We start from the raw sequence: 57,671 nt of genomic DNA on the forward strand, positions 1-57,671 counted from the left end.
GAGCAACAGAGCAGGCACCAGCAGCAGTATGACCAGCGCCGTCAGCAGCAAGTTTTGCCACAGTAGTTGTTGGCGGTAACGAGGAGACAAGGTGAGCAAGGGCTGGCTGTCAAAGCCCAACCACTGCTGTTGAGGCAGGGGCGAGTGCGGCGAGCGGGTATCCATCTGCTTTGAATCCTTGTGGTCTGACTGCGACAAGAGAGAGTCTATACCATTCGCTATCAAAGTTTTAGCTCACAATCAGCCCTATAGCTCTCAGGCGTTTTACCTCCACCTGTTTGCGCATGGCGCGTGGATGACAAAGATTTGATGCAGTTCCGGATCCGTAGCGATTGCGCTTGTGTTAACAACTGGATATCAAGTAATTTGGAAGCAAGACTTTGTTGCCCGTGCGGCGCATCTTTTCCAAACGCGCCAATACTGGCTGTAAACCATCAGGATGATGAGTATGTTTCAAGCCGATAAGGTATCTAAACAACAAACCGCCTTTCTGCGTAAACTCTATCTGGCCCACCTGATAGACGATAACCAACATAATTTGTTGTCCTTACAGAAGGAAACCGGCATGCCGCGCCGCACCTTGCAGGATGCCATTGCCGCCTTCGGTGATATAGGTATTCAAGTGGACTTTATTCAGGATGGGCGCCGGAATAACTCAGGACACTATCATATTCGTACCTGGGGGCCGATTAACAGCGCTTGGGTCGGCACTCATCTGGAGCAGATCCGCGCCTTGCTGTTCCCCGAGGCCTGAGTTTTTATGGTGGGAGGGGCTGTGAGGTTCTCTTCTATTCCGGCCACTTTAAGTGGTCATTGTTTTGGGGCTCATCCTCTGTGAGGACTTGGCGCCGCTCGCAATTTTGTGCCCCGAATGTCGCTTATTCTCGCTAGATAAAATCAGATAAAAGCAAAACTCAGCCAGCTCAGGCCAAGCAAAACCCAAGGTAACCACAACAAACATTTGGTTAGGGCATTGCTGGACGGTTTTTCCTGTGTCTCAGCGTCGTCATCTGCACAGTGTTGAAGCCGAGTTTTCTGCCGCAGCTCTTGCTTGCGAGCCTTGTCCCTCTCTCTGGCCTTAATCTTCTGCTGCTTCTTGTATTCGGCAATGCCTTTCTCTATGCCTTGGGCGATCAGTTTAGTTTGCTCTTTGGTCTGGCCCGCCTTTTGAGTGGCTTTGGCTATACGCATGGCTTCGGATTGGGTCTCGGTAGAAATAGGTTGCTTTTTGCTCATGGTGACTTGGGCTGTTGACTGACGACGAGATTATACCCGCCCGCCGAGAGATGACCACAACCGTGCCTGTGACTTGGCCCATATTGTTGGGGGAGGCGTCGGTATCTTGCCGCGGTCGACATCCAACAAGCTTGGGGCGTGCGCTGTTGGTTCATCTGGGCGCGGGAAACCTTCCCTTTGCTGGACTCACCGGCGCTTTGGCGCCACAATCCTGATTAACAGTCATTGTCTGGATTTTCGCTTGTCTGCTCCTCAAATCGCTTCGGCTCGGATCCTGCCCTGGATCCTGAGCTTTCTTAAGCCTTATCGTTTGCGGGTCGCCCTGGCGCTGCTGTTTCTGCTGCTGGGGTCACTGGCCTGGCTGGCCCTGGGACAAGGGGTTCGCTTGATAGTGGATGAGGGCTTTATGGCCGACAACTCGGGCCGCCTCAACGAAATTGTGTTGTTTATTCTGGGGATCACCCTGGTCAGTGCCGTGGCCGTGTTCTGCCGCTTTTATCTGATGACCTGGCTCGGTGAGAAAGTCAGCAACGATATTCGCCGCTTGGTGTATCACAGGTTACTGGAACAAAGCCCGGTGTTTTTCGCCCGCTTGCGCACCGGGGAGATCATCTCCCGCTTTACCGCCGACAGTACTCTGTTGCAGACAGTTATCGGTTCTAGCCTGTCGATGGCACTGAGATCTTCAGTGACCACTATAGGTGGCTTGGTGATGATGGCTTTTACCAGCATCAAGCTCACGGCCTTGGTGCTGCTGGCCGTGCCGCTGGTGTTGGTGCCTGTGGGCTTACTCGGGCGGCGGGTACGCAAGCTTGCGCGCACCAGTCAGGACAGTGTCGCCGATCTCGGCGCCTATGTGGATGAAACCTTGCATGAGATCCACACGGTACAATCCTATGGTCACGAGGCTCACGATCGCGATAATTTTGACGGCTACTTGGCGGCGGTGATGCGCGCAGCCAGTGGCCGCATCCGCTATCGCTCGGCGCTGATCTCCTCTGTCATGTTGCTGACTATCGGCGCCATAGTGGCTGTGACCTGGGTGGGGGCCAGAGACGTAATGGCCGGAGTGGTCAGCGCCGGTGAGCTGTCGGCATTCATGTTTTACGCCATGATGGTGGCCGGCGCCGTGGCCACCATAAGCGAAGTGATAGGGGATATTCAGCGGGCTGCCGGTGCCAGCGAACGCTTGATGGAGCTGGCCGAGTCCAAGGCAAATATTGCCGAGCCGGCCAAGCCGCTGGCGCTGCCCTGTCCGCTCAAGGGAGAACTCAAGATAGAGCAGCTGAGTTTTGCCTATGATGAGGGCGCAGCTGTGCTTGAGGATCTTAATATCCATATTCAACCCGGTGAACGGGTGGCTCTGGTTGGGCCCAGCGGCGCCGGCAAGAGTACGTTGTTTCAGCTGCTGCAGCGTTTCTATCAGCCGAGTTGCGGCCGCATTCTGCTCGATGGTGTCGATATCGCTTCTGTATCATTGGCGAGCCTGAGGGCACAGTTTGCCCTGGTGCCCCAGGAGTCGGTGATCTTCGCCACCAGTGTGCTGGAAAATGTGCGTTATGGCCGCCCGGAGGCCAGCCTGGAAGAGGTGGTTGCCGCCTGCAAGGGCGCCAGAGCTCATGAATTTATCAGTGAGTTTGCCCAGGGGTATGATACCTATTTGGGTGAGCGTGGCGTGCGCCTTTCCGGTGGTCAAAAGCAGCGAATTGCCATTGCCCGCGCCATCTTGGCCCGCAGGCCTATACTGCTGCTCGATGAAGCCACCAGTGCCCTGGATGCGGTCAGTGAAGTCAAGGTCAAGCAGGCTTTGGATGAGTTGATGGCGGGACGAACCACGCTCATCATAGCTCACAGGTTGGCGACAGTGCTCAATGCTGACCGTATTCTGGTGCTGGAGCGGGGGCGATTATTGGCCAGTGGCAGCCACAGCGAGTTGATGCAAACCAGCCCGCTGTACCGTGAGTTTGCCAGTCTGCAGTTGCTCGCGCCCGATAGTCTGGCCGGGAGCTCACACGAGCCCGGGCAGGCATCATCGCTGGCTTGATCTCAGCGCTTCTGTTTTAAATAAATAATCAGTCCAGTCACCGCCAGTAATAATAAGGCGATCGCCGCCAGATCCATCAGATAACTGCCGGCAGCGCCGAAGATTCGGCCGCTGTGCAGATCCTGAAGAACCCTGTGCCAGGACAGGCGACTGGCGCGAATATCTCCGAGCAACTGCTGCGTTTGTATCTTTGCCCCTTCGAGTGGTTTTATCCAGGGGAGGGCCACCAGGCTGGTGGCCGCTTGCCAATCCAACAGTTCGCTGTCGCTGCGATATTGGCCCCGGGGTGTTTTCAGCCAGACACTGCCGGGCTCGACCGCCATGGCGTTTATCTGCGGCGGCAAACCTGTCAGCTCGGTTTGGGTTTCCAGCACAGCAAGATCCTGGCTCAAAATCGTTAAACTGTTTCGGGTCAGCAGCAGCCACTTGTCTTCAAAGGGAGCTATGGCCAGTATCTCATCGGTTTGCTCGGCTAGCGGCGTGCCGGCTATCCAGGCCTGTCCCTGACTGCTGCCCGCCAGCGGCTGGGCTTGCCAGACTTTGACATCTTCCGGGGCGCCAATGCCGTAATAGTCTTGCAGCCATTGCCAGTGCACGCCTTGGGATAGGTTCAGCTCACGGCTGTGATTCAAAGCCAGGCCGGTCAGAGTCAGCAGCAACACAAGCACACTGCTGATGATGCCAATACGTCTGTGCCAGGGGCGCAGGGTGCGCAGGAGACGGACTCGAAAGTCCGGATGTTTACGTGTCATCTGGGCTCGCTGTTTTGTTGCAGGCTGTGTTGTTGCAGACCGTGTTGCAGGCTGAGTTGCTGGTCAAGATAGAGGGCGATGCGGGCCAGTTTGGTTAGGGCCCTGACGGAAAGTGTCGCTCCGGTAATGCCATCTATATGTTTGTCCAGCTGTTTATCTTTTGTGAGTGTTGCCGATTTAAATTGATCGGTAAAGAAGTCGTGCCTGACCTCATCACCGCGGCTCTCGCGGTAGATAAGCACCTTGGTGCGATAAATCTGTCCATGGCGCACCTGAATGCCAACCGTGATTGGCGCTTCTTTGCCTATCTCCTCGAGGATCCAGACAGTGTCGTCTCCCTGCTGCCAATAGCGGGTACGCAGCGGCCGAAAATCGTGGGCCAGTATCTCTTCTATGATCTGGCGTTGCTCGGCGCTGAACCAAAAGACTTTGGCTTTCGCTTGACCTTTACCTTGGGAGCCCAAGGCCTGGGTGACAAAGTCTGCCGGGCTTTGGTAAACGCTTTGCGCCGCTTGGGTTTGAGCGAACGGCAGCAAAAACAGTGAGAGTAGTGCAATAAGAGTCTTCATAAATGCCTCAACGAGGGTGCCCCAGAGGGCACCTAAAGATCATCAGAACTGATAACCTACGCCCAGATTGAACCCATCTGAGTCTGACTTACCGCCACGTTTTTCGTAGTCGGCCTTGAACACCACATTCTCGTGCAACCAGTAGTTGATACCCACATTGGTTTGAGTTTCTTTGGTGTCTTGATTGTCACCGGCATTGTTGTCCCATTCGTTGTAGCGGGCGAAGATGCCGAACTGCTCGTTAAAGCGGTAGGACGGCTCTATATACCAGCCATTTTGCTTGTCGCGACCCAGGGCTTCTGCTTCAAATCCATCTATGTCCCACTCGGCATAGAGGGCTCTGATGCTGAAGTTTTCTATGTGGTAGATGGCGTGCGCCGACCACATCAGAGCCGAGGCGGTGTCTACACTGGCTTCGCCTTGAGTCAGATCCGATTGGTACTGAACCGTGGCGGCCAGCTCCAGACCGGGAACGGCTGTGTATTTCACCCGGCCGGTATAGGCCAGATCGTCAGCCTTGGCCTCGGAAACCTTTTGGCGACCGCTTCTTGGCTTATAGGCATTTTTACCTGTGGTAGGGACATTCAGGCCCGAGGTCACGGCCGCATCGAAGGCCAGTCCGGGAGCCGCCTGGATATTCATTGCCAGACCCGCTTCCCACCAGGTAGCCGGGAGTATGTCTTTCTCAACCGGGTTGCGCTCGACACCATAAAATGCCGGTGGCTCGTGGGTTTCATTGATGATGCCAACCGGCATCAGGAACAGACCCGCCTTGGCAGTCAGTGCTTGGTTGAAGTCGTGCTCTATGTAGGCCTGCTCCAGCTCGACTTCGCCATTTTGACCATCGCCTGAGATGGAGTGCTCCACTTCCAGCTCGGAGAAGAAACGGGTGTTTTCGGTAAACTCATGGCCGAAGAAGAGCACGAAACGGTGGAAGTCGAACTCTTTCTTATCCTCGCCCAGCTTGTTGTCTATGTTGTTGTAGTGCAGCTCGCCATAGCCGCCAATAGTGGTGGCGGTTTTTTGCGGGGTGGCATCTACCACCTCGGCGGTCTGTTCAACCCGCTCAGCAGTTTGCTCGACCCGCTCGGCAGTTTGTTGCTGACGCTTTTCGGTTTCTGCCAGACGGCGCTCCAGATCCTTGAGGACCTTTTGCTGCTGTTCGATGATTTTGCGTAGCTCCTGAGTCTCGTCCGAGGCGAATGCCTGCGGGCCGCACAGGGCTGTCAGTAGCGCACTGGCAATGAGAGTTTTCTTGATCATCTTGGTTCCCGTTGTGATGTTACTGTTGTTGAAATCGAGCGAATTCTAGCAATTGATTTAATAAATGCAAACGATTTGCATTTATTGTTGTGATCAAAGTTAACAAATGTCAGCGTCTGTAAACCGAGTTGTTATTGTTGAGGTTTTGCCTGAAAAACTGGCTTTACAAAGTAAGCTTTTGATCTTTTGAGCAAAGTAGTAAGGCTGTATTTGAGTTATCCAGCAGAGCTTGGAACCATTTTCGGATAAAGTCGCTGAAGTGCGATTGCTTGATTTTTAAACATTTAACCTTGGCTGGAAGTCAAGGCCAACAGATCGGGTGAGTTATTTGTCAAAAGGCGGTTAAACTGATAAACCTTTTTATTCCGGTTAGCCTTGGCTTTGTGAGTGTTCGAATAAGATGTTTCTAGTTGATTATTTTAAAAGAGAAAATAACCAAATAACCATAGGCCGCAAGCAGGCCAGTGATTTTGCCAAGGGAGTCGCAGGGGATTTCAATCCTATCCATGATGAGGATGCCAAGCGTTTTTGCGTTCCAGGCGATCTTCTGTTTGCCCTGGTGTTGAACGATTATGGCCTTAGCCGCCGGATGCTGTTCAAGTTTGAAGGCATGGTCGGTGACGGCGTATGTCTGCATTTTCCTGGTGACCAGGGGGCCGAGCTGGCGATAGAAGATGAGCGCGGCAAACGCTACCTGAATGTCCATCGCGAAGGTGAAACGCGCCACTGCGAGCGGCAACTGGAGTCATTTGTCCGCAGTTATGTGGCTTTTTCCGGTCTCAACTTTACCCATGTTTTGGTGCCTTTGATGCGCGAGCATCAGGTCACCATTAATCCGGCGCGGCCCTTGGTTATCTATGAAAGCATGGGGTTTGAGCTGGACACCCTGGAGTTTGAGCAGGTTAAACTGGAGCTGATTAACAGCAATCTCAAAGTCGATGGCAAACGCGGCGATGTGACGCTGGATTTCGCGCTTATCAGTGATGATAAACAGGTAGGAACCGGACGTAAGACCTTGGTACTCAGTGGCTTACGTCCTTTCGACGAGGCGGCAGTGGAGGCCATGGTCAGTGAGTATCAGGCGCGCCGCGATGGCAGCTGGAATGGCGGCGGCTCGCAGACAAACGCTTGAATTCAAACTGCGTTGGCTTCTGAGTCCTGTGCCAGCTCACTTTCGACTCGATTACGCCCAAGCTGCTTAGCCTGATACAGGAGTTTATCCGCAGTATCAGTCAGTTGACTGAAGCTTTGGCAACCGTCGGCGTCCAAAGCCACTCCCTGGCTAACGGTGAGTCTCAGTGGCTCGCCATTTTCCAGGGTGAATATGTGCTCGGCCACGCTTTGCCTAAGGGTTTCGGCAACAGACACAGCGTCATTCAAGCCGGTATTGGGCAGCAATAACATAAACTCTTCACCGCCAACCCGAGCCAGCAGATCATCCTTCCGCAGCAAGGCTTTCATCACCTTGGCCAGTTCGATCAGCACTCGGTCGCCGTTATTGTGGCCATGAGTGTCATTGACCTTTTTGAAGCTATCTATGTCGAGCGTGATTAACGCCAGCGGGCCATGTCTGCGCTGGACTTTGGCAGGCAGCAACAGTGTTTTTAGCCGAACAAGCAGCGTGCGCCATTTGGACAGGGATTCTAGGCCTTTATCCTCTGAAGCTTGATGGTACAGCAACCAACCGGCCAGATAGCGGCGGTTATAGAGGCCGGTGAGGCTGTCGGTCTTGGCCAGCAGTCCCCACTTCAAGCGTGAGCGATTGAGCCAGAGAATGATGATAGTGGCCAGTAACAGCAGCAACAGGATGATGCTGCTGATGATATTGAGTTGATTCAGGGTAGTACGGTTGGTTTCCAGCTCCAGTTTTTGCAGTACGTTGTTCCAGTTGAGATCCTGGTTTTCAAATTCGAGACGTTCTAAGTTAAACAGTAACTGCTGGCGATCCAGATTACTGACCAACTCCTTGGAGCTGTATACGGCGAAGCGTTGCTGGTACTGCTCCAGCACCTCGTAGGCACGCTTGAAATTACCCAATCCGGCAAAGCCTTCGGCGCTGACCTTTAACAATTCTATCTGGGAGCGTAACAAGATTTGCTCCTTGGTCAAGCCGATAAGCAGAGGGTCGACATAGACGGCCATCTCGGCATACTGATGCTTGTTGAGTAACTCTTGGGCCTTGAGCAGTTGAAAGCGGCTGGTATAGAGGGTTGAAGTCTCGCGATATTGCAACTTGTCGGCCAGTTGCAGGTGCTTTGCCATGGACGACACATCCCCGGAATCCCGGTACTTTAGCGCCAGTTCTACATTGATGCGAAAGCGATACAGGCCGTAACCCAACACTCTGGCCAGCTCCAGCGCAGCTTGGTATTTGTCGATGGCGGCTTCTGCCTGGCCCTGACGTTCAGCCAGCTGCGCCAATTCCAATTGCACCAGCATCTGGTTGTAGGACATCCTTCTGTCCTTGAAAAAATTAAACGCCTTCTTGAGTAGTTTTTCTGAGCGCTCAAAGCCGTTGAGGCGCACCAGAAGTTGGCCCATGCCAAAGGAGATCCGTTCAAGCAACTCCTTGTCCTGGCTCTGATCGGCAGCGTCCAATGACAGCATCAGGCTGGCGTAGGATGCATCCAGCTTGCCCTGTTGTTCAAGCGCCTTGCTTTTCAGCAGCAGGGCTTCGGCCTGCAACGCCTTGTCGGCCGAATTTTGCTGACTATCTATTACTTTTTGCAACTCGCTGATGGCCTGTGTGACCTTGCCGGTTTGCAACATCACCTGTACCAGTCTCAGCTCCAGCTGGCTATGTTCGCTGGTTCCCGGAACCGCCAGTTTCAGGCCCTCTTTGGCGGCTTGCTCGGCGGCGGGTATCTCATGCAGCAGCAGAGATACTGTCGCCTTGGTCAGGTAAAAACGGGTCAACAGAGGCTTGGGCAGGTCTTTGAGTTGTCCGCCTTCCATCTCATGCAGTTGAGCCTGCGCCCTTTGTGGCAAGGAATAGAGCTGGCTTTCAGCCCCCTTAAGCAGGCGGGAGAATTGCTCTGCATTGGCCGCCGATAGGCTCGGGCTGGCCAGTATAATCATTATTGCTATCCATGGCAGGCAGAAGCGTTTCTTCATACTCTTGGTGCTCTTTGAATCGAAAATGTCTGATACAAGTGATATTGGGGAGGGATTATCGCGTTGGCGGCTTGGGTTTGTCTAATTATTCACGGACGACTACTTAAGTTTGGGAATTGTCTGATAGAGCCGCTGCGCCCGCAGGAGCGAGGTGATCAACAAGTGAGGGGAAAGGTTGGTTGCAGTAAAACAGCGCCGATAGCAGCAGATTTTGCTTGGCTATCGGCGCTTGTGGATCAGTTTTCTACTAGCGTTTGATAGGAGCCGTCGTTGGCTGGGCAGTTTTCAGTTTGCTGCTCCAGACGGCTTATTTTGACTTCGGCTATCTGGTGCTGATTCATCGCCGTCACCTCAAAGCGCCAAGGCATCAGAGTCAGTACGCTACCTGCTTCCGGGATTCGGCCAAAGCGCGCCAGCAACATGCCCGCCAGGGTGACGTACTCGTGATTATGGCTCTCGAGTTCATCGCAGCCCAGTAGCTTCTCCAACTGATGCAGGTTAATGCTGCCGCGAGCGCGCCAACCATCACCATCGATACGGATCTCTTCGGCCTCATCTTCCTGGGGCAGCTCGCCGACTATGGCTTCGAGAATGTCGTGGCCGCTGACCAGTCCCAATAGCGCTCCGAATTCATCGGTGACCAGTGCCATGTCGGCCTTGGCGCGTTTCAGCTCTTCCAACAAACGGAACACGCTGATGCTTTTCGGCACTATCACCGGCTTGTGGCCGGGGCGCAGACTCTGCAGCGGCCGTTGTTGTTCTATGGCGGCCAGCAACTCCTTGGCACTGACCAGTGCCACGACCTTGTCTATGTCGCCGTCACACAGGGGGTACTGGCTGAAACTGTCGCTAAGCAGTTGCTGTTTTATCTGCTCGGAGCTGTGGCTGAGGTTAACCCAGCTTATTTCGGCCCGCGGTGTCATAATGCTCTTGATGCTGCGCTCGGCCAGAGTCAGCACCTCGCCGACCATGTTGCGTTCATCTTCACCAAAGCACTTACTTAGGGCGCGCTCGTCTTCGGGCAACTCTTCATCTTCTTCAATTTCTTCAAACTGCTTCTTGCCGCCCATCAACTTAAAGATGGCGTTGGCCGTCCTGTCCCTCAAGGGTTTGCGGGCCTCTCGTTGTTCGAACCTGCGTTGCCCCAACTGGTTGAAGAACTCGATCATGATGGAGAAACCTATGGCGGCATACAGATAGCCTTTGGGAATATGGAAACCAAAGCCTTCGGCCACCAGGCTGAAACCTATCATCAGCAGGAAGCTGAGACAGAGCACCACCACGGTTGGGTGGGCGTTGACAAAGCGAGTCAGCGGTTTGGAAGCCAGCAACATCACGGTCATGGCCACCACTACGGCTGTCATCATCACCCAGAGTTCATCCACCATGCCGACCGCAGTGATGATGGAGTCGATGGAGAATACCGCATCCAGCACCAATATTTGGGTCACAACTATGCCAAAGCCGGCATAGGCGACTTTCTGGCCAATTTCCGGCTCTTTGGACTCCAGCCTTTCATGCAGTTCGCTGGTGGCCTTGAACAGCAGGAACAGACCACCGGATATCAGGATCAGATCCCGTCCGGAAAAACTGAAATTGGCAAGGCTGAACAGAGGTTGGTTGAGGGTGACCAGCCAGGACACCACGGCCAACAGGCCAAGGCGCATCAACAGGGCCAGCGACAGGCCTATGACCCGGGCTTTGTCTCTTTGATGTTGAGGGAGTTTTTTAACCAGAATGGCAATAAATACCAGGTTGTCTATGCCGAGAACTATCTCGAGGATGATAAGGGTAAAGAGTCCGATCCATATGTGTGGGTCGAGCAAAAGTTCCATAGTGGTGAACCAAGGGCTCAAATTGGGTTTAACTTGAGCCTATTGCAGCATAACTTGGGTGGAATGCTGAATTAATTTTGGTTAATCATTTTTGAGCACAACAGAAGGTGAGTGCAACATTATGTCTACACCATTCGGGGCGTTGAGCTGTGTTTGGTTTTTTGAAACGCAAGATTTCTTAAAATTATTAAAACTATCAATTTGTTACATTTATTTTTGGTTGAATGAACGTCAGTGCTGGCTATTCCAAATGCCTATTGGGGCTTAGTTACTTGACTGGGCCATTCATGGCTATCTATCAGCTGGATAACCCTAAAGCCTATCATCGGAGAGAATCAATGGACTGGATACAGAGAGGTGTAGCGGCATTTTTGTCCCTTGCTGGGGGCGCCGCCACTGTGGCGTGATTCAGCCGCGGCTTTTTCCCTCAAGCACTTTGAAGCGCACTAAAAATCAGGCATAGTGCGCTCTGGTCATTTGCGCGAGACTCAAGGATGACTGTGAGAACTTTTCTTTCTCGATTAGGATGTTGTAGCCAATGAGTTTGTCTGTTTATCAGTTGAAATCCCGCTTTCAGGGCCTACTGAGGCCACTGGTTGCCCGCCTGTATCGGCGCGGCGTCAGCGCCAATCAAGTCACGTTGTTGGCGGCGCTGGGTTCTATACTGCTGGGAACCCTGTTGCTTATCTGGCCTCATCCTTGGCTCTTTGCCCTCATCCCGATTTGGATGCTGAAAAGAATGGCACTCAATGCCATAGATGGCATGTTGGCCCGCGAGTTTGGGCAGCAATCCCGTCTCGGCGCCTATCTTAATGAGCTCGCCGATATTGTTTCGGATGCGATACTCTATCTGCCTTTTGCCTTGCTAGGTGGTGTGGAACCTGCACTGGTGATCGCCTTGACCTTACTGGCCATAGCCAGTGAATATGCCGGGGTGCTAGGCCTGATGGTGGGAGCCGAGCGCCGCTATGATGGCCCCATGGGCAAGAGCGATCGCGCGTTTGTCTTCGGTATTCTGGGGCTGGCCGTCGCCTTGGGTTGGTTGACGCCATTCTGGCTCAATTTGATCCTGTCATTGGTGCTCCTGTTACTCTGCCTGACCATATTCAACCGGGTAAAATCCGGTTTGAAGCAGGGCGAGAGCGCAAGTTAAGTTGGTTATCAAAGGAATGAAATATATGGATAATGCCGCAAGGGTACCCGAGGAACACTTTTTTACTACCCATGATGGATTCCAGCTGTTTTATCGTTTCTGGCCGGCGCAGGAAACCAATGAACAAGAGGATCCCGGGGCCGTGTTGCTGTTTCACCGTGGCCATGAACACGGTGGCCGAATGGCGCACCTGGTGGATGAACTGGCGCTGCCTGAGCAGGCTTTTTTCGCCTGGGACGCCCGTGGTCATGGGCAATCACCGGGCGCCAGAGGCGACAGTCCCTCCTTCGGTACCAGTGTCCGCGACATTCAGACCTTTGTGGAACACATAGAGCGCAAACATGGATTCAGCCAAGAGCAGCTGTGTGTGGTGGCCCAAAGTGTCGGCGCCGTGCTGGCCAGCACCTGGGTGCATGACTATGCGCCTGCTATTCGTGCGCTGGTGCTGGCGTCGCCGGCCTTCAGCGTCAAACTCTATGTGCCTTTTGCTATCCCTGGGCTCAAGCTGCTGAGGAGCCTCAAGGGCAACTTTTTCGTCAACAGCTATGTTAAGGCCAAGCTGTTGACCCATGACCCCGCCAGACAATACAGCTTTGAGACAGACCCACTGATCGCCAGGCCGATCTCGGTCAATGTGTTGTTGGGACTCTATGATGCCGCCGAAAGGGTGGTAGCCAATGCCCAGGCGATTACTGTACCGACTCAGGTACTGATCTCGGGTGCCGACTATGTGGTTCGGCGCAAGCCGCAGCAGCAGTTTTTTGAGCGCTTGGGTTCCCAGCGTAAAGAATTGCACCTGCTGCCCGGTTTTTACCATGACACCCTGGGAGAGCTGGACCGGGCCGACCCGATAGCCAGGATCAGACGCTTCCTGCGGGCCAATATCGCCTCGCCGCAGGCGGCTGTGAATTTGTTGCAGCAAGATAAATTCGGCCCGAGCTGCGCCGAGAGTGAATCGCTCGCCGCCCCTCTGCCCGAGGCTTCCTGGCAGGCCAAGTACTGGCAAGCCACCCGCGCAGTGATGAAGCTGGGGGAGAAATACTCAGAGGGCATCGCCTTGGGGTTCGAGCGCGGCTTCGATTCGGGCAGTACCCTGGACTATGTCTATCGCAACACACCCTCCGGCAAGGGGGAGTTTGGCCGCTTTGTCGACAAACAATATCTCAATGCCATTGGCTGGCGCGGCATACGCCAGCGTAAACGCCATATCGAAGAGCTGCTGGCGCAGGCGCTGTCGACGCTGAGAAAGGAAGAAAAGCCGCTGCATTTGATGGATGTGGCCGCCGGACATGGCCGCTATCTGCTGGAGAGCCTGGCGAACAGCGATATCAAGCCCGATTCTGTGCTGCTGCGTGATTACAGTGATATCAATATCCGCGACGGCCGCGCCCTCATCGATGAGCTTGGTCTCGGTGACATAGTGCGTTTTGAAAAGGGCGATGCCTTCGACTTTGATTCGCTGGCGGCGGTCGAGCCCAAGCCAACCCTGGCGGTAGTCTCGGGCCTTTACGAGCTGTTTGGTGACAATGAGATGGTGTCCCGCTCCCTGGCGGGTATTGCCGCGGCGCTGGCGCCCGGAGGCCTGCTTATCTACACGGGCCAGCCCTGGCATCCGCAGCTGGAATTCATCGGCCGGGCCCTGACCAGCCACAGAGACGGTCAGCCTTGGGTGATGCGTCGCCGCAGTCAGCAGGAGATGGATCAACTGACCAAAGCCAACGGTTTTCACAAGTTGACTCAAAGAGTGGATGAGTGGGGCATATTTACCGTGTCCATGGCGCGTAAGGCCGACTGATGCCTGAGTTGCCCGCCCGTCGACGCGAGGTCGGCACCATTCGCCGGGGCCTGCTTTGGCTGGCGTTGTTGGCACCGTTTTTCTTTGCCAGCTATGGTTTTGCCAATTGGTATGCCTCGCAGCAAAGTGAGGTTCCCAGTCTGGTGTTTTCCTGGGAGCGCGCCATTCCGCTTTGGCCCTGGACCATAGTGCCTTACTGGTCGATAGATCTTCTCTACGGCCTGGCGTTTCTGCTCCCCCTCAGCCGCAAGGGGATAGACAGACTGGGGCTCAGGCTGCTGAGCGTACAGCTTCTGTGTATCGGCTGTTTTCTCATCTGGCCACTTAAATTCAGTTTTGAGCGCCCGCCGCTCGATGGCGTTTTTGGTGGTTTGTTCGATCTCCTGATGGGGTTTGATAAGCCTTTCAATCAGGCGCCCTCTTTGCACATCGCCCTCTTGGTGGTGCTCTGGAGTGAATACAGTCAGCGGGCCAAGGGCGCCTGGCGTTATCTGCTCCATGGCTGGTTTGCCTTGATTGGCCTGTCGGTGCTGACGACCTGGCAACATCATTTTATCGACCTGCCCACAGGGCTGGCGGCCGGTCTGTTCTGCCTCTGGCTGTGGCCACGAAATTCGTTCAGCCGCTTGAGTTTGACGAGGGAACCTTGCAGGCTCAAACTGGCAGCGGCTTATGGCGTGGGCGCCGTCTTGCTGCTGCTCGCGGCCTTGCTCTGGCCCATGAGTCTCTTTGGCATGCTGCTGTTTTGGCTGGCCTTGGCGTTGGCCATGGTGGCGCTCAATTATCTCCTGTTTGCCGCCGCGGGTTTTCAAAAGAGTGGGCTGGGCCATCCCAGCTTCGCCAGTCGCTGGCTGTTGTTACCTTATCGTTTGTTTGCCTGGCTCAATATCCGTTTCTGGACCGGTGGCCAGGTGGCGGCGCAAGAGGTGCTGTCCGGGGTTTGGCTCGGGCGCATGCCTACCATGAGTGAAGCGCAGCAATATGATGCCATATTGGATCTCTGCGCCGAGTTGCCTTTCCCCTATTCGGGCAAGGCCTTGCTGACACCCGCTCGGGGGATGACCGAAGGCAAGCTCAAATGGTATCAGCCCATGCCCATGCTGGATTTATGCTTGCCGGATGAACAGGACTGCCTGGAAGCGGTCAGGCGGCTCGAGTGTTTGCGCACCTCAGGTACTCTACTTGTATGTTGCGCCTTGGGTTATGGCCGTAGCGCCTTGGTATTGGCAGCCTGGTTGCTGCTGAGCGGTCGGGCCGGCAGTGCCCAGGATGCCGCAAAGATGATTGCCGCAGTCAGACCCAAGGTGGTTTTCAAGCCAGAGACTCTGGCTTACCTGGAGCGGCTCAAGTCCGGTTTTTGCCCGCCAGAGGTGCAACATGCCTGAGTCGCAGCAGCGGGATCTGGCAAAATTGGTGGCCACTTTATTGGGCAATGCCGCGCCGCTGCGCTGGTTCAGTGCGGTTTTGATGTTGGCACCTTTGCTGCTTCTCTGGGGCGGCAAGCTTCAGGGATGGCCGGAACTGCTCAGCGCCCTGTTGATGGTGCTTTTCGGACTGGCCGGACAGTATTTTGGCCTCAGAGTAGCGCTGGATGCCAAGCTGTTTGCCGCCCTGGCAGGGGAGCATTCCTGCGAACGTCTGGATCACAGCATGCAGCAGCTCGGCTGGCTTAAAGAAGAGCAGGCCGGTCGCAGCATGCTGCTGCGCGCCCAAGGGGCGCAGGCGCTGCTAAAGCGCCTGTTCCTTTGCTTTGCCGGGCAGGCCGCCGCGTTGGTGTTGTTACTCGTCTGGCGCTTTTTCCTGTAAGAGGAGTTTACCCTTATCTATGGATACCCTAATCGGCTGGCTCGCGGGATTGACCGCCTTTGGGATCACCTCGGCGGCCAGGTTGGTCACCGGTGCCCGCGCCCTGTGGCTTGGCTGCCGCGCCAATCACAATCAGCGGCTCTACTTTGCCAATCACAGCAGTCACGGTGACTTTGTGTTGCTGTGGGCATCACTGCCTGCCTTGCTGAGACGCAAGACACGTCCGGTTGCCGGCGCCGAGTATTGGCAGAAGACGGCGCTGAGGCGCTTTATTATTCAGCGGGTATTCAATGCCGTGCTTATTCCAAGAGAGAGCCATGGTGAGGGCAATCCCTTGGCGCCGGCGGAAAAGGCGCTGGCTGAGGGCGACTCGCTGATCTTCTTCCCGGAGGGGACCCGTAATCTGAGCGAGGCGCCATTGTTGCCGTTCAAGAGTGGAATCTATCATCTGGCACACTCGCGCCCGGATCTGGAGCTGATCCCCGTGTGGATTGCCAACCTCAATCGCGCCATGCCCAAGGGGCGTTATCTGCCGTTGCCGCTGCTCTGCACTTTGAGTTTCGGCACGCCTATCAAGCTGCAGCCGCAGGAAACCAAGGTGGCCTTTCTCGAGCGTTTGCGTTTGGCACTATTGGCGATGTCACGGGAGGAAGTATGAACCAGACACTGTGGTTGTTTGCCGGTATCGGCCTACTGCTGGTGGTAGCGACCCTGATAGGTCGTTTGCTGGCCTGGCGTAAGGGCAACAACGCCGTTATTGCCAATCTCAATGCCAGAATCGATGCCTGGTGGATGATGGTGTTGGCCATAGGCATAGCTTTCCTGTTCGGACTCTATGGGGTGATATTGCTGTTTGCCCTGGTATCTTTCTATGCGCTCAGGGAGTTTTTAACCCTGACACCGACCCGGGCCAGCGATTATCCAGCCCTGGTCGCCGCCTTCTATTTTGCCTTGCCGGTGCAGTATCTGCTGATCGCCATCCATTGGTACGGCATGTTCAGTATCTTTATTCCCGTTTATCTGTTCCTGCTGATGCCGATTCTGGCAGCACTTGGCGGCGATACTACACGTTACCTTGAGCGTACCGCCAAAGTGCAGTGGGGGCTGATGATAGCCGTCTATTGTGTCTCGTCAGTGCCGGCGCTGATGACCTTGAAGATAGAGGGCTATGAAGGGCGTAACTTGCTGCTGATCGCCTGGCTCATTCTGGTAGTGCAACTCTCCGATGTGTTGCAATATTGCTGTGGCAAGCTGTTTGGCAAACGCAAGGTGGCACCCAAGCTGTCGCCCTCCAAGACCCTGGAAGGCTTGGTCGGTGGGGTATTGCTGGCGACGCTGGTGGGTACCTCGCTGTTCTGGATCACCCCATTTACCCCCTGGCAGGCGGCAATCATAGCTTTACTGGTGAACCTGCTCGGCTTTGCCGGAGGACTGGTGATGTCGGCCATCAAGCGTGACCGCGGCGTCAAGGATTGGGGCCATATGATAGAGGGCCACGGCGGCATGCTGGATCGCATGGATTCTGTCTGTTTTGCTGCGCCGGTTTTCTTCCATGTGGTGCGCTATTGGTGGGTGTGACCTTTCTATAAAGTCGAAGACTCATAGCGGATAAATGCGCTTTTTGTTGTTATTTGTCGGCAGTAAGCTGGGGCTATTCCAAAGTGAAGGAGCCCAATGATGAAAATATTGCAAATACTGCCGGCGCAACCCACCTCTGACGGCGATGGGGTCAATATCAGCCGGGTCGCCGATTTTCAGGCTCTGGCGCTGGATCCCTATCTGATGCTGGATGAGATCCGCTCCGACGATGAACGCGATTATCTCGGCGGTTTTCCGCCGCATCCCCACCGCGGTATGGAAACTTTTACCTATATCCGCAAGGGCGGTTTTGAGCACAGGGATCAACTGGGCAATGTCCGCGCCATCCGCGAAGGCAAGGTGCAGTGGATGAGTACCGGCCGTGGTGTGGTCCACTCCGAAATGCCGCTGGCCGATGCCAAAGAGGGGCTGCATGGCTTTCAGATCTGGCTCAATATGCCGGCCAAGGACAAGATGCGGCCGCCCAGGTATCAGGACAGCGCTGCCGATGAACACCAACAGCTTGAAACTGACGGCGCCAGCCTGAGACTGCTGGCCGGTGATTGGCGTTTCGCCGGTACTGAAGCCAGTGCTCCCTTGACCGGGTTGGCCGGCGATGCGGCGATTGCCGATTTGACGCTGGCGCCTGATGCCCAAGCCGAGTTGGATCTCAGTCATCTGGGGCGACTGGCGCTCTATCTGCACAGTGGTGTATTGCAACTGCCGGATGGCAAACAACTGGCCGCCGGTAATATGTTGCAGCTCGATAGTCGTTATCCTCTCGAGCTGCAAGCCGGTTTCAAGGGCGCTGGCCTGCTCATTCTGGCCGGTAACCCCATTGGTGAGGCCGTGGTGCAGATGGGGCCTTTTGTGATGAATACCCAGGCGGAGATCCTGCAGGCCATTCGCGACTACCAAAACGGTGATTTCGGTGAGATCCCATCCGGTTCCGTTTAACTGACATAGGCAACAGACGGCTGCTTTGCTGTGGCCGCCTCTTGCCTTTTATTCGCCTAAGCAGCACATCAGTACTGATACAAATGTAAATTTTTAAGATTTTTTCGTTAAAAAGTCATTTGGGATGTGATGCGGTTAACCTGTGATAGGTTTTGTCCAAGCCCACCTTTGATTGATTTTAAAGGTTAGCCTGAGCCTGATTGTTTGCCCCCCTCTTAAAAAGTTACCAAAAGTTAAACTTGTGGTGCTTTTTACAAAACATCCTTATTACCTTGGCTGAATTTTGGCTATCTTGTCGGGAAATATTTTGCCTGTAACAATTATGAGAATCATTCTCATTGGTCAGGTTTTATATGCAATACCCAGCACCTTCTGCCGTGGCTTTGGCTGTGGCTGCCGTACTCTTTTGCGCCGCATCCGGCGCCGAAACGCTAAATAAGCAAGCGCCCTCTTCGGATGAGTCGCCGGAGACCCGCGCGGTTGTGACAGTCAAAGACAGAGCCGATAACGGTTTGGATGGCAAAAGCACTCTGGATGAGCAGATGATCCGCCGTACCCCTTCGGCTGATGGCAACTTGAGCGACTTGGTCAAATCCAACCCTGCGGTGCGCCTGGAGGGGCTGGATGAAGGGTTTAGTGGCGGTGAAATCAAACCGTCGAAGATCTCCATCTATGGCGCCGAGTCTGAACAGACAGCGTTTCTTATTGATGGCATCAATATCAACAACGATCTGGATCCTAGCTCAGGCCTGTTTGACGGCAGTGTCGGGGTCTTGCCGGGGATGAGCTCAGAGCAGGCCTATTTTTTCGATGCCGCCATGCTGGCCGGGATCACCGTTTATGACAACAATGTGCCAGCCAGCCTGGGGGGCTTTACCGGCGGGGCCGTAGTGGCAGATACCTTAAGCTACAACGGCGTCAACGGCGGCCAGCTGCGTTACCGTACCAGCCGCAGCAGTTGGACCAGCCAGAAGGTCGATCCCAACATCAACGAGTTTTTGCAGCAGGCCAGGCCCGACGGCGGTAAGGCCATCTATCAGCCCGATTTTGTTAAACACAGCTATTCGGGGCAGTGGCAGCAGGGGATTAACGACGAACTGGGCATGGTGCTGGCCTTTGGTCAACGCCGCTCCAGCATTCGCCAGAGCCGGATCATGGATGCAGAAGGCACGGTTGATTCTCAGGATCAGAGTCGTAGATCGGACAACCTGTTGTTGAATCTGGCCTGGACGCCGGATCCCTTGACCCGAATCGACTGGGACTGGCGTTATTCGGCCTACCGTGAAGGCCTGTTTATGGGCGAGAACATAGACAATGATTTTGAAGACAGCCACTCGGCACTGGGGGCGACCCTGAGTCTGGAGCGGGAGTTCAGCCTGGGAAGTTTGTCCCTCAAGGCGGCCTACGACAGCTTTGAGGATGAGCGTCACTCCCAGAGTGATACTGTGCTGGTGATCAGTGATGCCGATACCGGGCTGGATTACCAGAAGGGGGGCTATGGCGACAGTCGTCTCAAGCAGCGAAATCTGCAACTGCTGGCCGATGTCAGCTTCAAACGCTTCTATTGGGGCGATGTCAGTCACAGCCTGGAAACCGGCTTGAGTTTCCAGCAGACCGACTATGATTTTTACCGCCCAAGGGAAGTCAATCAGGAGATCCGCTTGATAATGTCGGGCATGGAGATGCCGCTCGATGAACAAACCGTATTGGCCGGCAGCATAGACACCCGCCACCGCAACTCGGCGGCTTATCTGCAGGACACCATTAAATTTGGTTCCTGGCAATTTCGCCCCGGGTTGAGGCTTGAGCATGATGACTACCTGGATAATCTCAACCTGGCGCCGCGGCTGGCACTCAACTGGGATGTCGTCGAGGGCACCCGGGTGGATATCGGGCTTAACCGTTACTATGGCCGCTCTTTCGCTTCGATGAAGCTGGCGGATGAAATACTTAAACTCAGCCAGGATCACACCCGCAGATACGAGAGCATCAAGGATCTGAAAACCCCCTTCTCCGATGAGTTGACTCTGGCGCTGCACCAGAATCTGGGCAATTTAAGCCTGAGCGGTCGCTATACCCTGAGGGACTATCGCGATCGCCTGGTGACCCATAGAAGCCAGGTTGGCAGCGTCAAGGTGGACGACTATCGCAATGGCGAAGACTACAAGGTTCATGTCTATACCCTGCAACTGAATAACATAGCGCCGCTGACCTTAGGTGCCAGTCAATGGGAGTGGTCGCTGGCGGCCGATTGGCTGGAGACAGATCGCAACGATCTTGATAAGGCGATGAACCCGGATGAGGCGGTGATGCTCGATGGCGCCGTGATGAGCCGTCGCCAGATGGAGCAGGAGGTCAACTCATCCGAGGAAGAGTGGATGGTGCGTCTTGGGTTGGATATGGAGTTACCGGCCTGGAATATCACCTGGGGCAACAAGCTTTACGTCAAGGCGCCGGTACGGGGATATGAGTCGGTGAACAGCCAGGCGGCGCTGGAGATGTACCGCAGCTATGACTTCGGCAGTCACACCCAGTGGGATAGTCGTATTCGCTGGGAGCCGCAGGCGCTGGGTGGAGAGGTCTATCTGCAGCTGGATATCAACAATGTGCTTAATCAGGTGCGCCAGTATAGCCTCAAGGCCAACCAGAACGGCGAATACGGCCTCTATACCCCAGGGCGTCAGTTCTGGCTGGAAGTGGGTTATCGCTTCTAAACCCTGAATGGTAGTGATGGGCAGCTTCACCGGAAGCTGCTTTTTTGTTGAGTTCTGGAAATCCTGAGATGATTGTTAAAACACGATTCGGCCGCCTGATGATGGCGGCGATGGCCTGCCTGCTGGCGGCCTGTCAAACCAGCGAGATGCTGCCTCTGAACAGCGATCCTGACTTGGTTCAGGGGCGGTTGGACAATGGCTTTCGCTATTATCTGGCCCCCAACGATGCCCCGGCCAAACGCGTGTATCTGCGTTTGGTGGTCAACGCCGGTTCCATGCATGAAGATGACGACCAAAGGGGCGTGGCCCATATGGTCGAGCATATGGCCTTTAACGGCAGTAAGCACTTTAAGGGCAACAGCGTCATCAACGCGCTGGAGGATGCCGGGCTGAAGTTTGGCATAGATGTCAATGCCTTCACCGACTTTGAAAATACCGTCTATCTGCTCAATCTGCCGGATAACCGGCCGCAGACTCTGGAGCTGGCGCTTAGAATTATTGCCGACTGGGCGGCAGAGGTGAGCATTGCCCGCGATGATCTCGATGCCGAGCGTGGCATAGTGCTGGAGGAGTGGCGGGCAAGGCTTGGGCCTATGCTGCGTTTGGGGGACAAAAAGTCTGCCATCGAAATGGCCGGTTCCCGTTATGCAACGCGCGATCCCATAGGCGATCCCGAAACCATACGCCAGGTATCCGGCAAGCGGGTGGCCGACTTTTATCGCCGCTGGTATCGGCCGGATAATATGGCGCTGGTGGCGAGCGGTGATATAGATGTCGCCAAATTCCAGGCCATGGTCGAGCAATATCTGGGAGCTATGCCTGCGGCGACGACACCACTGGAAACCGTGGACTTTGGCATACCGCTGCAAGACGGTCTGAGGGCCGCCAAGGTGCATGAAGTCGGCGCCGAAGAGCCAGCGCTGGAACTGAGCTTTTTCTCGCCGCTTGAGGCGGATTATTCGCGGGCCGGTTATCGCCGCGAGCTGGCCGAGCAGATAGCCGGGCGTATGCTGAATCTGCGTCTGCAACAATGGGAGAAGCAACATCAAGACTGGCTGCTGTCGGGCGCTTTCTTCTCCTCGGCCATCGGCCGCGAGACCAGGCAGAGCATTTTCACCTTGCAGCTCAAGAAGGGGGAGTACCATAGCGCGGCTAGTGCACTGTTTGATCTTCTGGCCACCCTCAAGCAGCATGGTTTCAGCGATAAGGCGGTGGCCTCCCAGCTGAAACGCCAACTGAAATTGGAACAGCGCCGCGCCGATAAGGCGGTTTACAGCATAGATATTGCCGGCGACCTGGTCACTACCGCTGCCAATCTCGACCCCTGGCTGAGCTATAAAGACAGAGCCAGGCTCAACCTGGAGCTGATTGGCTCGCTGACGACCGAGGATATCAATCAGGCGCTGGCGCGTTTAACGGCGCCAAGTTCCCGCTTATTGCTGCAGACTCTTGGGGCGGGGGAGATGTCGGCACTGACGAGTGCTGAAGCCAATGCATTGTGGCTGCAGAGCATGAGCAGGCAGCACAGCGACTTTGACGCCGGGCAACAGACCACTGAGATGCCCGAGTTCAAGGCCGAGGTCGGCAGCAGTCGCTTTATCGGTGAAGCCGCCGATGGACGCCTGAAGGAGTATCGACTCAGCAACGGGTTGCGTCTGGTATTCAGCCAATCTGATCTCAATTCGGGTGAAGTGCACTTCAAGGCCTTGACTGTCGGGGGGATGGGCAGCCTGGCGCCTTCGGAGGCGCAAAAGCTGCGTCTGGCGGTGAACCTAGCGGATGAGTTCGGTGCCGGCGAGGTGCCGCAGCAGGCGATCGACCACTATGACAGCGACTATCCTCTGGTGCTTTCCAGTTTGCTGGACGGTCAGACGCAAGGCTTTTCCGGCTGGGCCCACAGGGATGATCTGGCGGCGTTGTTGCAGCTGTTTCGCTTCAAGTTGCAGCAGGTACAGTTTGCATCGAATGCCTTGAAGCTCTGGCGCGAAGAGTATCAGGCGACCCGGGCACAATATGCCAATGATCCAGGGGAACAGTTTGCCCGCACCATAGATGCCAAGCGCTATCCCGGAGTGCCGACGGTTTACAACCCGGATCCCGAGTTGCTGACGACCCTGACCGAGGATGAGCTGCTGGCCGATTATCGCCGTCACATGCTGGGTAATACCGACTTTATTCTGTTCTTTGTCGGCGATATCGACGAGGCACGCCTCATTCACTTAGCCGAGCAGTATCTGGCGGGGATTGAGGTAAAAAGGGAGGCGCGCAAGCAATACCAAATTCGGCCGGCGACCCCAAAGGAGCGTCTGCAGATGCCTGTCTCCAGTGAGCCCAGAGCCGAAACAGAGGTCTATCTGACCTCCTATCCGCAGCCTTGGTCAGCAAAGCAAGCCTATCAGTTGTCGCTCATGGGGGAGCTTATTCAGGAGCAGCTCAGGCTTAAACTCAGAGAGGAGGCCAGCGGCGTTTATGGGGTAACCGCTTGGTTCTGGCAGGAGCCGGGGGAAGACTTCGGCTCGGGCCGTATCAGCTTCAGCAGCGATCCGGAGCGGGTCGATGAATTGATCCAACAACTGCATCTGGTGCTCCAGCGGATGGCTGATGAGGGCGTATCGCCCCATTCGCTGGAAAATAAGCGCCGTCAACGTCAGGACAGGCTGCAGCGGGAGCTTAAATCCAATCTCGGTTGGCTGGAGGCGGTCAGCCAAAGCTATATGACAGTGGGCGGGCCGCAGCAGATAGGGCAAAACATTCGCTTCAATGAGGAGGTCACAGCCGCTGAGTTGAATAGCCTGCTTAAGCAGTTTATCCGGCAAAGCCGGGTCTTTGAGGCTGTGATGCTGCCAGCAAGTCAGTAAAAAACAAAGCGCCACAAAAGTGGCGCTTTGTTTAGAGAGTCTGGGCCGCCGCAAACGCTTAACCCTTTGGCGCTTGTCAGCTCTGCAATATCTTGAGTGGCAGTCCCAGCATGTCATCTCCGCTACCCGCCAGATGCCAGATAACCGCCACCAGGGCGGCCACGGTTAACAGATACCAGATAAGGGAAAACACTTGCCCATACCTGTCCAGCGGCAACAGATGGCTATGATGACGCTGTTTCCACTCAAATAGAATCTCGGCGCTGCCTATCAGCAACAGGAACCCCAGCAGCGCCAGCCCCAGACTGTAGCTAATAAATACTCCGATAGCGGCACCGACAATACAGGCGATAAGGCCGATGGCGCTGTTCATTGAAAAGCTGATGCTCTTGAGAATATGTCCGCCGTCCAGCGGCAGAATTGGCAACAGGTTGAACAGATTGAGTAAGGCGTTGAAGGCCGCCAGACCGGCAAAGAAGGGATTGCCAGTGATCCAGTAGGCCACGAGTGCCACCAGCGACATCAACAGGCCAAAGGTTGGCCCCATGATGGAGATCACCACATCTTGCCAGCGGGTGTTGATCTTCTCATCGGACAAGGCCAGGCCGCCCATAAAGGGAATGAGGTAGATACCCTTGGTTTTCATACCAAAATACTTCATCGCCCGGATATGGCCATACTCGTGAAACACCAGACAGGCAATAAGGGCCAATGCAAACTGCAGTGAAAACAGCCAGGAATAAGCGGCAATACTGGCCCCGGCCAGTACGACTTTGATTACCTTGGCACTCTTGAGCAGCTTAAAGCCCAGAGACACCAGCCCCACCAGACTCAGTTTCTGTTGTTTCACCGGCGCTATGTCTGGTGTTTGCCGCTCAATATCTTTGCTATCGCGCCTGCCTTCAATCGTGACTTGCTCATCGATGAGCAAACGATAGCTCAGCTCAAAGGGTTGCCAGTTGAGCTGGGTTTGTAAGCAGACCTTGATGCTGCTGCCATCGGTGCGACTAAGGCTGAACTCATGACAGCCGGTGCCTTGGTCATTGGCGCTGGCAGCTTGTTGTGAGACCAATTGGTTATCCCAAAAGAGTTGCTGCCAACCGGCCATGGAACCTTCCAGCCTCAGAGGCTTACCTAAGCAATCTATTTTCAGAAGTTGCAAATCTATGACTCCGATGAGAGAAAACGCGCCGATTATACCCGTGGGCGCTGAGCTTTGTCAGAGATTGTCGAGATAACGCACCATCTCCAACCCTTGGGGAAAAGTGATAAAGGCCAGTTTGGCGACGCAACAACTGCCGAGCGCGGCGGCGTGCTTTTGCAGTAACAGTTTGAGATCTTTAAGTTCGAGTCGAGACTGGCTCGGGCCTATTTGTGGTAAGGCGGCCAGTATAGGTTCGTCACAGCAAATGGCCGGGAGTATGGGATAACATAAGCCGCCGGAATCTATCAGTTGATCGCCCTGGCAACTCAGATGTTGATTCAGGCAGATGTATTCCAACCAGTCGCTTTCATTTTCGAGATACAGAAGTTCGTCTGCATCTGCCGGTTTAAGAATGACGGGCCAGGTGGGCTGTGTCATAGGGGCTCCATGGATAAACAGTTCCCCACACCATAACACAATGGTTTGGTGTTGCTATTGCCTATTCTGCACCAAGCAGATGCCCGCATTTACGGACTTAGTGTTAGCCGCGATTGCTGTAGTCGAAATGGATTTCTCCGTTGTGGTTTTCAACCACACAGGGACCGTGTTCCCTCTGGGTGCGTTGCTGCGCCGGGCCTATGTGAATTTCCACATTGGAGTAAATATGCTTCAGAGCTTCGATAAAGTAGTGGCGGTAGTAACCTTCGGTTTCCGCCTTCAGCAGTTCGAGTTCGGTTTCTTCACGCCGTCGTTCATCATCGACTCGATGCTTCTCTTCCAGCATCATTTTAACCTGCTCAACCATGGTCGGATCTGCCTGCCATTCGCTCTTGGGTGGCAGTTTTCTCAGCCTGGCTTCCATATCCAAACCGGCCACGACCAAAACCCGAACGCTCTCTTCGAGTTCTTTGAGGTTTTGGCGGTACTCCCCCAAACGCATGGCGCAGAAGAGATCTGTTTTAGTATCGGCGGTGGCTCCTATGGCGACGGCCTTGATACCTTTTTCTGCCTTGGCAATGCCGCCCACCAGATCTCCGCGGCGGCCGTTGGCATCGCTGACAATTAATTTGCTGTCGGTGCGGCTGTGACTGTGCAGTAGTTGCTTGGTCACCAGGATATCGCCCTGGCACTGGAGGTCCGAATATTGTACAAACTGGGCCGAGATCTGGCCCTTGGCTCTGATCTGCGTCGACAGTTCAGTGGCACGGATCTGTCGGCCTATGATGCCTTTGCTGACCGTAATGTCCCCTTCGGCTATCAGGGATGCCGAGTCGACAAAGCCCATGACTGTGATATCGCCGCTGCTTTTGACCTGCATCCCATCATGGACATCACCGCTGATCAGGATACTGCCCTTGAAGTCGACATTGCCGTAGCCCACGTCCACATCTTTTATCTGCAGCACATCATCTACCTGCATGCCATTGCGGATTTCCACCGGCTGACCGGCCACAGTGGCAATAAGCTTATTGCTGTCTTTGCTGCTGAACTCTGTGCCCTTGCCAGCTACCATCTCCAGATCTTTCCCCGGCTTGGCTGGCAATACTTCACCGAAGACATTGTATCCCGGTGTTCCTTGAGTTGCGGGGATCCTCTCCATTAAGAGATCGCCAGCATTAACCATGATGACGGCGCCTAGATTGCGCATGTCCACTGTGCCATCCTCACGCTCTTGCGGATGCAACAGGCGTTCACGGGCCAGTGGCACTTTGCGGTCCAATTTGGCATGGTTGCCATTCACTGCCGCCTTGCCGCAGGCAATGATGCATTCGAAGGTTTCACCGGGTTTGCTCTGCTTCAGGCGCTTGAGCATGGTCTCTATTTTGATTTTCGATAGCCCCATGCAGATCTTCTCTTCTTTCAGGCAGCGAAGAATGTCCGGTAGGGTGATCTCCTTGCCGCCCCAGGCTGCAGTGAGGCTCATACTGGCCTGCATCTTATCTTTACTGGGCTTGAGTGAGATCTGGCCGTCGCGGCGCTCGGCTATCTGAAAGAACTGCTCGAATTGGCCATCCTCTTCGGCGTAGAGCTTATTGATCTCTTTGACGGCTTTGGCGATTTGACTGTCCAGAGGACAGAGATTGGCGAAGTCAGGGAGGGCCAGCAGGTGACGAATGGCGTCTTCCGTCACGGGACCATGATTTTTGGGAATGAGCTTTAGCTCAGCAAATTGTTTGTTACTGCTGAGTTCAACGAGATCTGGCGCCAGCATATTAGAGTATCCAGGTTAGTTATACCCTTCCTTTTGAACGTTTGAGCAAATCTGCCATTCGAGTACGAACCTGTTTGTTGTGTCACAACAGAACAGGGCGTTAATCGACTGAGTGAGTCAACTCCCGTGTGGAATGGTACTATTATTCTTTTCCAGACTGCTGTTTGAGTATAACAACATAAGCTCGTTGAAATGAAGCCTGTGATTAACATCCCGTTAGCAGTCGTTAAAAAAGATAATAGCCTTGAATACTTATAAAAATCTTTGATCTCTTAGCGAAAAGTTACCAAAATTGCTTGGAGTTACTTTTTGTTACCAATATTCCGATAAAGCTTGTATTTGTTGTTTTCTGCAATCACGTTCACGTTACCGAAATGGGCCGCGATTGTATCGCTGTAGGGCAGGTGGCGGTTGGCCACTATCTGCCAGACTCCTCGGTCTTTAAGCGTTTTGGCGCTGTCGGCGATAAAGCTTTCGGCAATATGGGTGGTTGCCGCCAAGCCATCGTGAAACGGTGGATTGGAGATGATGGCATCGAACTCGCCTTGAGTGGCACTCAAGCCATCGGATGGATAGACCTTGGCCGTCAGAGCATTGGCCTTTAGCGTCAACTCACAGGACAGCAGCGCCATGGCGTTGATGTCGACACATTCCAGATGCAGATCCGGCTGGGCCTTGAGCAGGGCGGCCGCAATTACACCGGCGCCGCAGCCAAAGTCCAGTACCCGACCTTCAAGTTTGGGCAGATGCGACAGCAGCAGCTCAGTGCCCTGATCCAGGCGTTTTTCACTGAATACCCCGGCCATATTGCAGATCTGCACATCTCCTTGGGGAGTGGGCAAGCTGTAATGGCTAACAAAGGCTTCAATATCCAGCGTTGCAGGGCTGGCGATGGCCTCGGCGGCAAACAGCAGGCAGTGACGGGCGTTGTCCAGTTTGACCGCATTGCTGAACCAGCGGCTTTGCTGTTTGGCAAACGACTTTATCCCGCCTTTGTTTTCCCCTATGACCAGCAGTTGGCCTCCCGGCTGCAGGTGCAGCGCCGCCAGCTCCAGTAGATAGGCCAATAGCGGTTTGGCCTTGGGGTAATAGACGACAACCGTCTCGAACTTTTCAGTATGAGGTAGTTGATGGCCGAAGTAACACTGAAGCCTGGCTTGGGCCTGCGACTTAAGTTGTTGGAAGTGATTGAAGTCCAGTGCTAGCGCATCGACTCTGGGGCACAGACTCAACAGCTCTTTGGCACAACTGTCACTCTCGTGATTGAGTAGTAACAGGCTCTGGCCTTCAAAAAGCGCACTATTGCGCATTAATAATTGCGATGGCGGTGTCAGCGACATGGGGGGATTCCAAGGATAAAATCTGCCGCGCATTATAGCCAATCCTCGGGGGGGCAAGGCAAATCTTATGCTTGCAAGTGATAAAAAGCCAGGAAACTATTCCTGGCTTTGTTCATGGGTGGAAGATTATTCCGCATCCCCCAGTGACAGTAGAGTGGCATTGCCACCTATGGCTGTGATGTTGTTGGTGCGGGTCTTTTCCGTCATAAAGCGGGTCAGGTAGTGTGGCCCGCCAGCCTTGGGGCCTGTGCCGGAAAGCCCCTGACCACCGAAGGGCTGCACACCCACCACGGCGCCAATCTGGTTACGGTTGATATAGACGTTACCTACATTGACTCGGTCGGCAACGCTCAGGGCGTGGCCTTCATTGCGGCTGTGGATCCCCAGAGTCAGACCAAAGCCTGTGCTGTTGATATCGGCAATCACCTTGTCCAGCTCTGAGGCTTTGAAACGGATAACGTGCAGTATTGGGCCGAAATGTTCTTTCTCCAGCACCTTGATGGAATCGATTTCCACCGCGGTTGGAGCAACGAAGTGGCCATCCTTGCAGTCAGCGGGCAGCTCCACCTGTTTGATAAGCTTGCCTACCTGTTTGATGTGCTCGATATGGGCGTTGAGATTGGCTTTGGCGGTGGCATCGATCACAGGGCCGACATCTGTCTTCACTGAACCAGGATAGCCAATGCTGAGTTCATCCATTGCACCCTTGAGGATCTCCAGTACTCGATCGGCGATATCTTCCTGCAGATAGAGTACCCGCAGCGCCGAGCAGCGCTGGCCAGCGCTGGTAAAGGAAGAGGCAACCACATCGTTGACCACTTGCTCCGGCTGGGAGGTGGAGTCCACCACCATGGCATTTTGACCACCGGTTTCGGCGATAAGCGGAATGATGGCACCTTCGCGGGCAGCCAGAGCACGGTTGATCACCTTGGCCGTGCCGGTAGAGCCTGTGAAGCAGACACCGCCAATGCGTTCGTCGCTGGTCAGTGCGGCGCCGACACTGGCGCCTGTGCCCGGCAGGAATTGCAGCGCTTCTTTGGGGATCCCGGCTTCATGGGCCAGTTGTACGGCGCGGTAGCCCACCAGGCAGGTTTGCTCGGCCGGCTTGGCGATAACTGTGTTGCCGGCAGCAAGGGCTGCTGTCACCTGACCGAGGAAAATCGCCAACGGGAAGTTCCAGGGGCTGATACAGACAAAGACACCGCGGCCTTGAACAAACAGTTCGTTCAATTCACCGGTTGGCCCGGGGAGCAGCTCGGGCTTGCTCATCATCTTCTTGGCCTGCACCGCATAGTAGCGGCAGAAGTCGATGGCTTCTCGGACTTCATCTATGCCGTCCTGCAGGCTCTTGCCGGCTTCACGGGTACAGAGCACTATCAGTTCTTCGCGATTTTCTTCCAGCAGGTCGGCCAGTTTTTGCAGTGCGCTGGCGCGCTGTGCCACCGGCGTGCGACACCAGGCTGGGAAGGCGGCGACGGCTGAACTGATGGCCTGCTCAACGGCTTGGTTGTCGGCAAAAACCACCTGACCGACGGTTTGTGTCGTGTCATAGGGGCTGACAACCGGCTTTGACTCGCCGCTCAGGGTTTCACCATTGATCAGCGGGCCGGCATGCCATTGATGAGCCTTGAACTGATCCAGTGCCGCGAAGAAGGGTTCGGCTTCAGAGAGAATGTTCATATTGAGTCCCTTGGAGTTTTTGCGTTCGCTGCCAAAAATGTCGGCAGGCTTCACTATCTTGTTATTGGCCAGGGTTTTGTATTGTTTGACTGTCACCAGAGGGTGGGTGATCAGTGAATCGATTGGTGTGTTGGGATCCACCAACTTATGCACAAATGAAGTGTTGGCACCGTTTTCCAGCAGACGGCGCACCAGATAGGGCAGCAGATCTTTATGGGCACCTATCGGCGCATAAATTCTGACGGTGCGAGCTCGGCTTTCCGCCAAAATGGTGTCGTACAACTCCTGTCCCATGCCGTGCAGACGCTGGAATTCAAACTCACGATCGCCGGCCATATCGCTGATGGCAGCGACTGTCTGGGCGTTATGGCTGGCAAATTGTGGATAGATGGCACCACGGGTCTTGTCCGACAGCAGGAAACGGGCACAGGCCAGATAGGAGAGATCCGTCCCCACCTTGCGGGTGTAGAGGGGATAACCGGCTTCACCTGCCTGTTGGGCCCACTTGAGTTCGCTGTCCCAGTAAGCGCCTTTCACCAGTCGCAACGGGATTTCATCGCCTTGCTCTTTGGCAAGCTTGGTCAGCCACAGGAGTACAGGCAGTGCCCGTTTAGAGTAAGCCTGAACCACTATGCCTAATAGGCCCCAGCCCTTGGCGGCTTCTGAGTTGTATAACTTGCGGAACAGCTTGAGTGACAGCTCGAGACGGTCTACCTCTTCGGCATCGATAGAGATACCGACATTCAGGCTGCGAGCCTGCTCAATCAGCTTGATCACAGTGGCATACAACTCGGACATGACTCTGTCTTCATTGGCCACTTCATAGCGGGGATGCAGCGCCGACAGTTTGATGGAAATCGTCGGTCTGGGCGCCTGGGATTCATCGTACTGCTGGGCTCCCAATTCGCTGATGGCGTGGGAGTAATCCTGGAAGTATTTCTGGGCGTCTCTCTGGGTCAGTGCGGCTTCACCCAGCATGTCGTAAGAGTGGGTATAGCCCTGCTTGCGCTTGTCTTCACTGTTTTTCAGCGCTTCTTTAACTGTGCGGCCGAGTACGAACTGTTTGCCCATGATCTTCATGGCGGCATACATGGCCTGACGTATCACAGGTTCACCCAGGCGATTAACCAAGCGCTTCAATAAGTTGCTTGGACTGCCATCCAGGTTGCGATCCAGTTTGACGATTTTTCCCGTCAGCATCAGGCCCCAGGTCGAGGCGTTGACCAATACTGAATCACTCTTTGACAGATGCTCGTCCCATTTGGCACCTGAGAGCTTGTCTTCAATCAGGGCATCGGCCGTTTCCGGATCCGGGATCCGCAACAGGGCTTCGGCCAGGCACATGAGTATGATGCCTTCCTGGGTTTCAAGACTGTATTGTTGTAAAAAAGCGTCTATACCTACCATCAGACCTTTTTTGTCATATTGACGAACCTTACTGACCAAGTCGTGGGCCCGATGGGTCACACGCTCTATGGTTTCGTCACTCGACGGGACTAGCTTGATCAGATCGGACAGATATTGTTCTTCATCGACAATATAGTTGTCACTGATGGCTTTAAAGAGTTCGTCGAGATTGGCGTTATCGTAGTGGCCTGCCAGAACTTCACTCGCTTTGAACATAGTTATCGCTTCCATCTCAGCCGGTTGGGGGCAGTTAAGGACTGCTCGAATTACCTGGAATATGTCTGACGCAGAAGGCGCTTTATTATTTTTGTATACAATATCGGCGCTCGCGCGCGCTGATTATATGATCAAATGTGACTTATGGCACTAAGGTGATGAAAGTGTGATATATGTTTAATTGGTTTTTAGGGGGGCCAGCTGTAAAGCCACATAAACAAAAGGCCAGTGGTTTTAAACACTGGCCTTTGGAAGGAGTATGGAAGCTATCACATCCAACGATCTTTCTTGCGCCGCTGCGGTCTTGGTAAATAGACCAGAATGACCCCGAGGATCAAACCCAGAGCGGCGATGAGTCCGCCTTCCTGCCACATGCGGAAACGCTCGTTATCTTTCATCGACTGCAGTTTGGCGATGGCTTCATCGCGTTCTGTGCTGGCTTGGCTGAGCTCGGCTTGCGCCTTGTTCAACTGAGACTTGAGGCTATCGAGCTCGCCCTTATAGTCACCGTTTTCGTTTGACAGATTGCTTAGCCGACTCTTGGCATCGGCCAGTTGGCTTTCCAGCTCAGGAACGCGAAAACGCAGCGACTTGTCCTTGGAGATCATGCTGGTCAGTACCCAGCCTTCACGATCCTTATGGTCGATAATCTTGGTGTAATCACCTTGGCGCTCAGGCAACACGCTTATCTGTTGTCCGGCTTCGATACTACCCAAGATCCGGTATTGAGTGCCGGGTCCGCCGTGAATATAGATATAAACCTCGTCGGAAATATAACGAGTTTGGCCTTGGGCCAACAGGGTGGGAGACAGGAGCATCATCCCTATGAGAGTCAGGAGTCTTAGCACTTAGTCATTCTCTGTCGCAAAATACTGCCCACATGCTAGGGATTTGAGGGCGTCAATGCAAGAGGGAAGTCATTCGACTTCCCTCTTATAATCATGATATTTACCGTGATTTTATTGGCTATGTCTGTTAACCGAACACACCCTTGATGGTGAAGAAGAACAGAATAGACAAACCGGCACCGGCTGGCAGGGTAACGACCCAAGAGACCACGATGTTGCGAACCACCCCTATGTTGATGGCGGCAATACCCCTGGCCATACCAACACCCAATACCGCACCCACCAGAGTCTGAGTGGTAGAGATAGGCAAACCAGTCCCCGAAGCGATAACCACAGTGGAGGCTGCAGCCAGCTCGGCGGCAAAGCCGCGACTTGGGGTCAGGTGAGTAATATTTTTGCCTATGGTGGTCATTACGCGCTTACCGAAGATGGCCAGACCCATAACGATACCGACGGCGCCCAGGGGCAGGATCCACCAGACCAAAGCTGATTTTGAACTGATTTCACCACCGCTGTTAACTACAGAGACTACCGCAGCCAATGGGCCAATGGCATTGGCCACGTCATTGGAGCCGTGAGCAAAGGCCATACAACAGGCGGTCACTACCATCAGAATAGCGAAGACCTTCTCTACGTTACCAAATTGAGTCTGGCGATCGTTTTTGCTGCTCATTTTCAGGCGGCTGATGGCGATTTTGCCCGCGATCCCCACCAGAATGGCGATCACCAATGCCAGCAGATAGGCTTCGACAGTGCTGAATTTGAGACCAACATGCTTCAATCCTTTGGTGATAGTCACCAAAGACATCACAAAGCCGGCAAAGGCCATGTAGAAAGGCACATAACGTTTGGCGTTACCCAGAGGATCTTCGGTATTGAAAATCAGTTTTTGTACACTCTGGAAAATCATAAAGGCGATAAAGCCGGAAATCGCAGGGGTGATGACCCAAGAGCCAACAATACCAACCACTTTACCCCAGGCAACGGCTTCAGTGCCCACGCCCACGGCAGCAAAGCCTATGATGGCACCCACGATAGAGTGAGTGGTGGAAACCGGCCAGCCTAGTGCTGATGCGGCGACCAACCAAATACCCGCGGCCAGCAGCGAAGCTATCATGCCGTAGACCAGAAGTTCCGGCACTTCGATAAAGTAGCTGGAATCTATGATCCCGTTGCGAATGGTACTGGTGACTTCACCACCGGCCAAGTAAGCACCGGCGAATTCAAAGATCATTGCGATAATGATCGCTTGCTTAATGGTAATAGCGTTTGAACCAACAGACGTACCCATTGCATTCGCTACGTCGTTGGCACCAATGCCCCAGGCCATAAGAAACCCGAAAACCGCCGCGATACCTATGAGCCAGGGGCCATAGGTGACTAATACATCAACCATGTTGTTACCTTGATAACCTTTTGTTTGTTAGACGCGAGCCAGCATCAGCTCAAGGCGGGAACCGACACGTTCGGCAAGATCTGCCAGGTCACCAACCCACTCAATTATCTTATAGAGGAACATGACATCGATAGGATTCAGCTCAGCTTCCATGGCGAACAGCTGTCGACGCACCTGAATTTGCAGATCATCAGTGTCTTCTTCGATAGCATCGAGTTCACTGATCATCTTGGCTACCAAATCCACTTCACGGCCACGGAAGCCTGCTTCCAGCAGATCATCGAGCTCGTTGATCGCTTCTTTGGCCAGGGCGACTGCATCGAGGCAGCGCTGCAAATAGGCGATAAATGGGGTTTGGATGGTTTGAGGGACAAGCAGTTGACGGCCGATGATTCGACCGGAAATATCTTTGGCTTTATTGGCGATTTTGTCCTGTTGAGTCAGGAGTTCCAGTAAGTCAGTCCTTTCTACTGGCATAAACAAGCCACCTGGCAGTGTCAGGCGGATTTCGCGCTTTAGAAAGTCAGCTTCTTTTTCCTCTTGGCTGATTTTCTTGCGAATAGTGACCGCATTATCCCAGTCTTCAGCTATGGTCGCTTCGAAGAAGGGCACGAGCAATGAGGCGCAATCGTATACTTTGTCTATATGCTCTTGCAGAGGTTTTATCGGCGATTTTGCAAACACGCCTAAAATAGAGTTTACTGGCATAGCCGTTTACCTATTTAGGTTATTCCACTATTGGAAAAGCGGGCGAATGTTAACCCAAGCGTCCGCTTATTGAAACTGTGTTTTTACAGAAAACACGTCGGTTTTTATTCTATCGGGTTATATAACGCCCGACAGGATAATCCTAGGTCATTTTTGTGACAACAATATGACATTGTGACCTTCGGATGACGAGATGATGAATTTTTGATGACAAAATGAGCAGTAGCCCACCATGGATGCCGAAAATCAACAAAATGAGATAGAGCTTAAGCTCTTTTTCCCCGCCACAGAAGTCAGTCACCTGACCACTTTTTTAAATGCTTTAGCCAACTGCAGGGCCGAGGGCTGTCAGCAGTTGAGTAATGGTTATTATGATACGCCCGAGTTGGCGTTGCGTCAGCTGGATATGGGTCTTAGAGTCCGCGGATGTGACGGCAAGCGGGAGCAAACCATCAAAACGGCCGGTCGGGTCAGCGGTGGGATCCACAGTCGACCGGAATACAATGTCGATATTGATGCCAACAGCCCGGTTTTGTCGCTGTTTCCTGCCGAAATTTGGCCTGAAAATACCGATGTCGATGCGTTGCAAACTCGCCTCAGATGCTTGTTTCATACCGATTTTCAGCGTTGCCGCTGGTTGGTGGTTCAGGGGGAGAGTCTGATAGAACTGGCGCTGGATACCGGCACTATTGCTGCCGGTGGCCAGAGCGAGTCGCTTTGTGAGCTGGAATTTGAGCTCAAGCGGGGGCGAGCGGCCGATCTATTGCCGCTGGCACTGCAGGTCGCGGCCAATGTACCCATGCGCCTGGGTAAGGCCAGTAAGGCGCAGCGAGGCTATCGGCTGGCGCAGCAGGCCAGCCCGCTGGCTTTGGAGGCGTTGCAATATATCAGTCTGCCCTGCGACAGTGATGTTAAGGCGACTCTCCTAGTGGTGCTGGAAACGGCGCTGGAGCGCTGGCAATTGCTGGAGGGTATGATTGCCGAGAGTTTGGATGATCCGGCAGGGCAAGCGCTATTGTGGCAGCGTCTGCGCTCTTGCGTGCGCCTGCTGCGCTTGACCCTGGGCCAGTTTACTCTGAGCAATAGCCAGACGGATGCGGGATTTTCCTGGCTGGAGCAGCAACTGGTCTTTGTGACAGAAGCCAATTATCTCGGGCGTTTGGTCCAGGATAAGTTGCTGCTTGGTAAGCTGGGCAATGCGGGGGATGTGCGTGAACGGGCATTGCAACAGTTGCAAAAGATGGATTTCCACGGCCGTTTACAAACGCTATGGCAGGATTGCCGTTATGGTCAGCTGCAGTTGCAACTGGTGAACATGTTGCTTGAGCTGACCAGTGGCGAGATGCAGATAGCCGTGGCCGGTGGTTTGAAAGGAACCTGTGACGGCCTGCAGGAGGCCTCCTGGCAAAAGCTGCTAGCGGCCATGCCGGGAGATGAACTCGGCCGTGATGATTATTTGAAACTGGCAGCTCCCTTGGATGAAGGCATTCTGGTGGGGCTGGCCTATGGCAGTCTCTACTCATCCAAGGCTCGCGATAGTTTCCGCGCTCCCTGGCAGGACTTGAGTCAGGGGATCATCAGTCTTGGCGCTTATGCCATGGCCGAGCAGTTGGCTCCAGAGCTTGCCGAGGCCTTGGCCGACAAACAGCAGAGCCTGATTTTTGCGATGGAACAATCCCGTAAGATGGCGCTGCAGCAGCAACCCTACTGGTGCTGATGCCTATGCCTGGTAGAACTAAGCGTTCCGGACGAATCGCCCGGGAGTAAGCACAAAGAAGGACGCCTCGGCGTCCTTCTTTGTCGATTCTATTCGTCCCGTTGTTGCTGCGCCAACTTCTGTTTCAAGTCGGCGATTTCCGTCAGCATCTGTTGTTGGTTGGCTTCCATACGTTCGAGTACCAGATCCAACTCGCTCTTGATGACCTTGCTTTGGTTTTCCAGGCTCTCCTGCTCATCGGGGGCGACAAACAGCGATGCCATATAACCGGAAATGACCCCGAAGAAACTGACCCCGCAGACGATGACCACCCCACCTATCACATGGCCCACAGTCGTCACAGGGTAGAAGTCACCGTAACCCACAGTGGATATGGTCACTATCGCCCACCAGATGGCGTTTTCGGCGGTTTGAATATTGGCGCCTTCGACGCCGCTTTCCACCAGCAACATCATTACCGAGGCTATGGTGATGATGGTCACCATAGATACCAGCAAGCTGGCGATGGTGGCCTGACGTCTTTGTTTTAGTAGTGGCCCTATCAGGGAACGACTCATACGAATGAGCCGCAATACCCTGAGGATCTGGAATAAACGGGCGAAGCGCAGCGCTTCAATCGCCGGAATACTGGCGACAAAGTCGACCCAATGGTATTTGATGTAGGCGAGTCGATTTTCTGCCCGGAAAAGCCCTATCAGAAAATAACTCATAAAGATAAAACAGATACCCGTATCGATGTAAAACAGTAGCTTGTGGGTTTCGGGATCGACAGGGACAAAGGTCATGACCAGGATCACAACCACGGAAATCAGCGACAATAACATCATCGCCAATTCGAAAGGGGAGACTTGAATTGACGGCTTCAGGAACCAGCGAGATTTATCCGGCATCGGTTCTTCCATTGAAAAACTAGATATCCTTTCAGGGTAAAAGACTTGCCGTTAGCTGTAAACGCGCGTGTTTATTGTTCGTCTACGAATTGTACCAGGTCTTCCAGTACCCGTTTTTTAATTTCCAGCTGTGCATCCGGCGTCAAACCGTATTTTTCGGCGAGCTGGACATAGTCTGCAGGACTGAGCGAAACGGTTAACCGTGGCCGCTTGGGACGCTTGGCCACGGATAAACCCAATATCATGCGGATCTGATCTGAGGGGCTGACACCTGTATCCAGGGCCGCCTTGCGGATAGAGTATTGAAACCTTTCATCCAGATCGAATGCTACCTGAGTCGCCTTGGCAGCCTTTTGGTTTTGTAACCATTTTTCCGGATAAGGGTGGTTCTTGCTCATGCCGCATTATTCTCCTGGCCAGTAGTCACGAATATCACTGAGGGGGCGGTAAAGGGTCAGCGCAACGTCGGTTTCGCCGCCTTCATAGACTTCGATATCCAGAGCGCGAGACTCATCGTCATCCAGCAACTGATAGCTTTCGAAGGCATCACCTGTTGCACCGTCAGCATCCTGAGGCGGCCTGAGTCCACGGTAATCTTCCCGGTGGAAATAGCCAAACTCAGCAAAACTGACCTGATGGTAGTGTTTCCCGAGCCATTGCTCAAGCATCTCAGTCTCGGCAGTGAGTGCCTTGGTACTCAGCTCAGCTTTCCCCGGTTCATCGAAGATGGCGGAGAAATCATCCAGATCGAATAAGGCATCCACCTGAGCGCGGCTTATCTTCAGCGAGAAAGCCAGCCAGGTTTCGTCGTCTTCATCCAGCCCCAGATAGATGGCTTCGCCGCTGTGCCCCTTGAGCACCCACTCAGTCGACTGACTGCGCTGATACTCATAGGTATTGACGGCTTCGACCCTAAGCTGCTGCCCGCGCAGATGCGCGGGCAGGGCAAAGCTGTCATCAAGGGAGATCATATCGCCCTTTTGCAGCTCTGATGGGTGCTTGAGCTGACGCACTGGAGTTTCTTTTTTGCCAAACAGGCTGCCAAAGAATCCCATAGGTTATCAGCCTTTCTTGGCTTTCAAACGCTCGAGCACATCGCTGGCGTTGCTCTTCTGCTCACCGATACCGGCTTCAGCCAGTTTGGCTTTCAGCGATTGGTCGCTGTTCTCGGCTTCCAGGTTTTCGGCGGCCTTCAAGCGGTCGTCAAACTGTTGCTGACGGGCCTTGATACGCTCCAGTGAGTCTTTGGCGTTGAGCAGCTTGGAGTTGCTTGACGCGAAAGAGTCGGTAATGGAAGCCGTGGCCTTTTGCACGCTTTCAGTGGTCTTGACCATGCTCAGCTGACGCTGATAGTCGGCTAACTGACGTTCGGTTTTCTTTACCAGATCTTTCAGGCGGGCAGCATGGGCGCTGAAGCTGTCGTTGGCTGTTTGTTGCTCGGCCAGTTCCATTTCCAGCTGGGCAATCTTCTCGGCCACTTCCAGCGCCAGGGTTTCATTGCCTTTTTCCAGTGCCTGAGTGGCATAGCCTTCATGCTCGGCGACAGCACGTTTAATGCGATCGATTTCGCGGCTGGCTTGCATCTCTTTGGCCATCACATCTGTCAGTTCACGCTTGGCCTTGGTGAGGTGTTTCTCGGCGTCACGGATCTCCTGCTCGAAGATGCGGGTTGAGTTGGCGTCCACTATGCTTTGGCCGACTTCGTTGGCCCCACCGCGGAATGCTGTAAGAATTTTGTTCAGTATGCCCATGATTTGGCTCCTTATTTCAAAAAGTCGACCAGTTCGTCAATGACTTCGAGACAGTTGTCAGACAGGACCGAGAGTTCCTGTTCTATTTCCAGCATGCTCGATTGCAGGGAGAGTGCACCGTAAACCACATACTTATCGTCAATCTTGGCGAATGAAGACAGTGGCATAGGGATGTTGAGTTCCAACATGGTTTCAAACATCTCGGCACGGCGTTCCTGCTTGAGTTCATCCTCTCCCCAGAGATAACTGATGCAGAGGATTTGGTTTTCCGTTACCGAAACAAATACGGGGATCTCTTCACGGCCAACCACATTGACCTGCAACACTTCTACATCCCCTTCAATGGGGTAACAGTCAAACTGGAACCCAGTAGAGCTGTTGTCGCCAAGTCCATTTAAATGATTGGCAATAGTGTGAATATTCATATTTGTCCTCTTTGACATATTATGTCTGCGTTTAAAGATAACACCGAGACATAATATGTCAAGCGTTATCTTTGCCTGTTTAAAAGGTTGCTACACCCTGTTCATCTGTCCATGCCTGCAGGTGGTAGTAATACAGCTGCAGTGAGCCTATGGTGTTGGGCTGAACCTGGTCCATCTTAGTGTAAAACTGTTTCGGAAACTCGAAGGCGCCGCGAATAAGCCCGGGCGTCAACCAGTCATCCTCTACCGGCAGTTGCTGCATCTGTTGCAGTCGGCTCTTGGCATCCTGGCCATTGAGTGTTCCTATGGTCCAGCCCCATTCGCCAAAGCTGGGCACATTGTGGTGATACTGATTCACCTTGAATCCCGCCAGCGCCAGGGTCTTGCCTACAGAGATAAAGGCCTTGGTCGCATGGTAAGGGGAGGTGGACTGTATACTGATGGCCCCATCTGCGCTCAAAAGTTCCCTGAGTTTTTTATAAAACAGGTCTGAATAGAGCTTATTGAGATCCGGATGTGAGGGATCAGGCAGATCCACTATGATGGCATCGTATTTATCGCCGCGGGCCAGCAAGCGGTCGACACCGTTAAAGGCATCGTCGAAAACCGTTTCCACCCTGGGATCGGCAAAGGCGTTGCCGTTGAGACCGAGCAATGCTGTTCTGAGATCTTCCGGTACTTCAGCCCCGGGTTCTTTGAACAGTTTGACCATCTCGGCATCGAGATCCACCAGAGTGACCTGCTTGGGTTGCCATTTCAGTACCTGTTTCAAGCCCAATCCATCACCACCGCCTATGATCAACACCTTGTCGTGACGGGCACTGGCAGCCAGAGTCGGATGTACCAGGAAGGCGTGATAGATATGTTCATCGCTGGAGGAGAACTGCAGCCTGCCATTGATATAGAGGGAGTAAACAGGCGGCAGATGGTTACCCATCAGGCGCTTGGTCAGTGTCAGTTGCTGAAACCGGGTAGCCTTGGCATAGACGACCTTGTCTTGATACAGGAGGTTGTTGAATCCTTGCTCCCAGGTTGGCCCCTTGATGGCCAGTATCAGCAGCACTCCTGTGGCCAGTACGTGTGCCGCCAGTAACCAGTTGGCGGCGCGGATCCTGTCCCTGAAGCGGATAATAAAGATAAACCCGGCCAAGAGGTTAAAGGCGGCGGTCATGGCGGCAGCCAGCTGGATATCCAGCGCCAGCATAAAGCCGACCCAGAGCGCCGCACCCACACCAGCACCTATATAGTCGGCGCCATAGATGGTGCCGGCATTGTGCAGCAGGTGTTCTTCGGAAAGAGCCTGACGCACCCTGGCAATGAGCGGGATCTCCATCCCTATCATCAAACCGAGCAACACACCCCAGAGATAGGGCAGGTAGCGGGATAACTCCTGAAAACGGCCGATAAAGCCACCCTGAGGCAGATGATCCGGCGGTAGCCCCAGGGTTCGTCCTATCAGTTCCGGCAGCTCGTGGCCAAAGCCGATGACGGCCGCAGTGATCAGAATCGCCAGTGAGCCCAGCAAGGCGACAGTCAATTCCAATACTGCAAAGCCGCTGAAGGCGCACTTTATCTTGCGGGCGGCAAAGGCCCCCAGGCCCATGGAGACTATCATCAAGCCTATCATGGTGTAGATGGCCGCCTCGAGGGCGCCCAAAATGCGCCCGGCATAATGAGAAAGCAGGTATTCGTATATTAGACCACAGGCCGCCAGTACCCCCATGATCCCCAAAAGCAAGGCATCATCGAGGGCACCTAAGTGGCGTCTGTTGGGCTCTTGGGTGTTGGCGTTATTACTTAATGCCACGGGATCAGGCCATCAAAGCGGTGAGGATCAGCGCAACCGCTATGCTGAGCGCCATTTCAACTGCGGCCAAGCCTATGTTGTGCTGCTTCTCCACCTCATCGGCGAGGTCAATTTTTGCCAGCACCAGGAGTTTGACCAAGGGCAGCAACAGGCTCAGTACCACCAACATAATGAAGGAGAACACCAGCCAGCCAAGGGCGTTGGTGACATAGGCTTCAGGGCTGAAGACGATAAAGTGACTGGCGGCATTGAAGCTCAGTGCCATGGCGATCATCGCCCCGGCATGACGTATCGCCAGGGCGGTATTTCCCTGTGCCAGCGCTTGCTGCATTGAGCTGTCCTGGTTGCGGGCGGCGTAGCGATTCTCTCTGAGGCGGGTCAGCAACACCAGCATCAATTGAGAGATGGCGAAGGCGCTGAGGATGGCAATAAAGGTATCCAGGGTCAGATCTTCGGCCCACAGCAGCACGGCACGGATAATAATCGCTGTGGCGATAGCGGCCGAGGCATCGACTATGGCAACCGACACATTGCCTTTGAGCACCAAGGCGTTCTTGTCGATATTATTCAAGGCGATTTTATCGTGCAAAAAGCGCCCCAGTTTGATCAGCACTAGACCAAACAGGCCGTAGGCGCTCATGCCGATGGCTTCCTGCAGATAACTGTGAGCGGCGGCGCCGGTAATGGCACCGGTCAGTACTATACCCAGTGCCGCCACAGCGCCGGCGGTGCTGATGCCGAAGGCGAAGTTGTCTCTGACTGCCAGCTCTTCACTGCTGTTTACCCGAACACTCCAGCCCTGCAGGTAGCGGGTCAGAGTGAGCAGTATCACGGCGATAGAAAGGTCGATGGCGAGTATGACGGCCAGTTCCTGAGTGATGCCGAATTCCTGAAATAGAGTCATGTTCATTCCTTAAGTTGTGATCCTGGCTGAGTTATTTGCCCCGGCTGACACCGCGGCTGGTGCGACTGCCAGAATTACGGAAACTGCTGTCTTTAGAGTAATTTGAGCGAAACTTACTGGCCGTTTGTCCACTGCTGGATGGCTTGGGTGCGGCGCTGCTTTGACGAGAGAGGGCGCTGGAGCCGGAGCGGGACTTGGCATAAGGGCTGTCAAAGCGTTTGCCTTGAGAGTCGAAACGTTTTTTGGTGCGCTCATAGACCTGGGTTTGGGCCTTGGCCTGCTTGGGGGAGGTATAGCGATAGCGCCCCACATCATTGTAGTAGCTGTAATCCCTGCCTCTGGACCAGTTGTCATAATAAACCGGCCTGTGGAACAGGTTGGAAAACATGGAGTACATGCCATACCAGGCCCAAAAGGACATGCCGTTGGAATCGGTTTGCCACTGGCCATAGGCGGGGTTACCCACTAACTGGCTGCCGGCACCAAAGTCTTCCGAGCCATTGGCCAGGGTTGAAGCTTCGCGGCTGATGGCGTTGACCCTGGCGAGTTTGCCCTCTGACATATCGGCAATCACATTGACGGGATCTGACAGCATGTCGTTGAACAGGCTTGAGTCCAGCGCTTGATAGAGGTTGTTTTCCTCTTCCAACTGTTGGTCAAGATTAATAAAGTTGCTCGCCACCTTGGCGTCTTTCACCCTGCTTTCCAGTGACTTGTACAGTGGTCCTTTACTGGTGGCATCCAGTGTCAGTTGCTCCACCAACGGTTGTAATTCCGGCCGCTGCTGCGCCAGAATTTGACCATACTGTTTGAGTAAGATGCCATTGCGCAGCTGGTCTTTGTCCAGCATCTGGCCGAGTTTTTCCAGACGTTGGTCATTCAGCTGTTGCAACTGGGCAATCTGCTCGGGTCTATCGTCACCGCAAGCTGTCAGTGATAACAGCATCAGCAGACTGAGAATACGGATCAGCATTCCTGCCATGTTTTCTCCATTATGATAAGCACTTGAGGCTGGCAAACGGTGCTAAAACCTCTGGTCCCCGTAGGCCGTCAGTGCAAGTTGGTGTAATCTGTGCACAGAGTATCACCCACAAGAATTGGGGTGAAGTCAGTATCATCTGCATCGGCCAGTTAAAATCCATGTCGAGCGGATGTTTGTGCGGCAAAGACGACATAATATGTCTAAATAGTCTTGAATACAATCGAACAGGGATAACTATGGAATTGGGGTGTGACAGTCAAAAGCCGTTTTCCGAGTTGCTGTGCAAACAGGCCGGTAAGCATTGGCATCTGCTGGTGGAGCGCTGGCCTGAGGTGGTCACCGAGCTCAGCCTCATTGAGCAGCAGGAGCTGCAGCGGGTTATGGGCCTGAGTGATTATGTTGCCACTCAGCTGTGTCGCCACCCTGAATGGATTGCCCCCTTGTTTGCCGGCCAGCTCACTCGCCTGGATAGACAAGATTTTGCCGGCGAAATTCAATCCCTGCTCGACCCTGTCACCCAGGAAGAAACCGCTAAGTCAGTGCTGCGAAACTATCGCAACCGGCAAATGGTGCGCCTCGCCTGGCGCGACTTCATGGGTTATAGCCCGCTGCAGGAGTCACTGCTTGATCTCTCTGTATTGGCTGAGGCACTGATCATCGGCGCCAGAGACTGGCTCTATCGCGAAATGTGCCAGAGTCTGGGAACCCCCTGTGACTGCGACGGCAAGCCACAACCCTTGATGATCCTGGGGATGGGCAAGCTGGGCGGTCGTGAGCTGAACTTCTCATCTGATATCGACTTGATCTTTACCTTTCCGGAACACGGTGAGACCCAGGGCGGTCGGCGCAGCCTGGATAACCAGCAGTTCTTTATCCGCATGGGGCAACGCCTGGTCAATCTACTGGGGCAAGTCACAGTCGATGGCTTTGTGTTCCGGGTCGACATGCGTTTGCGCCCCTATGGCGAGAGTGGCCCGCTGGTGGTCAGCTACAGCGCCCTTGAGGATTATTATCAGGAGCAGGGGCGTGACTGGGAGCGTTACGCCATGGTCAAAGCCCGTGCGCTTGGTCCCTGGACTCAATACTCTGATGAGCTTCACGACCTGCTACGCCCCTTTGTTTACCGGCGTTATATCGACTTTTCTGCCATAGATTCATTGAGGCGGATGAAACGCCTGATTGCCCAGGAAGTGCGGCGGCGCCAGCTCAAGGACAACATCAAACTCGGTGCCGGCGGTATCCGCGAAGTGGAGTTCGTGGTGCAGAGTTTTCAGCTTATCCGCGGCGGCCGGGAGCCAGCGCTGCGCAGTCAAAGCTTGTTCGATGCCATAGATACCCTCTTTAGTTTGGGGCAACTTGAGTACCTGGCGGTAGATGAACTCAAGCAGAGTTATCTGCTGCTGCGCCGGGTAGAAAACCTGTTGCAAGCCATAGGGGATAAACAGACCCAGACCCTGCCGGATAACGGTCTGGATTGGCATCGTCTCTGCTTTGCGTTGGAGATGGCCAATGAAGCAGAACTGCGCAGTGAGGTTGAGGCCGCCATGTTCAAGATTCATCGCCATTTTCGCGATACCGTCGGCGGTGATGAAGACAATGAGGAGCAAAGCGACAGCTGGGCCTGTCAGCTTTGGGTCTGTGACAGCGAGGAAGACATACAATCGCTGCTGGCCGAGCGAGGCATAGAAGACAATGAACTCTGGAGCAGTCTGGCTCATTGGCGCGAGACGGTATCACGCCGGGCCATAGGGCCAAGAGGGCGGGATACCCTGGATAAGCTGATGCCGAAAATGCTTGAGGAGCTGACGCTGCAGCCCAATCCCGGCAAGGCATTCAAGCCGGTAACCGGCGTACTGGAGCAGATCCTCACCCGCACCACTTATCTTGAACTTCTGTGTGAAAATCCCGGCGCCCGCCAACAATTGGTGAGCCTGTGTTGTGCCAGTCCCTGGATTGCCCAGCAGCTGGCGAAATTCCCCATGTTGCTGGATGAACTGATCGATCCGGCGCAGCTTTATGACACCACCTCTCTGGATGACTACGGCAGTGAACTGCGCCAATACCTGCTGCGGGTTCCGGAAGAGGATATGGAACAGCAGATGGAGGCGCTCAGGCAGTTTAAACTGTCGCAACAGTTGAAAATTGCCGCCGCGGATGTCACCGGGGTCTTACCTATCATGCAGGTCAGCGATCACCTGACTTTTCTTGCCGAGGCCATCATAGAGCAAGTGGTGCAACAGGCCTGGCAGCAAATGACAGAGCGCCACGGCGTGCCGCCTGGCCTGGCTGACGGGGAGATAGGTTTTGCTGTCGTCGGCTATGGCAAGCTGGGGGGCATTGAGCTGGGCTACGGCTCGGATCTCGACCTGGTGTTTCTGCACAATGCCAAGGGGGGCTCGACTGACGGTGACAAGCCGTTGGATGTAGGGCACTTCTATCTCAAACTGGCGCAGCGGATATTACACCTGTTTTCCACCCGCACCATGTCGGGCGAGCTCTACGAGGTGGATATGCGCCTGAGACCATCGGGCGCCTCCGGGCTCTTGGTCAGTGAAATTGGTCGTTTCGGCGAGTATCAGCAGCAGGAAGCCTGGACCTGGGAACATCAGGCTTTGGTTCGTGCCCGCTTTGTCTTCGGTGATAACGCCCTAGCACAGGAATTTCAGGCGGTGCGTGACAGTGTGCTGCGCCAAGCAAGAGACAGGAAACAGCTGGCCAGCGAAGTGCGCGAGATGCGCCTTAAGATGCGCGACCATCTGCTCAAAGCGCCGCAGGGAATGTTCGATCTTAAACAAAGCGTTGGCGGTATCGCCGATATTGAATTTATCGCTCAGTATCTGGTGCTGGCTCATGCCCATAAGTACCCTGAGCTGTGTATCTGGTCTGATAATGTGCGGATTTTTGAGGTGTTGGCTGAGCTTGAGCTGTTGCCCTTGATGTCGGCGCAGCATCTGACTCAGGCCTATTGCATGCTGAGGGATGAAAACCACAGGTTAACTCTGGCCGGGTTGCCTGGGCAAGTGGCGCAGGAAAAAGTGGCGGAGCAGGCCGAACGGGTCTGCAACATCTATGAGCTTATCCTGGGGCAATAGTTATTTATGGCTGATGGGCATGGCTCGGATACAAGAGGTTGATGCCATCTTTATTCGACTTTCAATAACCTGCCCTTGGCTTGCCGGGAGTTCGCTGCAACATTTCGCTTAAGCGGCTGTAGGTGCGGCGAAACTCGAAGTTGAGGGCGCCGCCCTGATACAGCTGCTCCAGTGGTACTTGGGCATGTAGCACCAGTTGTTTACCCCTGTCATAAAACTCATCTATCAGGGCGATAAAGCGCCGGGCGGCATCATCCTCCGGCGCATAACTGAGCTTTCTATCGCCTGTGCTGACGGCTTCGGCAGCATCTTCGGTGCCGCGGGCGCGGATCCAGCCGCGGCGCTCACCGCCAAGCCTGGGCACATGGCTCAGCAGCAGAGTATCCAGTGTTTCGGCCAGCTCCATATAATCCAGAGTGGATCTCGGCCCTTCGCAGAGCTGATCGAAGCGAAACCAGGCCAGTGATTGTGTGGCTTCCATGGCTTGGAAAAAAAGCGCTCTGCCCATGATGTTGAGTTGCCCTGGACCCGAGGCGTTTTTTGAAAACCACTGGCTGAAGTCAGGTTCATTGCCAAGCTGCAGTAGGGGAAGTGCCGCCTGGGCATGGGGCGCGCCTTTGGTGAGGCGATGGTCTCGCTCGCCATTGAGGTGCAGCGACTCCATCTTCTGTTGCAACAAGTCGATAGTCGGCAAAAAGCGCTCTCGCTGCAGGCCGTTTTCATAGAGGCGTTCTATTGGCGTATTGGAAGTGCTGACCAGCATAACGCCACGGTTAAACAGGCCTTCGAGTAAACGTCCGAGAATAATGGCATCGCCGATATCCGAGACGAAAAACTCATCGAAGCATAACAGGCGGCACTCTTTGGCCAGTGTGGCGGCAATTTGATCCAAAGGCTCACGGGTGCCGCTGATGCGGTTCAGATCTCTGTGGACCCTGGCCATAAAGTGATGAAAATGCAGTCTGAGCTTGGGCTGCCCTTCGACGGCATTGAAAAAGAGATCCATCAACATGGTCTTGCCGCGGCCGACATCGCCCCACAGGTAGAGTCCGGGGACTTTGTTTCCCTGAACGAGCGCCTGAAAACGCTTATCAAGCGCTGCCAGCGCAGGCAACTGGGCGGGGTCTTGCTGCCAAGGGCCTTGGGCATAGCGTTCAGAGGGGGAAATTGTGTGCTTCATTCTGGACGTCCCATCCTGTGACTGTTATTTAAGTGCCATATAAGTGCCACGGGCGGCCAGTATAGCAAGGGCTTGAGCTTAAAGGAAAAGTGCCTGCCATGCTGCTTCATCTATCCATGGAATAGTGTTCAGTTCCTTTTACGGATAAGATGCGCCTTTTGAACCATAGGTTGAGGAACAAGCCATGACGGCAGAATTGGCAATCATAGATATTGAGGAAGGTCAGGGCAAAGCTGCGGTGAAAGGAGCGCTTATCACGGCTCACTACCGAGGTTGGTTGAGTGACGGTACTCAATTTGATTCTTCCTGGGACAAGGGCCGTCCCTTTCAGTGTGTCATTGGCACGGGGCGGGTGATCAAGGGCTGGGATCTGGGCTTGATGGGAATGAAGGTCGGTGGCAAACGCCGACTCAAGGTTCCGGCACATCTGGCTTATGGTGAACGCCAGGTTGGGGCGCTGATCAAGCCGAATTCGGATCTTGAATTTGAAATCGAACTGCTGGAGGTCCTGACCCGCGACGATTGAGTCCAGGGCTTTTGAGCGCTATTGGCTAAGATGGATTTTGTTTTTATATAAAGCTGATATTATAGCTTTGCCCTTCATTCATCTGAGTCATAAAAGCACTATGAGCCGTTCCCCCTTCGCATCTTTTCAATGGCATTCAGACATTTTTGCCTGCGACAGTACGGATATCGAACATTTCTATGCCCAATTGCAACAGGAAGTTGATCGTCTGCAGTTGGGGCGCAAGAAGCTGGGCGAAATAGGTGATTATCCACTGGAGCTGTATCAGTCGCCCTCAGCGACGGCGGAGCTGCCTTCTGTGTTGATCAGTGCCGGATTCCACGGTGAAGAGGCTGCCGGCCCTTGGGGTATGCTGCATTTCCTCAGTGAACTGCAACAGGATATTTTCGAGCGAATTAATCTAAGCTTGTTGCCTTTGGTCAACCCCACTGGCTTTGCCAAGGGGCACAGATTCAATAAGTTCGGTGAAAACCCCAACCGGGGGTTTTTACAGCCCAAAGAGGGCGAAGCCAGTTCACCTTCGGTTGAAGGCAAGCTGCTGCTGGAATATGGCCAACTGCTGCAGGGCGCCAGCCGCGAAGGCATATTGACCTGTCATGAAGATGTGTTGCAGAAGCACACCTATATCTATTCTTTTGAGCCCAGACAATCACCCGGCCAGTTCAGTTTGCAGCTGCGTGATACTCTGGGGCGTTTCTTTGATATTGCCGCTGATGGCGATATCGATGGTTGTCCGGTGCAAGACGGGGTCATCTTCAACCACTTTGATACTTCGTTCGAGGCCTGGCTGGTTCGCACCGGTGCCAAGGTGGGGGTGTGCAGTGAAACACCGGCGACCCAGAATCTGGATCAGCGAATTCTGGCCAACAGCGCCGTGATGCACGCCTTTGTGCAGCAGCAGTTGGCTCCCATCAAGGGGTAACAGCCAAAAGTAAGACCCCAGCCTAGGCTGGGGTCTTGTTCTTTTTAAAGGGGTCAGGGATTGATGCGGGTAGGAATACCGCTTCTGTCATCCAACAGGCGTTTGAGCACGGTCGAGTCGGTATCGGCATGAGCGAGAAAACGGCTGATGGCCGGGGTCATCTTTAATACCACAGGCGCGGTGGATTCAAACTCGGCCTCGGTGCGCGACAGCGGCTGATGCACTTCCAGATAGCGACCGCCATCCGGCTCCAGGCTGGCCTTTATCGGCTGATTGACAAACTGTACCCGGGTGCCGTTGGGCACAGTATTAAACAGATGCTCGATATCCTGATTGCGCAGGCGGACACAACCCTGGCTGACACGCAGGCCGATACCGAAGCTGGCATTGGTGCCGTGAATGGCATACAGGTTACCGATATAAAGCGCATACAAGCCCATGGGGTTATCCGGGCCTGCGGGCCAGACCTTGGGCAGGGTGATACCGTTGGCGGCATATTCCTTGCGGATCCTGGCCGTTGGGGTCCAGGTGGGGTTGGCGCGTTTGCGATAAACCTTGGTTACCCAGTTTTCCGGGGTATCCCGGCCTATCTGGCCTATGCCTATGGGTAAGACCTGTACCGTATTGCTGTCTTTGGGATAGTAGTAGAGGCGCATTTCGGCCACGTTGATCACTATTCCTTTACGGGGGGCATCCGGCAGGATCAGCTTGTGAGGGATCAGCAATGTGCTGCGGGGCTTGGGAAGAAAAGGGTCGACCCCTGGGTTGGCCTCGGTCATGTTGGTCAGTCCCAGTTGATATTCGTCGGCAACACTCTCCAGTGTGCGCTTATCATCGGGCACCACATAATACTGGTTGTCACCGACGATACTGCTGCCCTCGGGCGGCAGAGGATATTCAACGGCCTGCGACAGGCAGGCGGGAAGCAACAGGCCCAGTAACAGGGCGAGGCGGGGAATTCTTGTCATAGGATATTTTTCTTCGTTAAACGCTGTCAGTCGCCATGGTTTCAGGCATCAGAGTCGAGCAGGCATCCTTACCTTTTCCGGCGCAGATTTCAACAGATTGCAGCAAAAAAACTATTTCAGTTGCAGGCGTTTTGCCAGTCGATGCAGGTTGCCAGGGTCGACACCCAACTCGCGGGCACTGGCGGCCCAGTTGTATTGGTGCCGTTCCAGCACACTGCGCAGCAGCTGTCTTTGGAACTCCGCTGTGGCTTGCTTGAGCGTGATGACTTCTGCAGGCACTGTTGTGTCCAACTGGCGCGGCAGCGCACTTGGAGAGGGGCTCTTTGACTGCAACTCACCCAGTTGCAACTGGCATTGGTTATGGTCACTGGCGGCGCGCGCCAACACGCTGGCGCGGTGCAACAGGTGTTCCAGTTCCCTGACGTTGCCGGGCCAGTCGTTGGCCAGCAGCCAGGCTTCCGATTCGGCGGACAGACTCAGGCGTTCCAGCCCCAGCTTGCTGCGGCAACGTTCAAGAAAATGCCCGGCAAGCAGCAGTATGTCGCGGCCCCTTTCTCTCAGTGGCGGTACAAGTAGCGGGAAAACACTCAGCCTGTGGTAGAGATCGGCGCGAAAGCGGCCTTCAACCACCTCGGTTTTGAGATCCTTATTGGTGGCGGCGATAACCCGCACATCCACTGTCAGGCTTCTGTCTTCGCCAACCCGTTGCAGATCGCCGTATTGCAGCACCCTGAGTAACTTGGCCTGCAGCGGTAGGCTGAGCTCGCCTATCTCGTCGAGAAACAAAGTCCCCTTGTCGGCCAATTCAAACTTACCGGCGCGATTGCTGATGGCGCCGGTAAAGGCGCCTTTGACATGACCGAAGAGTTCACTCTCGGCGACCGACTCTGGCAGGGCGGCGCAGTTGAGGTACACCAGAGCCTTGTTGCCTCTGGGCGAGGCGGCGTGTACTGCCTTGGCAATCAGCTCCTTACCCGTACCGGTTTCACCGAGGATCAACACGTTCAGATCGCTGGGAGCGACCACGGCAATTTCCCGCTTCAGCGCCAACATCTGCGGGCTTTCCCCCAGAAGTTCACTGTGGCCGGTTTCCGGCAATGGTTGACTCTGGCTCTGTAGCGACAGGCTTTCCAACTTATCCAGCAGCAGGGCATTGCCGAGGGAGGCGGCGGCGATGGCGCTCAGGCTTCGCAACTCTTCATCGCTGAAATCGTCGAACTGGCAAGGGTCCAGACCATCTATGGTCAAGGCGCCTATCAGTTGTTCCTTGTCCAGCAGCGGCAGGCCGATACAGGCATGCACCTTGAGCTTATCTGTGTGGGCGGCTATCAGGCCATCGTAGGGATCCGGCAATTGGCTGTCTGCCGGAAAGCGCACCAGATCGCCGGCGCGGGCGATGGCCTCCAGTCTCGGGTGCTCTGTGATGTTGAAGCTACGACCGAGTACATCGGCCCTGAGGCCGTCGATTGCCAGTGGGATAAAGCTATTGCCCTGAAATCGCAGCAGAGCGGCGGCATCACAATGGAGATTGTCCCGTACCGTCGCCAGCAGGCGACTGAATCTGTCGCTGTTTGGCAAACCTGAGGTGATATCCAGCGCGATACGGGTGAGATCGGAATGGCTGAGTGGCATAAGCTGACCTGAATAAAATCCCTGGGGTGAGTCTACCCCAGGGACAGTGGAATGTCATTTTGACATTATTTTTCAGTGTGAGTGGCTAGTGACTGGTAGCAATGGCCAAGCGCTTGGCCTTGACCGCCTGTCGCAACAATCCCAGCAGGAAGGCGCCCAGCAATAAACCGCCGACGGAGAAGATGATGTCACCGAACATCCGCATCCATACCAGGCGTTCTACCAGCGGGCTGTGGATCACCTCTGCCGAGCGGGCAAACCAGTAGCCATGATCAAGCACGGCAAAGAACTGCACTATGCCCACCGGCAGCAATGACAGGAACAGCATGGCGGCCAGCCCCAGATTCAGGCTCCAGAATGCTCCCTTGAGCCACTTGTCTTCCCAGCGCAGTTTACCGGCAAGTCCTGACAGGCAGAACAACATCAGGCCTATCCCCAACATGCCGTAGACTCCCATAAAGGCGCCGTGGGCGTGGGTGGCAGTGGTATTCAGCCCTTGAATGTAATAGAGGGCAATCGGTGGATTGATTAGGAAGCCCAGTACACCGGCGCCCACCAGATTCCAGAAAGCGGTGGCAACAAAGAACATGATGGCCCAGTGATAGCGTTGCATCCAGGGAGCGGCCCGGCGCAGGCGATAGCTTTCCACCGCTTCAAAACCGATAAGGGCCAGAGGCACCACTTCCAGCGCCGAGAAGATAGCGCCCCAGGCGATGACCGAAGTGGGTGTGCCGGTGAAATAGAGGTGATGCAGTGTGCCTATGAGGCCTCCGGTCAGGAAGATCAGGGTAGAGAAGAGTACCGCACCATTGGCACTGCGGGCACGGATAAGGCCAAGACGCACAAACATCAGGGCGATAACCGAGGTAGCAAAGGTTTCAAAGAAGCCTTCAACCCACAGATGTACTACCCACCAACGCCAGTATTCGGCGATGGCAAGGTTAGTGTGTTTACCCATAAACAGCCCGGCACCATAGAAGAGGCCGATAGCAACACAGGAGGCGTAGAGTACCCAGAGCACAGGCTTTAGCTCAGACTCCTGTTTCAGGGCGGGCAACATGGCGCGGCTCACCAGCGCCAGCCAGATCATCAATCCGGCCAACAGCAGCAGTTGCCACACCCGGCCGAGATCTATGTATTCATAACCCTGGTGACCGAAGAGGAAGTTGTTGTCCAGTGAGAAGTATTGTTGTACTCCCAGCCATTCACCGGCCATGGAGCCCAGCACCACGACCAGCAGAGCGACCCACAATAGGTTGACACCGAAGCGTTGATATTTGGGCTCGTGGCCGGAAAGCGCCGGTGCGATATAGAGCCCGGTACCGAGCCAGGCCGTCGCTATCCAGAATACTGCCAGTTGAGTATGCCAGGTGCGGGTCACTGAATAAGGCAGGATCTCACTCAAGGGAATACCGTAAAACTCCTGGCCTTCAACCGCATAGTGCGCCGTGACGCCACCGAGCAGTATTTGCAGCAGAAATAGGCCGATAGCGGTAATGAAGTATTTACCCGTGGCCTTTTGTGAAGGGGTGGGTTTGTGTCTGAACAGGGGATCTTCAGTGGCGGGAGCCGGCAGGGCTTCATGTTTGCCGGCGGCATGATACCAAACCAGGGCTCCGATACCGGCCAGCAGAGTCACTATGCTCAAAATCGACCAGACGATATTGTCTGATGTCGGTGTATTACCCAATTGCGGATCGTAGGGCCAATTATTGGTGTAGCTGTAATTGGCATCCGGGCGCTCGGTCACTGCGGCCCAAGCGCCCCAAAACAGGAAGGCATTGAGCTGCTGACGGCGCTCGGCAGATCCTATGGTATTGGTTTTCATCGCATAGGCTTCCCGCAGCTCATTCAGCGCGGGATCGTCACCAAACAAAGATTTATAGTGCTGACTCACTTGCGCCATGGCGGCGATACGGGTGTCGGAAAGCACCACCCGGGTGTGACCTCTCTCGTCTGTAGTGACTGTGTTATGGCGCAAATCGTCCCTTAAAGCTTGCTCCAATGCGGCTTGAGTACTCTTGTCCAGGCTATTGAAAAGCTTGTTGTATGTCTCCTTGGCGCGAATATCCAGCCAGGCTTCGGCCTCACGGTGTAGCCAGTCTGCGGTCCAATCCGGAGCCACATAGGCGCCATGGCCCCAGACTGAGCCAAGTTGATGTCCGCCCATGGAGCGCCAAACCAGCTGCCCTTGTTCTATGTCCTTGCCGCTGAAAACCACTTGGCCCTGGCTGTCGCTATAGACATCGGCAATCGGTGGTTTTTCCCGATAGATTTCACTGCCGATACTGAGAAGTACAGTGAAAGAAGCGACCAACACAAGTAACAGTGCGATCAGGGTGAATTTTTGTCTGCTCATTGGCATCCCTCTGACAAAGTCTATTTGATAGGTTTTCCTACATAGAGCAGCGAACGTGCCAACTTTTATTCTTGTTTTTAATCAGTGTATTACTTGTTTGTGTGTTTTTGATAGTGTCATTTTGATTGTATTTAAAGTGTCTTTTTAACATTGTTAATTGTCATTATGACACTGATTGTTTACCAGAAAGCTATAGCTGATATCTTGACGAGAATTCTTGGATTTCAAATTCTTTAGTTATTTGAAAAAATAAAGTTTTTTTCATTAATTTGAGTTTATGTTTCTTTGGGTTCAGATTTGATGTTTTCTAGGTGAATTTTAAATTTTTTAAGGGGTTACCTGGCTTCTTTTACTGGTCTTTTTCGCTGGCAGTAAAAATAAGTCAACTGTTTCTACTGAAAAATAACCCTAATTAATGATATAATCCCGTCTGTAACCCACGTGTTTTCCGGAGTCTCGTTAGAGCCAGGTTTCTCTTTTATTAGCTTCCCCGCATTTTCAACTGGAGGGTCATTTGAACGCAGATATCATCAACAGCTTTTTCCTTGTCGGGGCCTTGCTTGTCGCAGTCAGCGTACTGCTCAGCCCAGTATCGTCGCGACTCGGTATTCCTATTTTGGTGGTATTTCTTGCGGTGGGTATCTTTGCCGGTGAAGATGGCCCAGGCGGCATAGTATTCAATGACTATTCAGTGGCTTATTTGGTCAGTAACCTGGCGTTGGCGGTTATTCTGCTCGATGGTGGCATGCGTACCCGGGTTGCCAGTTTCAGGGTGGCATTGTGGCCGGCCCTGTCATTGGCCACTTTTGGGGTGGCGTTGACCACCACGCTGACAGGTTTGCTGGCTGCCTGGTTATTCGATCTCAATTTACTCCAGGGCATGTTGGTGGGGGCCATTGTCGGCTCGACCGATGCCGCGGCGGTATTTAGCCTGCTCAAAGGCAAAAATGTGAACGAGCGTGTCGGTTCGACACTGGAAATCGAATCCGGTTGTAACGACCCCATGGCTGTGTTTTTGACCGTGACGCTGATTGCCATTCTTGGCAGCAGTGGTGATGAACTCTCGGGCAGCTATCTGGCACTGAGCTTTATCAAACAGTTTGGCCTGGGCGGGATCCTCGGTGTCGGCGGCGGTTGGCTGTTGTGGCAGGTTATCAATCGCAATCAATTGCCGGAAGGCCTCTACTCCATTTTGGTACTGAGTGGCGGACTGATGATCTTCGCCATCTCCAATGCCCTGGGAGGCAGTGGTATTCTGTCTATTTATCTGGTGGGTCTGTTTCTCGGTAACAAGGCGACCCGTGGCAAACACTCGATTCTCAACGTGCTCGATGGTATGACCTGGCTCAGTCAGATAGGCATGTTCCTGGTACTGGGACTCTTGCTGACACCATCGGATCTGAAAGATATCGCCTTACCGGGTTTGGCACTGGCCTTTGGGATGATCTTTCTGGCACGGCCGATTGCGGTTTGGCTCAGTTTGCTACCGTTTCGCAGCTTCCATGACAGAGACAGATGGTTTATCTCCTGGGTTGGGCTGCGCGGCGCAGTGCCCATTATTTTGGCGGTATTTCCCATGATGGCGGGGCTGCCACAAGCGCAGCTTTACTTCAACCTGGCCTTCTTCGTGGTGATGGTTTCCTTGCTGCTGCAGGGCAGTACCTTGTCCAAGGCGGCGCAGCTGGCCAAGGTGGAGTTGCCACCCAAACCGGCACCTATTTCCCGCGCCGGAGTGGAAATTTATCCCACTAGTGAGTGGGAGATATTTGTCTATCGACTCAGTGAAAACAAATGGTGTATCGGTGAGCCTCTAAGGCGTCTTGCCATGCCGGCGGGAACCCGGATTGCCGCCGTATTTCGCAATAACGAACTGTTGCACCCTTCGGGGAGTACCAGGCTGATGGCCGATGACATTCTTTGTGTGCTGGGGCAAGAGGACGATTTGGAACCTTTGAGTCAGCTGTTCAGTGAGGCGCCAGAAAAATGCGAGGCGCCCCGCTTCTTTGGTGACTTCTTTATTTCAGTGGATGTGATGCTGGCCGATATGGCACCGATTTACGGCATGCAGCTGGAACCCGAATATGAGCAGATGCGGGTTGCCGACTTACTGCTACAGCAACTCGGCAGTCACCCTGTAGTGGGGGATCAATTCCTCTGGCAAGGGCTGGACTGGATAGTCGCCGAGGTGCAGGAAGGGACAGTCAGCCGGGTTGGTTTGAGATTGCCCTCTGAAGACTGAAAAAAGCGAAGAACGAAGAAATGCCGACCTTGAGTCGGCATTTTTACGGCTACTTTCTCAATAGAGCGAGGGATCACTCTCATTGGGGCGGGTCTTGAATCTGCGGTGCAGCCACATGTACTGCGCCGGGTTACGGCTGATCAACTGCTCGACAATGCCGTTACCGCGTTTGGCGTCTTCCACCTCATTTTCGCCGGGGAAGTTATCCAGCGGCGCCTGGATCTCTATGTTGTAACCCGTATCGTCGTCGTTGCGCTCGACAAAGAAGGGCAGCACTTTGGCTTTACCCAGCTTGGCCAAGGTGGTGCCGCCGGTGATGGTGGCAGCATCGGGAACGGCGAAGAAGGGGATAAAGATGGCGCTGGAGCGGCCAAAGTCCTGATCTGCTGTGTACCAAATGACATCAGGGTTACGCAGGCAACGCACCATCTGCCTAAGATCCCGCTTGGGAACCAGCGCCTTGTTTGAACGCAAACGGCCCTTCACCTGCAGATATTCCATTACAGGGTTGTTGTGGGGGCGGTACACACCAACCCCGGGCTGAAATTGGCCAAATATTCTTGCACCCATTTCCAGCGGCAAGCAGTGAACCGCAAACAGAATAACTCCTTGACCGGCAGCCAGTGTCTGCTCAACATGCTCCTGGCCCTTTATCTGCATGTGCTTCTGCACTTTGTCGTTGCTCCACCACCAGGCATTGATGGTATCGAAAATCGCTTTGCCGGTTTCCTGGAAATTACGTCTGAGCAGCGTCTCTCGCTCGGCCTCACTCATTTGTGGAAAACACAACTCCAGGTTGCGTTTGGCGGTGTTAACCCGGCTTCCGGCCAGCTTCATTGCCAGCAGACCTATGCCACTGCCAAGCTTCATCTGCCACTTGAGAGGCAGCAGGAGGGTCAGCCTGGCCAGACCGACAGCCAGCCACAGCAACCAGAATTTAGGGTGATACAAGTGAGCGGAAAATTGTGCTTTCTCTACCAAAACGATAAACCCGTTTACAGGAAAAATTACCGCATATTCTAACCCAATTCAGTGTGAAAATTAGGTACAATCGGGGTTTATTTTGCCTAATAAGACAAGTCCGTTATGAAGGTAACTCTGCCCCCATTTGAAAAAGCCAAGGTTCTGGTGGTTGGTGATGTGATGCTCGACCGTTACTGGGTTGGCCCAACCGGCCGTATTTCACCCGAGGCGCCTGTACCTGTGGTGCGTATCAATCAGATAGAGGATAGGCCCGGCGGAGCAGCCAACGTGGCGCTGAATATCGCGGCGCTGGGCGGCTCGGTGCAACTGGCCGGTATTGTCGGAGCCGATGAAGCCGCATCGGCCCTGAATACAGGTGTCAGTACTCTAGGTGTGGAGCCTAAGTGGCTGACGGTTGAAGATAAACCCACAATCACCAAACTGCGGGTACTGAGTCGTAACCAACAGCTTATTCGCTTGGATTTCGAAGAGACCTTTGCCCAGGAGCAGAGCCAGGCGCTATTGGCGCAGAGCGAAGCTCTACTGGACGATTGCAAGGTACTGGTGTTATCTGACTACGCTAAAGGGGCCATCGACCAACCTCAGGCCTTTATCGCGAAGGCCAGAGCCAAGGGGATCCGTGTCTTGGTGGATCCCAAGGGCAGCGATTTCGGCCGTTATGCCGGTGC

46 protein-coding genes (2 of these 46 only partly in view) are annotated in these 57,671 nt (G+C 54.1%); 18 read left to right on the forward strand and 28 right to left on the reverse strand.

Annotation, left to right across the window (positions count from 1 at the left end):
• Positions 1–165 carry the 5' portion of a PH domain-containing protein gene (locus CBE72_RS15730; RefSeq protein ID WP_100144857.1) on the reverse strand. It extends 384 nt beyond the left edge of the window, so 165 of the gene's 549 nt are visible here — the first part of the coding sequence; the start codon lies at positions 163–165; the stop codon falls past the left edge of the window.
• Positions 166–448: 283 nt separating this feature from the next.
• Between CBE72_RS15730 and CBE72_RS15735 the strand changes: the two genes are divergently transcribed.
• Positions 449–754 carry a winged helix-turn-helix domain-containing protein gene (locus tag CBE72_RS15735; RefSeq protein ID WP_373289265.1) on the forward strand — a complete coding sequence of 102 codons (306 nt, stop codon included), beginning with the start codon at positions 449–451 and terminating at the stop codon, positions 752–754.
• A gap of 143 nt (positions 755–897) precedes the next feature.
• Here the strand turns inward: CBE72_RS15735 and CBE72_RS15740 are convergent, their stop codons facing one another.
• Entirely contained in the window at positions 898–1,236 is a 339-nt protein-coding gene (locus tag CBE72_RS15740; protein ID WP_100144860.1) for a DUF2956 domain-containing protein, read from the reverse strand.
• 241 nt (positions 1,237–1,477) lie between these two features.
• Here CBE72_RS15740 and CBE72_RS15745 point away from each other — a divergent pair, with 241 nt between their 5' ends.
• Positions 1,478–3,280 (forward strand): ABC transporter transmembrane domain-containing protein, encoded by a 1,803-nt coding sequence (locus tag CBE72_RS15745; RefSeq protein WP_268239860.1) that lies wholly within the window; start codon positions 1,478–1,480, stop codon positions 3,278–3,280.
• A 2-nt stretch (positions 3,281–3,282) separates the two neighbouring features.
• Here CBE72_RS15745 and CBE72_RS15750 read toward each other — a convergent pair whose 3' ends face one another.
• The 3 genes from CBE72_RS15750 to CBE72_RS15760 are packed head-to-tail and all read right to left on the reverse strand — an operon-like array spanning position 3,283 to position 5,864.
• Positions 3,283–4,032, reverse strand: coding sequence for a PepSY-associated TM helix domain-containing protein (locus tag CBE72_RS15750; RefSeq protein WP_100144862.1), 750 nt, complete (start codon positions 4,030–4,032; stop codon positions 3,283–3,285).
• Positions 4,029–4,601: an FMN-binding protein gene (locus CBE72_RS15755; protein WP_100144864.1), complete on the reverse strand. Its 573-nt coding sequence runs from the start codon at positions 4,599–4,601 to the stop codon at positions 4,029–4,031. The genes CBE72_RS15750 and CBE72_RS15755 overlap by 4 nt, the downstream gene beginning before the upstream one ends.
• Before the next feature lie 42 nt (positions 4,602–4,643).
• Complete coding sequence (locus CBE72_RS15760) at positions 4,644–5,864, reverse strand: porin (RefSeq protein ID WP_100144866.1); 1,221 nt, start codon at positions 5,862–5,864, stop codon at positions 4,644–4,646.
• 400 nt (positions 5,865–6,264) lie between these two features.
• Here CBE72_RS15760 and CBE72_RS15765 point away from each other — a divergent pair, with 400 nt between their 5' ends.
• Complete coding sequence (locus CBE72_RS15765; protein WP_100144868.1) at positions 6,265–6,996, forward strand: DUF3581 domain-containing protein; 732 nt, start codon at positions 6,265–6,267, stop codon at positions 6,994–6,996.
• A gap of 2 nt (positions 6,997–6,998) precedes the next feature.
• On the opposite strand, the gene CBE72_RS15770 is transcribed toward CBE72_RS15765, so the two are convergent.
• A complete protein-coding gene (locus CBE72_RS15770; protein ID WP_157929100.1) occupies positions 6,999–8,942 on the reverse strand; it encodes a GGDEF domain-containing protein in 1,944 nt (647 codons plus the stop codon).
• Positions 8,943–9,214: 272 nt separating this feature from the next.
• Positions 9,215–10,813 carry a TerC family protein gene (locus tag CBE72_RS15775; RefSeq protein WP_100144872.1) on the reverse strand — a complete coding sequence of 533 codons (1,599 nt, stop codon included), beginning with the start codon at positions 10,811–10,813 and terminating at the stop codon, positions 9,215–9,217.
• 538 nt (positions 10,814–11,351) lie between these two features.
• Between CBE72_RS15775 and CBE72_RS15780 the strand changes: the two genes are divergently transcribed.
• The 9 genes from CBE72_RS15780 to CBE72_RS15820 all read left to right on the forward strand — a co-directional run bounded on the left by CBE72_RS15780 (position 11,352) and on the right by CBE72_RS15820 (position 23,674).
• On the forward strand, positions 11,352–11,966 hold the full coding sequence (locus CBE72_RS15780; protein ID WP_100144874.1) for a CDP-alcohol phosphatidyltransferase family protein: 615 nt from the start codon (positions 11,352–11,354) through the stop codon (positions 11,964–11,966).
• 25 nt (positions 11,967–11,991) lie between these two features.
• Positions 11,992–13,761 (forward strand): bifunctional alpha/beta hydrolase/class I SAM-dependent methyltransferase, encoded by a 1,770-nt coding sequence (locus CBE72_RS15785; RefSeq protein ID WP_100144876.1) that lies wholly within the window; start codon positions 11,992–11,994, stop codon positions 13,759–13,761.
• The gene (locus tag CBE72_RS15790) at positions 13,761–15,146 is read left to right on the forward strand and encodes a phosphatase PAP2/dual specificity phosphatase family protein (RefSeq protein ID WP_100144878.1); all 1,386 of its coding nucleotides are present in this window, start codon (positions 13,761–13,763) and stop codon (positions 15,144–15,146) included. The genes CBE72_RS15785 and CBE72_RS15790 overlap by 1 nt, the downstream gene beginning before the upstream one ends.
• On the forward strand, positions 15,139–15,567 hold the full coding sequence (locus tag CBE72_RS15795) for a hypothetical protein (RefSeq protein WP_025889731.1): 429 nt from the start codon (positions 15,139–15,141) through the stop codon (positions 15,565–15,567). Before CBE72_RS15790 ends, CBE72_RS15795 begins: the two co-directional genes overlap by 8 nt.
• Positions 15,568–15,586: 19 nt before the next feature.
• Positions 15,587–16,225, forward strand: coding sequence for a lysophospholipid acyltransferase family protein (locus tag CBE72_RS15800; RefSeq protein WP_100144880.1), 639 nt, complete (start codon positions 15,587–15,589; stop codon positions 16,223–16,225).
• Positions 16,222–17,145: a phosphatidate cytidylyltransferase gene (locus CBE72_RS15805; protein WP_025008904.1), complete on the forward strand. Its 924-nt coding sequence runs from the start codon at positions 16,222–16,224 to the stop codon at positions 17,143–17,145. Before CBE72_RS15800 ends, CBE72_RS15805 begins: the two co-directional genes overlap by 4 nt.
• Before the next feature lie 99 nt (positions 17,146–17,244).
• Complete coding sequence (locus CBE72_RS15810) at positions 17,245–18,102, forward strand: pirin family protein (protein WP_100144882.1); 858 nt, start codon at positions 17,245–17,247, stop codon at positions 18,100–18,102.
• A 353-nt stretch (positions 18,103–18,455) separates the two neighbouring features.
• A complete protein-coding gene (locus CBE72_RS15815) occupies positions 18,456–20,816 on the forward strand; it encodes a TonB-dependent receptor plug domain-containing protein (protein WP_100144884.1) in 2,361 nt (786 codons plus the stop codon).
• A gap of 68 nt (positions 20,817–20,884) precedes the next feature.
• Positions 20,885–23,674 (forward strand): M16 family metallopeptidase, encoded by a 2,790-nt coding sequence (locus CBE72_RS15820; RefSeq protein WP_100144886.1) that lies wholly within the window; start codon positions 20,885–20,887, stop codon positions 23,672–23,674.
• Between the two features lie 76 nt (positions 23,675–23,750).
• On the opposite strand, the gene CBE72_RS15825 is transcribed toward CBE72_RS15820, so the two are convergent.
• The 8 genes from CBE72_RS15825 to CBE72_RS15860 all read right to left on the reverse strand — a co-directional run bounded on the left by CBE72_RS15825 (position 23,751) and on the right by CBE72_RS15860 (position 34,625).
• A complete protein-coding gene (locus CBE72_RS15825) occupies positions 23,751–24,782 on the reverse strand; it encodes a site-2 protease family protein (RefSeq protein ID WP_229672000.1) in 1,032 nt (343 codons plus the stop codon).
• A gap of 111 nt (positions 24,783–24,893) precedes the next feature.
• Positions 24,894–25,256: a DUF4144 family protein gene (locus CBE72_RS15830; protein WP_100144890.1), complete on the reverse strand. Its 363-nt coding sequence runs from the start codon at positions 25,254–25,256 to the stop codon at positions 24,894–24,896.
• Positions 25,257–25,359: 103 nt separating this feature from the next.
• Complete coding sequence (locus tag CBE72_RS15835) at positions 25,360–27,030, reverse strand: DUF342 domain-containing protein (RefSeq protein ID WP_100144892.1); 1,671 nt, start codon at positions 27,028–27,030, stop codon at positions 25,360–25,362.
• 302 nt (positions 27,031–27,332) lie between these two features.
• A complete protein-coding gene (locus CBE72_RS15840; RefSeq protein WP_100144894.1) occupies positions 27,333–28,370 on the reverse strand; it encodes a class I SAM-dependent methyltransferase in 1,038 nt (345 codons plus the stop codon).
• Between the two features lie 126 nt (positions 28,371–28,496).
• Complete coding sequence (gene putA, locus CBE72_RS15845) at positions 28,497–31,688, reverse strand: bifunctional proline dehydrogenase/L-glutamate gamma-semialdehyde dehydrogenase PutA (RefSeq protein WP_188726033.1); 3,192 nt, start codon at positions 31,686–31,688, stop codon at positions 28,497–28,499.
• Positions 31,689–31,942: 254 nt separating this feature from the next.
• Positions 31,943–32,521: a TIGR04211 family SH3 domain-containing protein gene (locus CBE72_RS15850; protein WP_167387688.1), complete on the reverse strand. Its 579-nt coding sequence runs from the start codon at positions 32,519–32,521 to the stop codon at positions 31,943–31,945.
• A gap of 127 nt (positions 32,522–32,648) precedes the next feature.
• The gene (locus tag CBE72_RS15855) at positions 32,649–33,917 is read right to left on the reverse strand and encodes an inorganic phosphate transporter (protein ID WP_100144898.1); all 1,269 of its coding nucleotides are present in this window, start codon (positions 33,915–33,917) and stop codon (positions 32,649–32,651) included.
• Between the two features lie 27 nt (positions 33,918–33,944).
• Complete coding sequence (locus tag CBE72_RS15860; RefSeq protein ID WP_100144900.1) at positions 33,945–34,625, reverse strand: TIGR00153 family protein; 681 nt, start codon at positions 34,623–34,625, stop codon at positions 33,945–33,947.
• 232 nt (positions 34,626–34,857) lie between these two features.
• Here CBE72_RS15860 and CBE72_RS15865 point away from each other — a divergent pair, with 232 nt between their 5' ends.
• A complete protein-coding gene (locus tag CBE72_RS15865; RefSeq protein WP_167387689.1) occupies positions 34,858–36,342 on the forward strand; it encodes a CYTH domain-containing protein in 1,485 nt (494 codons plus the stop codon).
• A gap of 89 nt (positions 36,343–36,431) precedes the next feature.
• On the opposite strand, the gene CBE72_RS15870 is transcribed toward CBE72_RS15865, so the two are convergent.
• The 8 genes from CBE72_RS15870 to CBE72_RS15905 all read right to left on the reverse strand — a co-directional run bounded on the left by CBE72_RS15870 (position 36,432) and on the right by CBE72_RS15905 (position 43,101).
• The gene (locus CBE72_RS15870) at positions 36,432–37,232 is read right to left on the reverse strand and encodes an ion transporter (RefSeq protein WP_100144965.1); all 801 of its coding nucleotides are present in this window, start codon (positions 37,230–37,232) and stop codon (positions 36,432–36,434) included.
• A gap of 71 nt (positions 37,233–37,303) precedes the next feature.
• Positions 37,304–37,630, reverse strand: a complete 327-nt coding sequence (locus CBE72_RS15875; protein WP_100144902.1) for a hypothetical protein — start codon at positions 37,628–37,630, stop codon at positions 37,304–37,306.
• Positions 37,631–37,636: 6 nt separating this feature from the next.
• Positions 37,637–38,287, reverse strand: coding sequence for a hypothetical protein (locus CBE72_RS15880; RefSeq protein ID WP_025010357.1), 651 nt, complete (start codon positions 38,285–38,287; stop codon positions 37,637–37,639).
• Positions 38,288–38,293: 6 nt separating this feature from the next.
• Positions 38,294–38,983: a PspA/IM30 family protein gene (locus CBE72_RS15885; RefSeq protein WP_025010358.1), complete on the reverse strand. Its 690-nt coding sequence runs from the start codon at positions 38,981–38,983 to the stop codon at positions 38,294–38,296.
• A gap of 11 nt (positions 38,984–38,994) precedes the next feature.
• Complete coding sequence (locus tag CBE72_RS15890; protein WP_025010359.1) at positions 38,995–39,408, reverse strand: YjfI family protein; 414 nt, start codon at positions 39,406–39,408, stop codon at positions 38,995–38,997.
• Between the two features lie 79 nt (positions 39,409–39,487).
• Positions 39,488–41,215 carry a polyamine aminopropyltransferase gene (locus tag CBE72_RS15895; protein WP_100144904.1) on the reverse strand — a complete coding sequence of 576 codons (1,728 nt, stop codon included), beginning with the start codon at positions 41,213–41,215 and terminating at the stop codon, positions 39,488–39,490.
• A gap of 4 nt (positions 41,216–41,219) precedes the next feature.
• Positions 41,220–42,119, reverse strand: a complete 900-nt coding sequence (locus CBE72_RS15900) for a DUF350 domain-containing protein (RefSeq protein ID WP_100144906.1) — start codon at positions 42,117–42,119, stop codon at positions 41,220–41,222.
• Between the two features lie 31 nt (positions 42,120–42,150).
• Complete coding sequence (locus tag CBE72_RS15905; protein ID WP_100144908.1) at positions 42,151–43,101, reverse strand: hypothetical protein; 951 nt, start codon at positions 43,099–43,101, stop codon at positions 42,151–42,153.
• 236 nt (positions 43,102–43,337) lie between these two features.
• Between CBE72_RS15905 and glnE the strand changes: the two genes are divergently transcribed.
• Positions 43,338–46,193: a bifunctional [glutamate--ammonia ligase]-adenylyl-L-tyrosine phosphorylase/[glutamate--ammonia-ligase] adenylyltransferase gene (glnE, locus tag CBE72_RS15910; RefSeq protein WP_100144910.1), complete on the forward strand. Its 2,856-nt coding sequence runs from the start codon at positions 43,338–43,340 to the stop codon at positions 46,191–46,193.
• Positions 46,194–46,254: 61 nt separating this feature from the next.
• On the opposite strand, the gene zapE is transcribed toward glnE, so the two are convergent.
• A complete protein-coding gene (zapE, locus tag CBE72_RS15915; RefSeq protein ID WP_100144912.1) occupies positions 46,255–47,373 on the reverse strand; it encodes a cell division protein ZapE in 1,119 nt (372 codons plus the stop codon).
• Between the two features lie 184 nt (positions 47,374–47,557).
• On the opposite strand from zapE, the gene CBE72_RS15920 reads away from it, so the two are divergent.
• Positions 47,558–47,899, forward strand: coding sequence for an FKBP-type peptidyl-prolyl cis-trans isomerase (locus tag CBE72_RS15920; protein WP_025890081.1), 342 nt, complete (start codon positions 47,558–47,560; stop codon positions 47,897–47,899).
• Between the two features lie 100 nt (positions 47,900–47,999).
• A complete protein-coding gene (locus CBE72_RS15925) occupies positions 48,000–48,821 on the forward strand; it encodes an N-acetyl-ornithine deacetylase (protein WP_100144967.1) in 822 nt (273 codons plus the stop codon).
• Positions 48,822–48,874: 53 nt separating this feature from the next.
• Here the strand turns inward: CBE72_RS15925 and CBE72_RS15930 are convergent, their stop codons facing one another.
• The 3 genes from CBE72_RS15930 to CBE72_RS15940 form a co-directional block, all read right to left on the reverse strand.
• Positions 48,875–49,789: a L,D-transpeptidase family protein gene (locus CBE72_RS15930; RefSeq protein ID WP_100144914.1), complete on the reverse strand. Its 915-nt coding sequence runs from the start codon at positions 49,787–49,789 to the stop codon at positions 48,875–48,877.
• A gap of 111 nt (positions 49,790–49,900) precedes the next feature.
• A complete protein-coding gene (gene norR / locus CBE72_RS15935; protein ID WP_100144916.1) occupies positions 49,901–51,421 on the reverse strand; it encodes a nitric oxide reductase transcriptional regulator NorR in 1,521 nt (506 codons plus the stop codon).
• Between the two features lie 85 nt (positions 51,422–51,506).
• Positions 51,507–53,780: a nitric-oxide reductase large subunit gene (locus CBE72_RS15940; RefSeq protein WP_100144918.1), complete on the reverse strand. Its 2,274-nt coding sequence runs from the start codon at positions 53,778–53,780 to the stop codon at positions 51,507–51,509.
• 514 nt (positions 53,781–54,294) lie between these two features.
• Between CBE72_RS15940 and CBE72_RS15945 the strand changes: the two genes are divergently transcribed.
• Positions 54,295–56,019: a potassium/proton antiporter gene (locus CBE72_RS15945; protein ID WP_100144920.1), complete on the forward strand. Its 1,725-nt coding sequence runs from the start codon at positions 54,295–54,297 to the stop codon at positions 56,017–56,019.
• 57 nt (positions 56,020–56,076) lie between these two features.
• On the opposite strand, the gene CBE72_RS15950 is transcribed toward CBE72_RS15945, so the two are convergent.
• Complete coding sequence (locus CBE72_RS15950; RefSeq protein ID WP_028780539.1) at positions 56,077–57,000, reverse strand: LpxL/LpxP family Kdo(2)-lipid IV(A) lauroyl/palmitoleoyl acyltransferase; 924 nt, start codon at positions 56,998–57,000, stop codon at positions 56,077–56,079.
• 105 nt (positions 57,001–57,105) lie between these two features.
• Here CBE72_RS15950 and hldE point away from each other — a divergent pair, with 105 nt between their 5' ends.
• A protein-coding gene (hldE, locus tag CBE72_RS15955; protein ID WP_100144922.1) for a bifunctional D-glycero-beta-D-manno-heptose-7-phosphate kinase/D-glycero-beta-D-manno-heptose 1-phosphate adenylyltransferase HldE crosses the window boundary here: on the forward strand, positions 57,106–57,671 show its 5' portion. The gene runs 865 nt beyond the window's last position; only the first 566 of its 1,431 coding nucleotides appear in the window; its start codon is at positions 57,106–57,108; its stop codon lies beyond the right edge, outside the window.

The sequence above is a fragment of the Shewanella carassii genome, from assembly GCF_002777975.1.
In the GTDB taxonomy this organism is placed as follows: domain Bacteria; phylum Pseudomonadota; class Gammaproteobacteria; order Enterobacterales; family Shewanellaceae; genus Shewanella; species Shewanella carassii.

Coding starts and splice junctions, on each gene's coding strand:
- norR (WP_100144916.1), bottom strand. CDS start 51,421: ATGCCACTCAGCCATTCCGATCTCACCCGTATCGCGCTGGATATCACC.
- CBE72_RS15760 (WP_100144866.1), bottom strand. CDS start 5,864: ATGATCAAGAAAACTCTCATTGCCAGTGCGCTACTGACAGCCCTGTGC.
- CBE72_RS15785 (WP_100144876.1), top strand. CDS start 11,992: ATGGATAATGCCGCAAGGGTACCCGAGGAACACTTTTTTACTACCCAT.
- CBE72_RS15770 (WP_157929100.1), bottom strand. CDS start 8,942: ATGATTATACTGGCCAGCCCGAGCCTATCGGCGGCCAATGCAGAGCAA.
- CBE72_RS15865 (WP_167387689.1), top strand. CDS start 34,858: ATGGATGCCGAAAATCAACAAAATGAGATAGAGCTTAAGCTCTTTTTC.
- CBE72_RS15885 (WP_025010358.1), bottom strand. CDS start 38,983: ATGGGCATACTGAACAAAATTCTTACAGCATTCCGCGGTGGGGCCAAC.
- zapE (WP_100144912.1), bottom strand. CDS start 47,373: ATGAAGCACACAATTTCCCCCTCTGAACGCTATGCCCAAGGCCCTTGG.
- CBE72_RS15875 (WP_100144902.1), bottom strand. CDS start 37,630: ATGAGCAAGAACCACCCTTATCCGGAAAAATGGTTACAAAACCAAAAG.
- CBE72_RS15900 (WP_100144906.1), bottom strand. CDS start 42,119: ATGACTCTATTTCAGGAATTCGGCATCACTCAGGAACTGGCCGTCATA.
- CBE72_RS15815 (WP_100144884.1), top strand. CDS start 18,456: ATGCAATACCCAGCACCTTCTGCCGTGGCTTTGGCTGTGGCTGCCGTA.
- CBE72_RS15790 (WP_100144878.1), top strand. CDS start 13,761: ATGCCTGAGTTGCCCGCCCGTCGACGCGAGGTCGGCACCATTCGCCGG.
- CBE72_RS15820 (WP_100144886.1), top strand. CDS start 20,885: ATGATTGTTAAAACACGATTCGGCCGCCTGATGATGGCGGCGATGGCC.
- CBE72_RS15855 (WP_100144898.1), bottom strand. CDS start 33,917: ATGGTTGATGTATTAGTCACCTATGGCCCCTGGCTCATAGGTATCGCG.
- putA (WP_188726033.1), bottom strand. CDS start 31,688: ATGGAAGCGATAACTATGTTCAAAGCGAGTGAAGTTCTGGCAGGCCAC.
- CBE72_RS15780 (WP_100144874.1), top strand. CDS start 11,352: ATGAGTTTGTCTGTTTATCAGTTGAAATCCCGCTTTCAGGGCCTACTG.
- CBE72_RS15860 (WP_100144900.1), bottom strand. CDS start 34,625: ATGCCAGTAAACTCTATTTTAGGCGTGTTTGCAAAATCGCCGATAAAA.
- CBE72_RS15800 (WP_100144880.1), top strand. CDS start 15,587: ATGGATACCCTAATCGGCTGGCTCGCGGGATTGACCGCCTTTGGGATC.
- CBE72_RS15920 (WP_025890081.1), top strand. CDS start 47,558: ATGACGGCAGAATTGGCAATCATAGATATTGAGGAAGGTCAGGGCAAA.
- CBE72_RS15755 (WP_100144864.1), bottom strand. CDS start 4,601: ATGAAGACTCTTATTGCACTACTCTCACTGTTTTTGCTGCCGTTCGCT.
- CBE72_RS15940 (WP_100144918.1), bottom strand. CDS start 53,780: ATGAGCAGACAAAAATTCACCCTGATCGCACTGTTACTTGTGTTGGTC.
- CBE72_RS15870 (WP_100144965.1), bottom strand. CDS start 37,232: ATGCCGGATAAATCTCGCTGGTTCCTGAAGCCGTCAATTCAAGTCTCC.
- CBE72_RS15880 (WP_025010357.1), bottom strand. CDS start 38,287: ATGGGATTCTTTGGCAGCCTGTTTGGCAAAAAAGAAACTCCAGTGCGT.
- CBE72_RS15825 (WP_229672000.1), bottom strand. CDS start 24,782: ATGGCCGGTTGGCAGCAACTCTTTTGGGATAACCAATTGGTCTCACAA.
- CBE72_RS15750 (WP_100144862.1), bottom strand. CDS start 4,032: ATGACACGTAAACATCCGGACTTTCGAGTCCGTCTCCTGCGCACCCTG.
- glnE (WP_100144910.1), top strand. CDS start 43,338: ATGGAATTGGGGTGTGACAGTCAAAAGCCGTTTTCCGAGTTGCTGTGC.
- CBE72_RS15905 (WP_100144908.1), bottom strand. CDS start 43,101: ATGGCAGGAATGCTGATCCGTATTCTCAGTCTGCTGATGCTGTTATCA.
- CBE72_RS15840 (WP_100144894.1), bottom strand. CDS start 28,370: ATGTCGCTGACACCGCCATCGCAATTATTAATGCGCAATAGTGCGCTT.
- CBE72_RS15775 (WP_100144872.1), bottom strand. CDS start 10,813: ATGGAACTTTTGCTCGACCCACACATATGGATCGGACTCTTTACCCTT.
- CBE72_RS15765 (WP_100144868.1), top strand. CDS start 6,265: ATGTTTCTAGTTGATTATTTTAAAAGAGAAAATAACCAAATAACCATA.
- CBE72_RS15890 (WP_025010359.1), bottom strand. CDS start 39,408: ATGAATATTCACACTATTGCCAATCATTTAAATGGACTTGGCGACAAC.
- CBE72_RS15830 (WP_100144890.1), bottom strand. CDS start 25,256: ATGACACAGCCCACCTGGCCCGTCATTCTTAAACCGGCAGATGCAGAC.
- CBE72_RS15805 (WP_025008904.1), top strand. CDS start 16,222: ATGAACCAGACACTGTGGTTGTTTGCCGGTATCGGCCTACTGCTGGTG.
- CBE72_RS15795 (WP_025889731.1), top strand. CDS start 15,139: ATGCCTGAGTCGCAGCAGCGGGATCTGGCAAAATTGGTGGCCACTTTA.
- CBE72_RS15810 (WP_100144882.1), top strand. CDS start 17,245: ATGAAAATATTGCAAATACTGCCGGCGCAACCCACCTCTGACGGCGAT.
- CBE72_RS15930 (WP_100144914.1), bottom strand. CDS start 49,789: ATGACAAGAATTCCCCGCCTCGCCCTGTTACTGGGCCTGTTGCTTCCC.
- CBE72_RS15740 (WP_100144860.1), bottom strand. CDS start 1,236: ATGAGCAAAAAGCAACCTATTTCTACCGAGACCCAATCCGAAGCCATG.
- CBE72_RS15835 (WP_100144892.1), bottom strand. CDS start 27,030: ATGCTGGCGCCAGATCTCGTTGAACTCAGCAGTAACAAACAATTTGCT.
- CBE72_RS15925 (WP_100144967.1), top strand. CDS start 48,000: ATGAGCCGTTCCCCCTTCGCATCTTTTCAATGGCATTCAGACATTTTT.
- CBE72_RS15735 (WP_373289265.1), top strand. CDS start 449: ATGTTTCAAGCCGATAAGGTATCTAAACAACAAACCGCCTTTCTGCGT.